At 60.5% G+C, this 57,671-nt stretch carries 41 protein-coding genes and 1 pseudogene (2 of these 42 running past the window's edge); 15 read left to right on the top strand and 27 right to left on the bottom strand.

What is annotated here, in order from left to right; all coding sequences use genetic code 11:
* Positions 1-407, top strand: the final stretch of a protein-coding gene (locus GGD46_RS15400) for a diguanylate cyclase (RefSeq protein WP_184705298.1). It extends 772 nt beyond the left edge of the window; only the last 407 of its 1,179 coding nucleotides appear in the window; its start codon lies off the left edge, out of view; it ends in the stop codon at positions 405-407.
* A gap of 575 nt (positions 408-982) precedes the next feature.
* Here GGD46_RS15400 and GGD46_RS15395 read toward each other — a convergent pair.
* The 3 genes from GGD46_RS15395 to GGD46_RS15385 all read right to left on the bottom strand — a co-directional run bounded on the left by GGD46_RS15395 (position 983) and on the right by GGD46_RS15385 (position 4,181).
* The gene (locus tag GGD46_RS15395; RefSeq protein WP_184705296.1) at positions 983-2,464 is read right to left on the bottom strand and encodes a SecDF P1 head subdomain-containing protein; all 1,482 of its coding nucleotides are present in this window, start codon (positions 2,462-2,464) and stop codon (positions 983-985) included.
* Positions 2,461-3,345: a hypothetical protein gene (locus tag GGD46_RS15390; protein ID WP_184705294.1), complete on the bottom strand. Its 885-nt coding sequence runs from the start codon at positions 3,343-3,345 to the stop codon at positions 2,461-2,463. The genes GGD46_RS15395 and GGD46_RS15390 overlap by 4 nt, the downstream gene beginning before the upstream one ends.
* 170 nt (positions 3,346-3,515) lie before the next feature.
* Entirely contained in the window at positions 3,516-4,181 is a 666-nt protein-coding gene (locus GGD46_RS15385) for a DJ-1/PfpI family protein (RefSeq protein ID WP_184705292.1), read from the bottom strand.
* 82 nt (positions 4,182-4,263) lie between these two features.
* Between GGD46_RS15385 and GGD46_RS15380 the strand changes: the two genes are divergently transcribed.
* The 7 genes from GGD46_RS15380 (at position 4,264) to GGD46_RS15350 (ending at position 21,058) form a co-directional block, all read left to right on the top strand.
* Entirely contained in the window at positions 4,264-5,223 is a 960-nt protein-coding gene (locus GGD46_RS15380) for a GlxA family transcriptional regulator (RefSeq protein ID WP_184705290.1), read from the top strand.
* 151 nt (positions 5,224-5,374) lie between these two features.
* Entirely contained in the window at positions 5,375-5,812 is a 438-nt protein-coding gene (locus tag GGD46_RS15375; protein WP_184705288.1) for a curlin, read from the top strand.
* A gap of 73 nt (positions 5,813-5,885) precedes the next feature.
* Positions 5,886-6,287, top strand: a complete 402-nt coding sequence (csgH, locus tag GGD46_RS15370) for a curli-like amyloid fiber formation chaperone CsgH (protein WP_184705286.1) — start codon at positions 5,886-5,888, stop codon at positions 6,285-6,287.
* Between the two features lie 175 nt (positions 6,288-6,462).
* A complete protein-coding gene (locus GGD46_RS15365) occupies positions 6,463-6,876 on the top strand; it encodes a curlin (protein ID WP_184705284.1) in 414 nt (137 codons plus the stop codon).
* A gap of 264 nt (positions 6,877-7,140) precedes the next feature.
* Positions 7,141-12,723: a lysozyme inhibitor LprI family protein gene (locus tag GGD46_RS15360; RefSeq protein ID WP_184705282.1), complete on the top strand. Its 5,583-nt coding sequence runs from the start codon at positions 7,141-7,143 to the stop codon at positions 12,721-12,723.
* Positions 12,724-12,728: 5 nt separating this feature from the next.
* Positions 12,729-18,710 (top strand): MG2 domain-containing protein, encoded by a 5,982-nt coding sequence (locus GGD46_RS15355; RefSeq protein WP_184705280.1) that lies wholly within the window; start codon positions 12,729-12,731, stop codon positions 18,708-18,710.
* Positions 18,711-18,760: 50 nt separating this feature from the next.
* Positions 18,761-21,058 (top strand): transglycosylase domain-containing protein, encoded by a 2,298-nt coding sequence (locus GGD46_RS15350; RefSeq protein WP_246806320.1) that lies wholly within the window; start codon positions 18,761-18,763, stop codon positions 21,056-21,058.
* Positions 21,059-21,147: 89 nt separating this feature from the next.
* Here GGD46_RS15350 and GGD46_RS15345 read toward each other — a convergent pair whose 3' ends face one another.
* The 6 genes from GGD46_RS15345 to GGD46_RS15320 form a co-directional block, all read right to left on the bottom strand.
* Positions 21,148-22,353 (bottom strand): MFS transporter, encoded by a 1,206-nt coding sequence (locus GGD46_RS15345; protein WP_184705278.1) that lies wholly within the window; start codon positions 22,351-22,353, stop codon positions 21,148-21,150.
* Between the two features lie 75 nt (positions 22,354-22,428).
* Positions 22,429-23,223 carry an ABC transporter ATP-binding protein gene (locus GGD46_RS15340; protein WP_184705276.1) on the bottom strand — a complete coding sequence of 265 codons (795 nt, stop codon included), beginning with the start codon at positions 23,221-23,223 and terminating at the stop codon, positions 22,429-22,431.
* Positions 23,220-23,993, bottom strand: a complete 774-nt coding sequence (locus GGD46_RS15335; RefSeq protein ID WP_184705274.1) for an ABC transporter permease — start codon at positions 23,991-23,993, stop codon at positions 23,220-23,222. Before GGD46_RS15335 ends, GGD46_RS15340 begins: the two co-directional genes overlap by 4 nt.
* A 64-nt stretch (positions 23,994-24,057) precedes the next feature.
* Complete coding sequence (locus tag GGD46_RS15330; RefSeq protein ID WP_184705272.1) at positions 24,058-25,002, bottom strand: ABC transporter substrate-binding protein; 945 nt, start codon at positions 25,000-25,002, stop codon at positions 24,058-24,060.
* A 392-nt stretch (positions 25,003-25,394) separates the two neighbouring features.
* Positions 25,395-26,318, bottom strand: coding sequence for a response regulator (locus tag GGD46_RS15325; RefSeq protein ID WP_184705270.1), 924 nt, complete (start codon positions 26,316-26,318; stop codon positions 25,395-25,397).
* Position 26,319: 1 nt separating this feature from the next.
* Complete coding sequence (locus GGD46_RS15320) at positions 26,320-29,700, bottom strand: ATP-binding protein (protein ID WP_184705268.1); 3,381 nt, start codon at positions 29,698-29,700, stop codon at positions 26,320-26,322.
* Positions 29,701-29,930: 230 nt separating this feature from the next.
* Between GGD46_RS15320 and urtA the strand changes: the two genes are divergently transcribed.
* From urtA to urtE, 5 genes and pseudogenes are all read left to right on the top strand, one after another.
* Entirely contained in the window at positions 29,931-31,220 is a 1,290-nt protein-coding gene (gene urtA, locus GGD46_RS15315; protein WP_184705267.1) for an urea ABC transporter substrate-binding protein, read from the top strand.
* A 69-nt stretch (positions 31,221-31,289) separates the two neighbouring features.
* Complete coding sequence (gene urtB / locus GGD46_RS15310) at positions 31,290-32,915, top strand: urea ABC transporter permease subunit UrtB (RefSeq protein WP_184705609.1); 1,626 nt, start codon at positions 31,290-31,292, stop codon at positions 32,913-32,915.
* Positions 32,912-33,983, top strand: a pseudogene (urtC, locus tag GGD46_RS15305) (urea ABC transporter permease subunit UrtC); the annotation flags it as partial. The gene urtB and the pseudogene urtC, both read left to right, overlap by 4 nt.
* Before the next feature lie 90 nt (positions 33,984-34,073).
* Entirely contained in the window at positions 34,074-34,829 is a 756-nt protein-coding gene (urtD, locus tag GGD46_RS15300; protein ID WP_184705263.1) for an urea ABC transporter ATP-binding protein UrtD, read from the top strand.
* Position 34,830: 1 nt separating this feature from the next.
* The gene (gene urtE / locus GGD46_RS15295) at positions 34,831-35,526 is read left to right on the top strand and encodes an urea ABC transporter ATP-binding subunit UrtE (RefSeq protein ID WP_184705261.1); all 696 of its coding nucleotides are present in this window, start codon (positions 34,831-34,833) and stop codon (positions 35,524-35,526) included.
* Between the two features lie 123 nt (positions 35,527-35,649).
* Here the strand turns inward: urtE and GGD46_RS15290 are convergent, their stop codons facing one another.
* From GGD46_RS15290 to GGD46_RS15265, 6 genes are all read right to left on the bottom strand, one after another.
* Positions 35,650-37,332, bottom strand: a complete 1,683-nt coding sequence (locus GGD46_RS15290) for an ABC transporter ATP-binding protein (RefSeq protein WP_184705259.1) — start codon at positions 37,330-37,332, stop codon at positions 35,650-35,652.
* Complete coding sequence (locus GGD46_RS15285) at positions 37,329-38,201, bottom strand: ABC transporter permease (RefSeq protein ID WP_184705257.1); 873 nt, start codon at positions 38,199-38,201, stop codon at positions 37,329-37,331. The genes GGD46_RS15290 and GGD46_RS15285 overlap by 4 nt, the downstream gene beginning before the upstream one ends.
* Positions 38,198-39,148 carry an ABC transporter permease gene (locus GGD46_RS15280; RefSeq protein ID WP_210325581.1) on the bottom strand — a complete coding sequence of 317 codons (951 nt, stop codon included), beginning with the start codon at positions 39,146-39,148 and terminating at the stop codon, positions 38,198-38,200. The genes GGD46_RS15285 and GGD46_RS15280 overlap by 4 nt, the downstream gene beginning before the upstream one ends.
* Positions 39,129-40,760: an ABC transporter substrate-binding protein gene (locus GGD46_RS15275; protein ID WP_184705253.1), complete on the bottom strand. Its 1,632-nt coding sequence runs from the start codon at positions 40,758-40,760 to the stop codon at positions 39,129-39,131. The genes GGD46_RS15280 and GGD46_RS15275 overlap by 20 nt, the downstream gene beginning before the upstream one ends.
* Before the next feature lie 311 nt (positions 40,761-41,071).
* A complete protein-coding gene (locus tag GGD46_RS15270; RefSeq protein ID WP_184705251.1) occupies positions 41,072-42,106 on the bottom strand; it encodes a LacI family DNA-binding transcriptional regulator in 1,035 nt (344 codons plus the stop codon).
* Between the two features lie 391 nt (positions 42,107-42,497).
* Entirely contained in the window at positions 42,498-43,832 is a 1,335-nt protein-coding gene (locus GGD46_RS15265) for an aspartate aminotransferase family protein (protein ID WP_184705249.1), read from the bottom strand.
* 142 nt (positions 43,833-43,974) lie between these two features.
* On the opposite strand from GGD46_RS15265, the gene GGD46_RS15260 reads away from it, so the two are divergent.
* A complete protein-coding gene (locus GGD46_RS15260) occupies positions 43,975-44,523 on the top strand; it encodes a cupin domain-containing protein (RefSeq protein ID WP_184705247.1) in 549 nt (182 codons plus the stop codon).
* A gap of 38 nt (positions 44,524-44,561) precedes the next feature.
* Here the strand turns inward: GGD46_RS15260 and GGD46_RS15255 are convergent, their stop codons facing one another.
* From GGD46_RS15255 to GGD46_RS15235, 5 genes are all read right to left on the bottom strand, one after another.
* The gene (locus GGD46_RS15255) at positions 44,562-46,385 is read right to left on the bottom strand and encodes a cytochrome c biogenesis protein DipZ (protein WP_184705245.1); all 1,824 of its coding nucleotides are present in this window, start codon (positions 46,383-46,385) and stop codon (positions 44,562-44,564) included.
* Between the two features lie 18 nt (positions 46,386-46,403).
* Positions 46,404-46,892 carry a peptide-methionine (R)-S-oxide reductase MsrB gene (msrB, locus tag GGD46_RS15250; RefSeq protein ID WP_184705243.1) on the bottom strand — a complete coding sequence of 163 codons (489 nt, stop codon included), beginning with the start codon at positions 46,890-46,892 and terminating at the stop codon, positions 46,404-46,406.
* A gap of 154 nt (positions 46,893-47,046) precedes the next feature.
* Entirely contained in the window at positions 47,047-48,273 is a 1,227-nt protein-coding gene (locus GGD46_RS15245) for a DUF2325 domain-containing protein (RefSeq protein WP_184705241.1), read from the bottom strand.
* A 70-nt stretch (positions 48,274-48,343) separates the two neighbouring features.
* Complete coding sequence (locus GGD46_RS15240; RefSeq protein WP_184705239.1) at positions 48,344-48,988, bottom strand: pyridoxal 5'-phosphate synthase; 645 nt, start codon at positions 48,986-48,988, stop codon at positions 48,344-48,346.
* Between the two features lie 9 nt (positions 48,989-48,997).
* A complete protein-coding gene (locus GGD46_RS15235; protein ID WP_184705237.1) occupies positions 48,998-49,774 on the bottom strand; it encodes a class I SAM-dependent methyltransferase in 777 nt (258 codons plus the stop codon).
* Between the two features lie 175 nt (positions 49,775-49,949).
* Here GGD46_RS15235 and GGD46_RS15230 point away from each other — a divergent pair, with 175 nt between their 5' ends.
* Positions 49,950-50,840, top strand: a complete 891-nt coding sequence (locus GGD46_RS15230) for a LysR family transcriptional regulator (RefSeq protein ID WP_184705235.1) — start codon at positions 49,950-49,952, stop codon at positions 50,838-50,840.
* A gap of 21 nt (positions 50,841-50,861) precedes the next feature.
* On the opposite strand, the gene GGD46_RS15225 is transcribed toward GGD46_RS15230, so the two are convergent.
* The 7 genes from GGD46_RS15225 to GGD46_RS15195 all read right to left on the bottom strand — a co-directional run.
* Positions 50,862-51,593, bottom strand: a complete 732-nt coding sequence (locus tag GGD46_RS15225; protein ID WP_313206301.1) for a molybdate ABC transporter substrate-binding protein — start codon at positions 51,591-51,593, stop codon at positions 50,862-50,864.
* On the bottom strand, positions 51,590-52,378 hold the full coding sequence (locus tag GGD46_RS15220; protein ID WP_184705231.1) for an ABC transporter ATP-binding protein: 789 nt from the start codon (positions 52,376-52,378) through the stop codon (positions 51,590-51,592). The genes GGD46_RS15225 and GGD46_RS15220 overlap by 4 nt, the downstream gene beginning before the upstream one ends.
* A complete protein-coding gene (locus tag GGD46_RS15215; protein WP_184705229.1) occupies positions 52,368-53,402 on the bottom strand; it encodes an iron ABC transporter permease in 1,035 nt (344 codons plus the stop codon). Before GGD46_RS15215 ends, GGD46_RS15220 begins: the two co-directional genes overlap by 11 nt.
* Positions 53,399-54,463, bottom strand: a complete 1,065-nt coding sequence (locus tag GGD46_RS15210; RefSeq protein ID WP_184705227.1) for an ABC transporter substrate-binding protein — start codon at positions 54,461-54,463, stop codon at positions 53,399-53,401. The genes GGD46_RS15215 and GGD46_RS15210 overlap by 4 nt, the downstream gene beginning before the upstream one ends.
* 229 nt (positions 54,464-54,692) lie before the next feature.
* Positions 54,693-55,715: an ABC transporter permease gene (locus GGD46_RS15205; RefSeq protein ID WP_184705225.1), complete on the bottom strand. Its 1,023-nt coding sequence runs from the start codon at positions 55,713-55,715 to the stop codon at positions 54,693-54,695.
* Positions 55,699-57,234, bottom strand: coding sequence for a sugar ABC transporter ATP-binding protein (locus GGD46_RS15200; protein ID WP_184705223.1), 1,536 nt, complete (start codon positions 57,232-57,234; stop codon positions 55,699-55,701). Before GGD46_RS15200 ends, GGD46_RS15205 begins: the two co-directional genes overlap by 17 nt.
* A 160-nt stretch (positions 57,235-57,394) precedes the next feature.
* A protein-coding gene (locus GGD46_RS15195; RefSeq protein ID WP_184705221.1) for a sugar ABC transporter substrate-binding protein crosses the window boundary here: on the bottom strand, positions 57,395-57,671 show its end. 710 nt of this gene lie beyond the right edge of the window; the window shows 277 of its 987 coding nt (coding positions 711-987); its start codon lies beyond the right edge, outside the window; the stop codon is at positions 57,395-57,397.

The following is a 57,671-nucleotide window of genomic DNA, read 5'->3' as shown; positions in this document are numbered from 1 at the left end:
AGCGGGTGAACGACAAGTTCGGCCACGCAATGGGAGATCGCGTGATCCTCGCCCTTGCAGGGTTGCTGCGCGAACGTTTGCCCGCCGACGCCCTTGCGGCGCGCTTCGGTGGCGAGGAGTTCGTCATCTTTCTTCCCGCTGCAAGCCTTGCCCAGGCCGGCGACCTTGCCAACGCCATCAGGCTCGCATTTGCCGGCGTCGAACGTGGCGAAATCGGACCCAACCATAAAATTACCGCCAGTTTCGGCGTCGCGGCTGCGGAGAGCGGAGATGCCGCAATCGCCGATCAGATCGGCCGCGCGGATTCTGCTCTTTACGCTGCCAAAGAGGCGGGCCGTAACCGTGTCATGGTTGCAGGAGAACCTCCGCAGGAGGCCACCATGCCGAGAATCGTCGGTGGACGGTGACCCTTGGGCGTTGCGGTGCCAGGCCCTCATTGAGATTTAGGGGGTCCTACGCCACAAGATATGACGGCAACAGTCATAGCTTTCGATATATAAAAACAACGACAAGGCTAGTTGCGTGTTCGCCGGGCTGCCAGCGCCGATAGCGGTCACCGCGGCACCGCCCCAATGAAAGAATGGTGGCTTGGCGACGCAACGTTGCACAAGACGCCATTCTTCCCCGACGGGCTGGGAGGTTCGCCGCCTAGGCCATCTTCGATGCCAAAGTCGCGGTTCAGCATGAACTCACAGGCCATAAACATCCAAGGACGCTGAATTTGATGATGGCATGAGAACCTCTATATCGTTGCCAAGCCGTAGCAGGCGAAAGCGCCATGCCCGGCATATATCTGCTTGAAAAGTGAAACTGAGTTTTCGGATCCACGAACACACGCGTCGTTGAGCGCAAGGGCTGCAACTCTGAGATGTTTGTGTTGATCTGAGCTTAGAGGATCACCGGCAGGGCACTCCGATAGAGAAGCTCGGCCTATCATCGATGTTCGGGGCGTTCAAGGCCGAATGCTACCGCAAGCGTCTCGTCACGATCGCGTTCGCACGAGAATTTTAGCTCCCGAGATGGACAGTTTTTCAGCCATGGCTCTCAGCGCCGTCATGTCGGATCCGGTTAGCGTGAGACGGCTGCCCATGATCGGCTCCCTTATCCAAGGCTCGATGACGACCTTGTCATCAATCAGCACTTGCGTTTGCCGGCCGAGCGCCGCCTGGGTGAATTTCTGAAACGCCTCGCCACTATCCGGCGTAAGCACGACCTCCAGTTCATATCCATAGCCGTTGGAGGCTTTGAGGACCTGCGCGCTCTTCACCTCAAGCCAGACTGGCGCGATCGACTTTTCCGCATCATTGCTCGTTACGGTCGACGGCTCCTGCGATATGGTCGTCGAGGCCTGTGATGTCGACGGCAGGTCGGGAATGCCCGGCGCGGCATCGGCCGGCGAAAGCGGCTCGATTTTCAGCTTCGGCACACGCAAGTCCGCGGCCGTCAGGATGGCCGGAACTTGCAGCACAGCCGGCGCGTCTTCCCGCCTGATATGGGTATAGGTGCGGAACGTCGAACCTGCCGAAATAACTGTTACGGTTTCCAATGCTTCGATGACGGATCCATCGCTCAGAGACACCACAAACTCCGCGCGTCGCGTCTTGCTCGCGCGTTTGACGGAGGTCAACTGATCGGCCGTAAGGCTCTTCAATCGCTCGCCGAAGACGCCCAAAAACTTGTCGATCGCGCCCTGTTGAGACTGGCGGAATGCGTCGGGATCATACTCATCCACTACAGACAGGGTCGCGGTATGCTTGGCGACATCAGTGGATTGCAGGAGCCAGTTCGATGCGACGGGGACGCTGACGCCGCCATAGTCCTCGTTTCGAGACGCCGTGAGAGCCTTACCGACCTCCATGGCCTCATCCTGATAGGCTTGCCCTGTGGCAAGCAGCTGCGCTTCCGGCGTCAAGACAGTGACAATTTGAAGAGGGTTTTCCTGGATGCGATCAATGATGTTATAGACGCCGCTCTGCGGCGGAGCGAGGGCTCCATCCGGTCCATTTGTCGCCATCCTACGCATATTCGCCAATATCTGATCAACACCGAACAAACTGTTTGGAAAGCCGTTCAGATCCGTTTCCATTTCGAGCGCGCCGACGCCGTATGCGGTGAGAGAATTGCGATAAAGCGGGTTCATCTGATAGGTGTCAACAGCGCCCGCGACACCATCCGGCAGGTCGGCGCTCAGAGACCAGCGAACCCGCATGCCCTTATCATCCCGCGACAGAACCGTCATGCGTTGGCGAAACTCGCCGCGCGTGATCACGGAGGCAGCGCCGGACGCGTCGAACCAGAGCGACATGTCGCTTTCGGTCGCCTTTTGAACACGGTAGCTGCGCTCGACCCCAGTTACCGGCGCATAACCTGGAACCGTCACGCTATCGCCGGCCCAGGCGGAGCTCGACAATGTCGCAAGGACGCAGAGGGAGGATAACGTCTTTCTGAAGTCCAAGATCTTCATTTGGCGATCCATGGCTCAGCCACCGTGGCAACGCCAAAGGGATTGAATTTATATTCATTCTCTTCGTATCGCGTGTCGTCAGACAGTTCGACGTGACGACGCCTCAACGCGACCTCAACGCCGTTTTTCACCATCTCATCGGCGATCTCGTCGATCAGGGCGGCAATTTTGAGCTGTTCGGTATTGGTGGTCCGCGGCTGGTCGTCCTTCCGGCCGACGGTAATCAAAACATCAGGCAAGCCGACCAGATGAAATCCGACGCTCGCCATTCCATCGGCATCGTCGCCGATAGGCCGGCGAGCAAGGGCCAGGCGACAAGCTCGCGCAACTGCCAGCAGATCATCGGAGGCCGCAGCCTTTCGCATCTGCTCGGAAAGCTCTTTCCATCGCTGCACGCCATGGGCGACGCCCGCGCTTTCTCCCTTTGCAGCGACAGCACCATGGTCGAGCATGTGTTGTACGAGCAGCAGGGCTTTTGCCGATGTTGCCACCGCCGTTTCTGCCGTCATCGATGGGCCAAGGACGTACAGCACCGATCCGTGCGTGGCGACCGCATTCTCATCCGCCTCCTGATAGGCTTCGGGATCGACGCGGTCCCAACAAATATTGAAAGACCGAACCATCCGATCGTCGGGCTTGTCCCGCGAATATTCCTCATCGACAGAAAAGTCGTCGCCGAGCGCGGCGATACCGGCGCGAGCACTTTGCTTGAGCGCCTCAAGGCCGTTTTCCCCGCCGAGAAAACAAAGGACGTGACGCGGTTTGTAACTGGAGCGGGCCACGGCAAAGACCGAGGATTTGCTCGATGCATTACTGGGGGACGGTTGCCCCAGGATAAGTCCGGCCAGGAACGCAAGAACGCCGCGACGCTTCGAATTCATTCCGGTGCCCCCATGGCTTTCACTCAGATGAGACTAGACGTTCCCGCAACACGAAATCCAGACCCGCATATTTACCTAGCCTATTGCCCTCGCAACTCGATTTCAACATGCCGCCGCCCTTTGGTTGTGGCCAGGGCGGCAGAGGATCTGTTTTTGCTCCGATAGTCCATTCAAAGATCGGCGAGAATCCGCTCTCTCTGAGCTCTCGAAGCAGCCATGCGCTGTTGTGCCGCGGCGACGATATCCGGCGTTACCTGCTTCGGCAGGCCGGCCTCGAATGGAGGTGCGGGAGCATATTCGAGCGATAGCTGTACGGTGCGGGCCTCGTTCTCGCCGAACAGTTCCGCGATGACGGTCAGGGCGAAATCGATGCCCGAGGTGACACCGCCGGCGGTAATCAGGTTGCCATCGCGCACGACCCGCTCATCGACTGCGGTCGCGCCAAAGCGGGGCAGAAAATCTATGGCATTCCAATGCGTCGCGGCTCTCTTGCCTTTCAGCAATCCGGCGGCGCCAAGGACCAGCGACCCCGTGCAGACGGAGGTGATGAAACGCGCCGTTCGTGCCTGCTGACGGATAAAGTCCAATACGACTTTGTCGCGCAGCAACGCATTGATGCCGCTGCCTCCAGGCACGCACAGAACGTCCAATTTCGGGCAATCGGCAAAGCTCACGGTCGACTTGAGTTCAAGGCCGGTTGCCGAAATGAGCGGCTCCACTGCCTTCCAAACGAGATGAACCTTTGTGCCCTGCGCGGAGGCGAATACTTCATAGGGTGCTGTCAGGTCGAGCTGCTGAACGCCTGGAAAGGCAAGAAGGCCGATGTGCAAGGTCATTTGAAATCTCCAGATTGACTTTCCAGAGCCTAGCAGGTCAAGATTTGGCGTGATTGCCATTTACCCCTCGATTTACGCCAAAATGTCACGACGCATCGAAATCCTCACCTTTTCCGATAGCCAGCTTCTCGATGTCGCTGGCCCCTTGCAGGTTTTCGCCTCGGCGAACGACATGGCGAGAATGGCGGGACGTCCGATGCCCTATGATCCCGTCGTGGTCGGCATCGCCGATCAGGTGAAGACCTCTTCCGGCCTTTCAATCGGCGCGCTGCCACTACCATCAGCAGATGCGCCGCTGGACACGCTGGTCGTTCCCGGCGGTTGGGGCGTTTATGCAGCCTGCGAGGACGGTCACTTAATCGAATGGATCAGGAGACGGACGCAGGCGGCGCGACGGACCGCCTCCGTCTGCAGCGGCGCATTCCTGCTTGCAACCGCTGGCCTGCTCGACGGGCGGCGGGCCGTCACGCATTGGCAGCGCTGCGAAGAGTTCAGGTACCGCTTTCCGAAAGTCAGATTGGAAGCAGATCCGATCTTCATCCGCGACGACAATATCTGGACCTCGGCCGGCGTCACGGCAGGCATCGATCTCGCGCTGGCGCTGGTAGAAGCCGATCTCGGCCGCGAGCCTGCATTGACCGTAGCGCGTCAGTTGGTCGTCTTTATGAAGCGGCCCGGCGGGCAGTCGCAGTTCAGCGCCGCGCTACTGCTTCAGGACAAGGGCGGTGGCCGATTCGACGATCTGCATGCCTGGATCATTGAAAACCTGGAAAGGCCGCTCTCCCTCTCCGATCTCGCCGAACGAGCCGGCATGAGCGTGCGCAGCTTTTCACGCCATTATCATCGGATGACCGGACGCACTCCTGCGCGCGCCGTCGAGGAAATGCGGCTGGAAAGCGCCCGGCGACAGCTGGAACAGGGAACGCATGTGAGCCGGGTTGCGCTTCGCTGCGGCTTCGGCGCGGAGGAGACAATGCGGCGCGCGTTCCAACGACAATTCGGCGTCAGTCCACAGGCCTATCGAGAGCGTTTTTCCCTTTAGGCACGCGGCGGCATCTCGGGAACGAACCTACCTCCGCGGCCGCACTTGCGAATGAACGCTAACTGAATGGTCCCTTCAGCATCCATTCCAACTGCCGCATCTAAAAAGAGATCGTTCAAACGCGGTCCCGTCCGCCAAAGGAGACGCAGTCATGATCCGCAATTCTCTCATCGCAACCGCACTCGTCGCTCTCGTCGGCATGACCGCCGCCGCCCCTGCCATGGCCAATGATGTGCGCATCGAACAATATGGTTGGTCGAACTCGGCCGGCGGCGCCCAGCAGGGCTACAGGAACCGGATCAGGACTTATCAGAACGGCGGCTACAACAGAATGGTCGGCCAGCAATATGGCCGTCACAATCTCTCTGCCGTCGGCCAGGAGGGCAATGGCAACTACGGCGCCACCTATCAGAATGGCGATCACAACGTCGCCGGTATCGGCCAGTTCGGTTCCAACCACACGACCATCCTCACCCAGGACGGCAACGGTAATATTGCAGCCGGCGTTCAGGTCGGGAACGGCTGCAGCGCCAATGTCAACCAGGGCGGCAGCGGCAATGTCGCCGCCTTCGTCCAGGCTTGCCCGTAACCGGTAGCAACGGGGCCACGCGGCCCGGGAAACACCCCGCGGCCGCGATGACGGAACGTCAAGGAGACGAACCATGCCACATATCGTCAATCACCCACGCCGTCTTGTCACGGCGCTCGCCCTGATCCTGCTTCCAGTCGGCGCACTGGCGGCGATGGTAACCTCCGAGCAAACCGATGGCCCTCTGCGCTGCGAGATCCGCGTCACGCCACAAGCCGGCATGGTGGCTCTTCAGCCCCTTGTCCGAACGGATAGGCCCGTCAGCGGCACCTATCGCTTCCAAGTTGAAAGTACCGGAGGCTCGGGCGGCTCCAACATTGATCAGAGCGGCGCCTTCGACGCCTCTCCGGGTCATGCTGCCCCCCTCGGTTCCGTCTCGCTGGGTTCCGATGGCGCCGGCTACCGTGCGACGCTTGACGTCACCGCCGGTGACAGCAGCGTCCGTTGCACCCAGCGGATCGGTGGCTCGATCTGACCAGATCTACCTCGATCCAGTTCATCACAAAGGGCGCCGGGAAGCCGGCGCCCTTTGTGATGTCAGACTCCCAGTGCGGAATTGAACGATAACTGAACAGGCAATTCCGTTTGGGTTCAGCTGCAGAATGCGAGAGTTGGTTATCGGCTGATGGAGCCGGGCAATGGAGACCAGGATGACCCGCACTATGTTGAAGATCCTTACCGCTACGCTTCTTGCCGGCTGCATCGGGCAGGCAACCTTATCCACGCCGGCTTATGCCGGAGGCCGGATCTCGGTGAATATCGCTCCTGACAACGCCGAGGATGCCGATCTCTTCTCGACCGGCCTTCGTGTCTATTCTCTGTATCGCGGGTTTCGCGATGCCGATATCCGCCAGCTGGGTCACAGAAACCTGGCCGGCATCGCTCAGTATGGCCGTGGCAACGTCGGCATTGTCGAGCAGAGAGGCAACGGACACTCCGCCAGCCTGCGGCAGAATGGCAACGACAATGCCTATGGCATCTTCCAGTTTGGCAGAAATACCAGCACCGACGTGGTGCAGGACGGTAATGGCGGGAGCGGCGCCACTTTCAGCTATGGGTGGTAACTCGCATTTCCGTTTCGTCGCAGATGGGCGATGCGCGGGCATCGCCGCTGCTGCACGGCCTACCGGTGCGATTATGCGACCGATAGTTGATATGGCCTCGCCGGCATGGACGTCGAAGACCTTGAATTTCTATTCAGTAACATTGATCCACATCTAAGATACTCTTCTCGCATTGGAGACCTCGAGCAGCGCAGCAGCACCCTTGTCTTGACAGAAGATAGCCCATATTGACTAGCAGCCGGCATCTTCAAGGACGAGTTATCCATGGCCACCGCCTCCAGCCTGCGCATGCTTGTTGCCCTCGGTTGTGGACTTTTCTCTACAGTTTGCCAGGCGCAATCCTTTGATTGCGGCAAGGCCCAGACTGCAATCGAAAAAGCGATTTGCGCCTCGCCACCCTTGATTGTTAAGGATACCAGCCTGGCCGCTGCCTATCGGCAGGCGACGAGCGATCTCGGCGGCGATCCGGCAAAGCTTGCCGAATTGAAGCAGCAACAACGCCGCTGGTTGTCGGATCGAGATAAATCCTGCACGGATTCCGATCCGACTCATCTGACCAAGTGCTTGCTGACGATCTATCAGGCACGGATTGTCGAATTGAATACGCTGCACTCCGTGGCTGGCGGCAACACGCTGGATTCCAACCTGTCTGTCGAACCTGCAAGGTCAACGCTGAAAGAGACGCAGGTCCCCGGAGGACAGTATCGGGTGGCAGCGCCGCCCGCATCGGCTCCGCAAATCCCCCCTGCTCGCGCCCTTCCGGAACCCATATCGCAACCGCATCTGGTGTCGAGCAATCTCCCGGCCGACCAAGACGGCAGCACCCTGATGACGGTCGATGCACCGGGGCGCGTCACCATCCGCGCCCATAGCAGCTCGGGCGTTGCGCTCCAGCTCGTCGACATGATGACCGGGCCGGGGGAGCGGATGGGCGCACCCGGCGTCAGCGACGGGCGGATCGATGCGTTGCTCGACAAGGGGACGTACAAGATCCGCGTTTTCGGAGCCAAGGGCGCATCCGGCAAGGTTGAGCTCACTGCAGAGGCCTATCAGGAGCTTGAAAAGCCGGACGCTCTCCTGACCAAAGGGACCCCTGTAAGTGCCGATTTGGGCGATCTTCAGCAAAGATCGTTCTGGATCGACGTTCCCGAATCCGGGCGTGTCGACGTCGACGCCGTCGGGCGGTCCCTTCACGATCTGAGGCTTTGGCGCCAGGGCGCCAACATCGTTCCGCTTTCGCCGACGATTTCGGTCTTTGAATTGAAGCCTGGCCTCTCGATGACGCGAGCCACATTGACCGGCACGGCCGAGCCGGGACGCTATCTCGTCACCGCCTATGGCGGCGAAAAGCTGGCCTGGGCAAATTCGGACACGGCACAGCCATTCCACATCCGCACCGGCATCCCGACGTCGCTTGCCGCCGGAATCGCCGAAGGCGTCATCGGACGTTTTGGGTCGGTACGCTTCGAGGCACCCGCAGATTTCGACCGATTCCGTCTGGATCTGCCGCAATCGGCGCCGGCCGTGCTTCGCGCAGGCAGGATGTCCAGCAATACCTACGCATTTCGAAGTGCCGTCATCGGCAAGTCCAGCCGCGAGCCATCGGCCACGCTGGCGCTGCCCACGGACAACCAGCCGGGCATCGTCGAGATATCGGGCTACGAGGGGCAGAATTTCAAAATCCGCGGGCTGCGCTTTGGCAATCAGACTCAATTCGATGGCTCTGTGCCCAATCTCATCAGCCTGGATGTTGCGGGAGAAGGCGGAGACGAAATTCCTGCCACATCTCTGTTGATCCGCAACGACAGCAACGGCAAGACAAGTGTTGTCACCACCGACATGCCCCATCTCGGCCCCGGCCAAGCCTGGCGGCAGCGGTTCAATTTGCGCGGACCGACCTCGCTTCTCTTCGAGATGACGCAGGCAGGCCAGATCGGCATCCGTACGTCGGGCGTCGCCTTGCACGCCGACATCAGCCCGATTCTTCTCGGCAATGCTCCCCGCGCCGACGGAAAGAACCCGGACCGTTATGATCTGGACGCAGGCTATTATCTGCTGCGTCTTTTGCCGAACGAGAATGCGAGTGGCATCGTCGATCTCACGCTCGGGACGCCGGGCCTCACAGTACCCGTCCAGCCCGCCTCCCCGGCGCGCACGACGATTTCCTTTGGCATCCAGGAAGCCCGGTCGGCAACAAGCCTCGAGCTTATTACCAATGCCGCTCCCAACCTCCTGACCGGTCCGCGCGCCGTCGCCCTGCCCGCCGATCTTGAGGCCAGACCGCTTGCCCTTTGGCAATCGGCCGGTGCCTCGGCGCCGGGTTCAGACCAATCCGATAATGGCGCAGCCGCGCTTCAACGACCAGCTTCGTCTGCGGATCTGCGCATCGATGTCCGTGCGCCGGCTGGCGGCACCATCTCCGCTTTCGACATGCACAACGCACCCGTCGCCTTTGCAGTCGGCAACGAACATGCCGACGCGACGGGGCGGGTGCTTACTCTGCGCTTCCCTGCCGTTTCTGCGGCCCGCGCGATAGGCGTGCGCTGGCAACCGGACGACGTGGCTCCCGACAAGACAGCGCGGTCAGCCGCTCCATCCGTCTTGAACGCGGGTCAGAAGCAATTTCTCGACCTCTCCGAAAATGCTCGTAAATCCTATCAGCTCAACGTAGCCGAAGGCGGCCTCTATCGCATCGAAACATTCGGGCGATTGCAGACATCGCTGGGGCTGGGTACGTCGACCGTGCCCTCGCTCGGCGGCGCATCGGACAATGGCGACGGGCACAACGCACTGCTGCTGACCTACTTGCGGGCCGGAAGTTATCAAGTCGATGTCTCCGCGCAGAACTCCTCGGGCCACCTTGGTCTCGGCGCGACACGAGCCTCGCTTGCGCAGGCTGCGACGCTCGTTCCCGACAGCAGCAGTCGCGGTGTTCTGTCCAGCTCCAGCGGCGGCATCGTACCGATAGAGATCGCAAAGGCAGGCTCATATCAGTTTGATCTCTATGCGCTCGGGGGCGATCTTTCCGCCCGTCTGGAGGACGCCGATGGCTGGCCACTGACGGCTCCCGGCCCTCTCTCGACGATTAGTCAGGATTTCGCGCCAGGACATTATCGCCTTGTGATCCAGCCGCGCGAGGTCGATACCCGGTTTGTCACCCGGCTGGCGACCATCATCGATCCGCCGCAACCGCAAGGTCACGGACCGCATCCGCTGGCCTTCAATCAGGCGCAGAAGTTCCAGTGGCGCGAGCCGCAGGGAGGTGGCGACGCCCGCATTCCGGACAGCTGGACATTTGACCTCGCCGCAAGTGCCGACGTCAGCATCGACCTGACCGAGGGAATGATCGGCACACTGATCCGTGGGGACCAGGAGCAAATTGCGAGATTTGCCGCCAGTCCGAAATTCAGCGGCAAGTTGAAAGCGGGGCACTATCGCATCGAACTCAGCAGCCTCGCCCATGACGACCGGCTGGACTACGAGATAACCCTGAATACGAAGGATCTGCAGCCCGGCGAAACGCGTTTCGTCGACCTGCCAAGCCTGCTGTCCTTCAATGTCGAGAAGAACCGCGTCGTCAGCCTCGGCACCTTCGGCCGCAACGAGCTGAAAGCCGTCTTGAAGGGATCGGACGGAACCGTGATCGAACGGCTCTCCGGCCGCAGCGACGACTGGAATATAGCTCTTTCTCGTCGCCTGCCCGCCGGATCTTATACGCTTGCCCTCGAAAAGGCGATCGCCACCAACAGCCAATCTGGCGGCAACTCGGACGATCGGACCTCGGCATCCAGCGATGGCGATCAGCAGACCGATGGCGACGATCAGACAAACGCGTCAAGCACAGAGGTTCAGTTTGCCCTACCGCAGGAATTGCCGCAGCCGGAACTCGCTGCGAGCGGCAGCGTCGAAGTCACCGGCAACTCCGTTTTCACCTTTCCGTTGCCGGCAGGTGAGAAGGATCGGCTCTCGCTCGTAGCGGCACAGTCCACCAGCGAACTGGTCCTATCTGTCGACACGTTGGCAGCTGACGGAAGCTGGAAGCCGCAGGCCTTCGCCCGTGGCCACGCGCCTTTCATCGCCTGGCCCAGCTCCGGGAATGGAACCAAGATGCGTGCGTCTGTGTGGACACTCGATGGCGGCTCGGCCCCGATTAAGATTGGTGCCAAGAGCGTCTCTCGCCAATTGGGTGCGCTTGGCGACGTTGCGCTGGAACCCGCAACTATCGAAGGCCTCGATGTTGCGGTGAATATCGCGCTTGTGCGTGTGCCCGCGGCAGGGCTGGTGCAGTTGGATGCCGCCGGGGATCTGCTTGCCGGCGCAAGCACCGATCGCCCGCTTGACTCTGTCGCATCGGGGCTGTTCGCACCCCAGTCGGAGCATTTATGGCTGGTCTCCCGCAAGGACGGTTCGGCACGGGCGACCCCCGCGAAGCTCGATGGCGAGGTTGCGCTGACGCTGCCCGCAGGTGATCAAGCCAATCTTCCGGCGGCCGCCGTCCCACAAGGCAAGGTCCGCCTGTGGTTCGCACAGTCCGCGTTTGGACAACCTGGTCTCAACGCCGGACACGGCATGGGTGTCGGTGCCAACAGTGCCGTCGCGCTGGCCGGTGAGCAGGATCTGCATCTATGGAACGCCGGAGGCGATGAAAGCCTGCAAGTGCGGTTAAGCTCGACCGATGTGGTTGAAATCGAGGCGGTGACACTGAGTAGCAGCTATGCCGCCCCCATACCGGCCCTCAGCGCACTGCCGCTCAAATTGCCGGCGGGAGCGAAGCGGCTGACGCTCGACCTGGCGCCTGGCATAGCCGTGGTCTCAGGTCCATCCGATCCCGAACCTTTGAATGTCTGGTCAGGCTCCTCGCCGCTGTCCCGCACCGTCACGACATCAGTCAATGAAATCCGGCTGGTCAATCTGAGCAATGCGCCGGCATCCGCCCGCATCAGCCTATCACCCGGGCAAACCGCAGCGCTCGGCGCCGATCAGATCCTGCGCCGCTTCTTTGGCACAGCGGGATCGGAGGCCATCGCTGTGGATGCGATGAAAGGAGACATCGTGAATGTTTCCGGCGGCACGGCGACCTTTGTCGCAAGCGACGGCAAGGTCCTGCGCGGACAAAACATCACCCTATCGGGCGCCGGCCAGCTGATCCTCGATCATGGAGCCGGGCTGGTGGCATTGTGGCTGGAACGCAATGGCAAGTCACCCTGGCCCAAGCCCGAGCCGAAATCGATCGACCTTCCTCAAAGCGCAGCGCTTGAGGGTCAGGCAATGGCGTTCCGTCTTGCCCCCGCTCAGCCGATGGTTCTCGACCTCAGCACCGACGCGCCGGTGATCGTCGACCTCGCGCAGAATGGACGCCACGATCTGCAGTTATTCCCCATGGGCGCTGCTTTTCATCGCTATGTCGCGCCCGGCGAGGCTGTCCTTACTCTCTACTCCACCCACGACGGTCCCCTATCAGGCACGGCGGATATCGTGGCGACGCCAGTCATTCCCGTGAGCGAGGGCGTTGGCACCGCGATTGTGCTCGCGCCCGGCGCAACCGCCCTCTTCGGATTTGAGGTAAAGAGCAAGGGGAATATCGGTGTCGGCCTACGCTCCGATCCCGATCTGGCTGTCGGTCGTCTGCTCGATTCCAAGGGTCAGGTACTCGGTGACGGTATCAACCAATTGAAAGAACTTGGGCCGGGCACTTACCTGCTCGAAGCGCGAGCCCCGGCGGATGCACCGACGCTCGTCGTCAGGCCGGCTGTCGTCGGGCTGTCGCCGCCACCGGCGGGACCGCCGCCTGAAGTCGTGAACAACTATCTGCAAAATGCCGGTTTGAAGCCCTCGGGATCGAAGTGAAGCCAATGAAAAAGATTGCATTTCTCATCGCCCTGTCCGTGGCTTCTTGTGCGCTGATAGCGCCCGCCGGGGCGCAGCAACCGGCCACACCGCTGAGCCTCGATGTTTTGCAACGAGCAGATGGCGTCAAGATTGTGCCCGAGAGATTTCTGAGGGCCTATGACCCCGTGACGATTTTCTTTCCCACCGACACGGGACCGAAGGCGGGCGGCCCGGAGGACGCTCCCGATCGCCTCGTTACGATGGAACCGCAAGCTGCCGGCGCCTGGCAGTGGCTTGGCCCCCGCGCCCTGCAATTCCGCCCAGCCGACAAATGGAAACCGCTCGATCGTGTCAGGGTGAAGATGGTCGGTCATAGCGGCGAAGCCGGCAGCGAGGCTGAACTGATACCCCTGCTGCCTCTACCCGTCTCCACCGTTCCTGCGGCCGATGCAGATCCGGTCAACGACCTCGACCAGGTCACATTGACATTTGCCGAACCGGTCGATGTTGCGGCGCTGAAGCGCTTGCTGTCGATCGAAGTGCGGCCGTCACCTGGAATTGGCGACGAAGGCGGTTTGACTTTGGGTGCGCAAGATTTAGACATCCAACCGCTCGAACGCACGGCGCGCAGCGATCAGCAATCCTATGTCGTGAAGCTTCGCAGCGCCGTACCGGATGGCCGTGTTGTCCTTGTGCGGCTGAAATTGGCCGACACTCCGGATTTTGCCGACCAGACCTTCGAGCTGCGGGTGCGCACGACTATTCCCTTCACGATGACGGGTTCCGACTGCGGGCGCGGCTTCGACACCGCAACGATTGACGGCATCATGCGCTGCACGTCCGGTGCGACAGCGAGCTCATCAGATGACGACAGCGGTTCGAGCGACGAAGGGAATGCGGAGGCGCGTACCGCCCGTTCTGTCCAAGGCCGCAGCCTGATCTTCCGCTTTTCCGGCAACCCCGTTGCAGGGGATCAACTTTCCGCCCGCGATGCCCTGCGCATCACGCCCCCCGTCGACGACCTGACGGTGCAGGCAAGCAATGGGCGGCTTTATGTTCACGGCCGCTTTCTGACGGATAAGGTCTATACTCTCAACGTCGCCGCCGGCGCCGTGCGGGACGACCGTGGGCGGCCGCTAGCTGCTGCATTCAGCCGAAAATTCGCGTTTTCGCCGGAGCCGGCGTCGCTCGCATGGGACGCCTCGCAGGGCGTCGTCGAACGCTTCGGTCCACAGCTCGTCCCCTTGCGTGGTCGCGGCTATGATCGGGCCGACATCAGGCTCCATGCGATCGATCCGTTGTCTCGCGATTTCTGGCCCTTCCCGCAAGCGGGTCTGGCCACCAAGGATGACGACCAGCCGCCGCTGCCGGGCAAGGAACCGCCGAAATGGGCGGGGATCGACGACATTTCGAGCGACGCTGTTGCCGCGCGCATTAAAAACCTGGGCTCGCCCGCGGTGTCGCAACTTGTGGATCTGCCGATCCGCAAGGGCGGCGTGAACAGCAAGTTTGGCCTCGACCTCAAGCCGCTTTTCGCCAAGATTCTTGGCCCCGACCAAGCCGGCACATATCTGATCGGGCTACGCGCAGTGGACGACCAGAGCCGCCATTGGCTGCGGGTCCAGGTGACCGACCTCACCCTCAGCGCAATCGAGGAGCCGGACCGCGTACGCTTCGCAGTCACTTCGCTCGCAACAGGCAACCCGATCGACGGCGCGCAGATCCGGCTGGACGGAATGCGGGACGGCAAGTTCGTCATGCTCTCGACCGGGACGACGGATGCCAAGGGTTTCTTTTCCTGGGATCTCAAGCAGCGCACCGAGGCAAGAATCCGCCGCGTCATCGTGACGAAAGGGTTGGATACGCTGGTCATCGACCCCGATCACGCTCCGGCGCAATATGCCCAGAACAACTGGACCAAGCCTTCGACCTCGTGGCTGGACTGGACCACCAATCCTAATGAGGATCGCACGGAGCAGACCCGCACGCTTTGCCATGTCTTCACCGAGCGGCCGATTTATCGCCCCGAAGAGCCTGTTCATATCAAGGGCTATGCCCGCAGCTATCGCGGTGGCCATCTGAACCTCGCACAAGCGGGCGGCCAGCTCGTGATCTCCGGCCCTGACAAGCAGGAATGGCGCATACCCGTCAAGTTGGATGAATTTGGCAGCTTCTATCACAAGTTCGACGCTGCGACGCCGGCAACGGGCGACTATCAGGTCCATTTCGAACCGGATGATCCGACCAAGGCGACGAGCGACGATCAACCGGCACAAAAGTCGGACGATGGCGACGATGCCACCGAAGGGCCGACGAACGGCAATGGCGGTGATGACGGCGCGGCACAGGATGGGCAACCCGATAGCGCCCAGGCCGCTACCCCGGACGATAACGCAGCGGCAGACAATGCCGACACGAGCGACCAGACGCTCCAATGCGGCAGTATTTCCTTCAAGAAGGAAGCCTATCGGCTGCCGACTTTTGAAGTCGTGCTCAACAATCCGCAGACCGTACCCCTCGATGCCTCCTTCAACGTCGATCTGATCGCCCGCTACTTTGCCGGCGGCTTGCTGGCGAACCGGCCGATCCATTGGCGAGCCGTACAGTATCCCTACAACTGGACGCCTCCCGGGCACGACGGCTTCCTTTTCTCGACGGACTCCCGCTATTCAGGCGGCAGCGAATTCAAATCCTCGCCCGCGCTCGAGCGGGACGGAAGCACGGATGCCGGCGGCGCTTCGCGCATCAGCTTCGACACGACGATCGAACCCACGGCGCAGCCCCGCCGCTACATGATCGAGGCAACGGTTACGGGCGATGACGATCTGCAGGTGCGCAGCATCTCAAATGTCTACGCAGTTCCGCCGTTCGTGCTTGGCCTGAAAGTTCCGCGCTACGTGCCGGCACCAGGCGCAATCGAGCCGCAAATTCTGGCTGTCGATGGCAACGGTGATCCGGTCGCGGGGCTCGAGATGACAGCACGTCTCATCCATCGCAACTGGACTTCGACCTTGCAGGCGAGCGATTTCAGCCAGGGCTCGGCGAAATACGTCACGCAGGAGATCGACGAGACTCTGCTGGAACGCAAGATCACCAGTACCAAGGATATTCAGAGCCTGGCGTTGGAAGCCAAGGAAGCCGGCGTCTATATTATCCAGCTCGAAGCCAGCGACCGCGTCGGTCGTCGACAGCAAGTGAGCGTCGACTTCTTTGTCGGCGGCTCCACGCCGGTGACATGGGCACAGCCGCCGGCGCGTACAGCAATCGTCACGACCGACAAGGATAGCTATATTCCGGGCGAGACAGCCAACCTGCTGATCCAGTCGCCATTTCAGTCGGCGCACGCTCTGGCGATCGTCGAAGAGCCTGAAGGCAAGTTCAGCTATAATTGGGTCGATATTGCCGACGGTTACGGCCACTATGCGCTGCCCGTCCGCAAAGAGCAGATGCCGGAGGTGCCAGTCCACTTCCTCATCATGCGCGGACGACTTGATAGCAGTACCCCTTCGCCGAGCGCGCCTTTCGACCAAGGTAAACCGGTGACGATCGCGGCGACGAAGACGGTTACCGTCAAGCCGGTCAAGAATACGGTCACCGTCAAGCTGGACTATCCGAAGAAGGCCCGCCCAGGCGACGAGGTGGAAGTGACGCTGCATCTGGCTGATGACCTCGGCCAACCGATTTCGGGCGACGCGACATTCTGGATGGTCGATCAGGCAGTCCTGTCGCTGGCGACCGAGCAGCCGCTAGACCCGCTGCCGAACTTCATCGTCAAACGCAAATCGACGATGGCATTGCGCGATACCCGCAACATGGCCTTCGGCATCATTCCTCTTGACGAAGTGCCCGGAGGCGACGAGCGCGAGGACTGGGGCACCGACAACAATATCTCCGTTCGCAAGAACTTCACGCCCGTGCCGATCTATCTTCCCGACGTGAAAATCGGCCCGGACGGTACGGCCAAGATCAAGGTCAAACTTCCGGACTCGCTCACCGTGTTCAAGCTGCGGGCAAAGGCGGTCAGCGGCCCTGACCGTTTCGGCTACGGCACCGGTGAAATGCTGATCCGGCAGGAAATCGTCGCGCAACCCGCCCTGCCTCGCTTCCTACGCGAAGGCGATCAATTCGAGGCCGGCGTAATTGCCCGTATCGTCGAGGGCGGCGGCGGCCAAGGGGCTGCCACCATAGCGTCCGACGGTCTGACACTCACCGGCGACAAGGATATTTCCTTCACCTGGGAACAGAACAAGCCGGCGCATATCGGCGTGCTCGCTTCCGTGCCGCAGCAGAAGCCTGGCAAGGACGATGTGCGCCTGCGTTTTGGTGTCGAGCGCCTTGCCGACCACTCGCGAGACGCCTTAGAAATCACGCTGCCGGTGAAGCCCGACAGCATTCCAACCAAGCACTACGAGATTGTCGAGATCCCCGCCGGCGGAGAAAAAACTCTGTCGGCGCCGCAGCAGACCATTCGCCCAGGATCGTTCCAGCGTGTGGTCACGCTGACCTCCGATCCGGCGATGGTAAAACTGGTCGCGGGGTTGAACAGCCTGGTTGCGTCGCCATACGGATCGACGGAGCAGCGGATCTCGCTGGCCTCGTCGGACCTGGCTTTCAAGAACTTCACACCTATCCTCGCCGCAGCAAGGCTCGACAAGCGCATCGATAGTGACGTTCACAACACCGTTCTGGCGATCACCCAGGCGGTGGATGCGGATGGGCTTGTTGGCTTCTGGCCTCACAGCAAGGGCAATGTCACGCTGACGGCGTGGGCCTACTCATTCCTGGTTGCAGCGGATAAGGCGGGCGAACCGACAGACAAGGCTTTGACGGAGCGTCTTGCCAACGTGCTCAAGCTATCTCTGCGATCGGACTATCCGCATCTGCTCACCGGCAGCGAGATCCGCGAACGTGTCGAGGCGCTGACGGCGCTGGCCGATGGCGGCAAACTCGACCCGGCCTATGCAGCGGAATTCGCTCGCTCCGCGGCGCAGATGCCGAATGTCAGCGTCGCTCGAATGACGGCGGCGGCAGCAGGGGTGGCTGACGCCGATCCGCGCCTGGTCGCCGGTTTAGCCGATGCAATGTGGTCACGCGTGCGCATTCTCTCCCGCGACGGTCAGCTGGTCTATAACGGCCAGACAGAGGATGACGGCAATCCCATCATCCTGCCCTCGGAGACCCGCAGCCTTGCCGAAATGGTACGCGCAGCGGCTTTGACCTCCGAGGGCGATCCGCGTTATCCCGCTCTGAAAAATGCCCTGTTGCAATTGGGGGAAGGCGACGGCTGGGGCTCGACCAACGCAACGGCCGCAGCGATCCGCGCCCTTGCAACTGTTTGGCAGCGGCCAACCACACCACTGCCGGTGACGATGACGCAGAACGGCAACGCGCAGTCCCTTACGCTCGACGCCAATACGCCGGTGTTACGGCAGGTTTCGCTGGATTCGGGCAGCGTTACCATCCACAACGGCGGAACACTGCCTGCTCTTGCGTTGGTCGAGACCAGCTATCTGCCCGCCGAACCTGGCTACAAGGCACAGGCACGCAGTGAAGGCTTCGCCCTCACCCGCACGCTCTACCGCGTCCCCGCCGGCAATGCCCCCTTGGAGAAGCTTACTCCCGATACCAACGGCACGATCACACTCAAGCTCGGCGACGTGCTGGAAGAACGGGTTGATCTGGTCGTCTCCGAGGATCGTACCCATGTGGCCCTCACCATGCCGCTTGCTGCGGGGCTCGATCCCCTTAATCCAAACATCGCGACCGCGCCTGCCGAGGCAACACCGTCGATGGCACCGACCTTGGCGGCGGATTGGGTTTCCTACGGCGATGATCAGATCTTCAGCGCCTATGACACGCTTCCGAAAGGCAATTACACATTCGCCTACCGGATGCGCGCGCTCATCCCGGGCACATATACGCAGCCTCAGGCGCTCGCAGAGACGATCTACCGGAAGGGCGTCGATGGAACGAGCGCCGCTACTCAGATCGTCGTGGCGAAGTAGCGGCATGGAACGGAGGAAAACTCTAGCCGGAGGCTCCGGCTAGTCGGGCAATGGCTTTGTTGAGAACCCGCCGATCGAAATTCACGGCCCTTTGCTTGCTGGCTGTCGCCGCCGGCACGATTGCCTATATCTGCCTCGTCGTTCCCAGAGCGCAGTTCCTCGCACCCGCTCCAACTCCCATCCTCTATGATCGCAACGGCGCCTTCCTGGCGCAGGTGGGGCACAGCGACGACGGCAGCGGCCGCATTGACTACGGCTATTGGCCGCTGGAGGATCTGCCGGATCGCTTCGTCAAGGCGACGCTCGCCCTCGAGGACAAGCGTTTTTTCAGCCATGCCGGCGTCGATCCCTATGCCGTGGGTCGAGCGGCCTGGCAAAATCTGAGCGCCGTCAGGCGGCGCTCAGGCGCCTCCACCATTGCCATGCAGGTCGCGCGCATGCAGCAGCCGGAGGCGCGCACCTTCGTCCACAAGATCCTGGAGGCCGGCGCCGGGATTGCGCTGACCCTGCGCTATGGCCACCATGCCGTATTAGCTCAGTATCTGCGGCTCGCTCCCTACGGGAATGGCAGCCATGGGATCGCCCATGCGACGCGGTTCTATTTCGGCAAGCCGGTCACGGACTTGTCCTGGGCGGAAATCGCTCTGCTCTCGGCCATCCCGCAATCGCCGACGCGCATGAACCCGCTCAGGCCCGACGGATTGCGTCGGGCGGTTCAGCGTGGACATCAGGTGCTGGATGTGTTGCAGGCACAAAAGATCATCCGAACTGACGAGGCGGAGATCGCGCATCGGCAGTTGAACGAATTGCGCATGCCCGATCTGCCGCGCCGTCCGGATGCGCTGCATGTGATCCTGCGTTATCACGACCTCATCGAAACCGGCCGGATAAAGCCCGCCGCCGCAAACACGCCGCTAATCCACACCACGATCGATCTGTCCTTGCAGCGCGATGTCACTGCACTTTCACGGCGCTTCCTTGATAGCTGGCGGTCCGCCGGGGCTTTGCAGGTCGCCGCCATGGTCGTGTCGCGCGAGACGGGCGAAGTCTTGGCCCAGGTGGGATCGAGCAACTATTACGGCAGGCATGCCGGCTCCTTCGACTACACGCAGATACAGCGGTCTCCCGGCTCCACTCTGAAGCCGTTCGTCTATGCCTTGGCGCTCGAACGCGGCATACTGAAACCAACGGACATGTTGCTTGATCTGCCCGAAGGTGCGTCGGGCATAGGCGACGCCGACCGCGAATTCCTCGGCCCGATGCTGCCGCGTCAGGCGCTTGCCAACTCGCGCAATGTACCGGCGACAAACCTGCTGCGCAGCATCGGGCTCGAGACCACCTTCCACTTTCTGCGCGATCTCGGCCTCCACGATCTGGAGATTCCGGCCGACCACTTCGGCCTGTCGATGGCCATCGGCTCACTGCCCACCCGTCTCGACAGCCTGATGCGAGCCTATCGTGCGCTTGCCAATGACGGACAGCTGCAGGACCTACGCTGGGCGAGCGAGCAGCCGCAACAGCCATCCGTGCGCGCCGTTTCCCTTGATACGGCGCGGTTGATTACGTCCTTCCTGTCCGATCCGCAGGCACGCCTTCCCAGCTTCCATCGCTACGGATCGCTGGAATATCCGTTTCCCGTCGCCATCAAGACCGGCACATCGCAAGGATATCGCGATGCCTGGGCAATAGCCTATTCACAGAAGGTCGTGGTTGGCGTTTGGGTCGGGCGTGGCGACAATGGCACCATGAACAGGATGACCGGTGCAAGCAGCGCCGCCCACCTCGTTCACGCGATCATGGACCGCGTCCATGAGAGCAAGCCCGGAGACCTTGCCGACGCGCGCTTTCCAACGCCGCCGGATCGCAAGCCCGTGGATCTTTGCATTGTCAATGGCGCGGCAAATGACAACACCTGCAGTCAGACGCTCGTCGAATGGCTGAAGCCGAATGAAATGCCGGAATTGACGGCGAAGGTTCCGCATCTGGATACAGGCGCCGGCACAACCCCTGCCACGGCCGGAGCCGGCGCAAGGGCTGCCTCCGCGAGCCTGTCAACCGGCCGAGACGACGGCGGTCCGCAAATCCATCTCGCAATCTCGACACCTGCCCGCAACAGCCAGATCTGGCGCAACCCGGAACAGCCGGCGGCATATAACCGCCTGGCCCTTAAGGCAGAGGTGAAACCGCGCGTGCCGCAGATTGTCTGGTATGTCGATGGGCAGCCCTTTGCCGTCACGGATCCCGACCGTCCGGTTTTCTGGCCGATCCAGAGCGGCGAACACCGTTTCCAGATCCGACTACCCTATCGCGACGAAACCTCGGCCGTCATTCCCGTTTACGTACAATAGAGGCAGCGAGAAGCTGGCGGTCTGTTGGCTCAAGGCTTCTGCGGGTGAGCCCGTCTTCAGTCGCCCCGTCATCCGGCCACGGCGGTGTCCTATTCCCTTCGCAGACGCAGCGTCAGGAAACCGGCGATGAGAGCGGCAACCATGCTGAAAAGGATTGGTCCGAGATAGCTGCCGGTCCTGTCAAAGACGAGGCCTGCCATTGTCGGCCCCAACAAGGCGGCCACGCCGACGGCCGTATAGAGATAGCCCAGCATGGTGCCGATATGACGGGTGCCGAAGAGATCAGCCGCGACGGCGGGGTAAAGTCCGACGCAACCGCCGTAGCTTATGCCGAAGGTCAGAGTAAAAAGCACCAGCACGGTCATGCCGTTGGCAACCGACCACAGAAGGAATGAGCCTGCAACGGCAAAGGTGAGGATCGCCAAGAGCCGCACGGAACCAATACGATCGCCCAGGCCAGCCAGTACGAAACGACCAAAGATATTGCCGATGCCGATGAGAGCGATCAGGATCGTGCCGCTTTCGAGCGACAGCCCCATATCATGCGCCGCCGGCACGATATGGACATAGGGAATGAAGGTGCAGAACGATGCCAGCAGCAGCATGACGTAAAACAGGCGGAAATGACCATTGCGCCAAACCGTAATGGGGCTTGGGCGGCTCGCGGTTTGCGGCTGTGCCGAATTGCCATCGTCTTGGCGCTTGCGCACCAGCATCGCAGCCGGCAGACCGACTACGGCAATGACGAAAGCCAGACCGATGAAACATCCACGCCAGCCAAGGGCCGGGATAAGCCGGCCGATCGCAAATGGCAGCACTAGCGTGCCAAGCCCGATGCCAGCGGTCGCAATGCCCGACGCGCGGCTCCGCTTCAGGATGAACCAGGATTGCACCGCGCCAAGCGCCGGCACGTAGGAGAGGCCAATTCCAACCCCCACACCGGCACCGTACCATGCATAGAGCGAAGCCAGGGACTGTGCCTGACTGCCTCCGGCATAGCCAATGATCATCGCCAGCAAGCCGGCTGCTATCACGATGCGGGACGACCAGCGGTCGGCAAGCGGGCCGGCGATCGCGCCTAGCGAATAGAACACGAAGGCTGATATGGAAAAGACGAGCGCGATCTCGCCGCGCGATGCGGCAAACTCCTGCGAAAGGCCGGGAAAGACGGCCGAGAAGCCATAGGCCGATCCGAAGGTTACAGCGGTCAGCGCATGTGCTGCGCCAACCACCCGCCATCCGGTCGATGAATCCGCCGCCTCGGGCAGCGCGAGTGGTGAGGACGTGGATGACAAATCAGTCGACCTTTCGAAACATCCATGGCTCGAAGAAATCAGTGATGTATGCGGCCACGATCGCTGCCGACCGGCTTAGCCGTGCGCGGCGGCAGCGATTGCCTCGTCTCTGATCTCTTCCGTGAGCTTGAGCCGCAACGCCGAGAATTCCGGACTTGCCTTGATCGTGTAATGGCGTGGATGCGGAAGGCTGACAGGCGTGATCGATTTGATGCGGCCGGGGCGCGCCGTCATCGTCACGACGCGCGATGCCATGAACACCGCTTCTTCGATATCGTGCGTCACGAAGACCACCGTCTTCTGTTCCCGCTCCCAAATGCCGAGCAGAAGCTCCTGCATCAGCCCGCGTGTTTGATTGTCGAGCGCGCCGAACGGCTCGTCGAGCAAGAGGATTTTCGGATCGTTGGCAAGCGCACGGGCAATCGCCGTTCGTTGCTGCATGCCGCCGGACAATTGCTTCGGCCAGTGATCCTCGAAGCCGCGCAAGCCGACCTTGTCTATATAGCTGGCGACGATATCGTTCCGGTCCCGCTCGGCAACGCCGCGTTCGCGCAGGCCGAAACCGACATTCTCGCGTATCGTCAGCCACGGAAACAGCGTGTAGGACTGGAATACCATGCCGCGATCGGCGCTAGGGCCAGTGACTTGCCTGCCATCCAGCGTCACCGTGCCTGTCGTCGGCTTGTCGAGGCCGGCAATGATCCGCAGAAGCGTGGACTTGCCGCAGCCTGAGGGGCCGAGGATGGTCACGAAGTCGTTGCGGGGAATGTCGAGCGCCGTCGGCTGGAGGGCTAGAGTGGGCGCGCCGCCCTTTACGCCGGGAAAGGTACGGCTGACATCCTTGATGCGAAGTTCGCCGGGTACGCTCATGCAAATCTCCATGCGAACAGCTTGCGGTTTACGCGCTTGAACGCAAAGTCGGAAACAAGGCCGATCAGGCCGATGACGATGATGCCGAAGATAATCTGGCCGGTGGCGAGCAGCGCCTGACTGTTGATGATCATGTAGCCGATGCCGGAGGAGGCACCGATGAGTTCGGCCACGATGACATAGGTCCAGGCCCAGCCGAGAACCAGCCGAAGCGTTTCGCCGATATCGGGAGCGGCAGCCGGGATCAAGACGCGGCGCACAACGCCACGATCGGACGCTCCGAGCGTATAGGCTGCTTCGACCAGATCCCGTCGTGTTCCGGCCACCGAAACGGCCACCATCAGAATGATCTGGAACACGGCGCCGATGAAGATGACGAGCAGCTTCTGCGTTTCACCGATGCCGGCCCAGAGGATGAGCAGCGGAACGAAGGCCGAAGCCGGCAGATAACGGGCGAAGGAGACGAAAGGTTCAAGCAGTGCCTCGACCGGCTTGTAGGCGCCCATGAGGATGCCGAGCGGTACTGCGATCAGCGCCGACAGGACGAAGCCACCGAGCACGCGCCAGATCGTCATGCCGATATCGAAGGCGAAGCCTTGATTGACAAGCAGATCGTAGCCGTCCTTCACCATGGTGATCGGATCGGCAAGAAAGGTCTTCGAAACAAGGCCGCCAAGCGTGAGGCAACCCCAGGCGACGAAGAAAAGGATAAAAAAAAGCAAGCCGTATAGAAGCCGGCTGCTGGAGCTTATGGGTTCGAGCGGGCGCATTGGGTCTCTTGTCGTGAGAAAAGGCGTGCCGAAGACCCGACACGCCTGTGGATTGCTTTCGGCCTTACTCGATGAAGGACGGATCAGCCAGTTTCGAAAGATCCGGCTTGCTCTTGATGACGCCGGCATCAAGCAGGATCTTGGCAGCTTCCTCGCTGAACGTCTTGAAAGTCGAGCCAAAGAACTTCTTCGCGGCGGCCTTGTCCTGCCACGCGAGATAGGCGGCTGACTCGCCGAACTCCTTGCCGGACTGTTTCACGTCCTTGCCCATGATCTCGTAGGACTTGTCCTTGTCCGCTTTGATCATTTCAAGCGCATCGTAATAGCTCGCAGCCAACGCCTTGGCAGCGTCGGGATGATCTTTCAGGAAAGCGTTGGTGCAGCCGAAAGTATCCATGACAGCCGGATAGTCGACCGTGGTGGCGATAATCTTGCCTTTGTCGGGTGCTGCGCGAACGGCTGAGAGATATGGCTCGTAAGTCACGGCCGCATCGTTCTGGCCGGCGAGGAGTGCCTGGGCGGCAGGGCCTGGCTCCATATTGACGACTTTGACGTCCTTCATGCTCATGCCGTTCTTGGCAAGGATGTAGGCGAGCAGGAAGTAAGGCGATGTTCCAGGTGCCGACGCCGCGACTGCCTTGCCCTTGAGATCGGAGACCTTGGTGATTCCCGGCTTGGCTGCAATGCCGTCCGCTCCGTGCGAGACATCCAGCTGGAACAATTGCGTCGTCGCGACACCTGCTGCATTCCAGACGATCCAGGTTTCCACGGTCGTCGCGGCACACTGGATATCGCCCGAGGCAAGCGCCAGATGGCGGCTTGCCTGCGGTACCTTCGCCACGGTGACGTCTAGCCCATGCTTCTTGAAGATGCCGGCTTCTTTGGCAAGTGTCAGCGGCGCAAAACCGGTCCAGCCCGATATTCCGATAGATACTTTCGTGTCCGCCGCCTGCGCTTGCGTGAGGCCGGCCAGGGCCGTAAAGGCGGCTAGAAACAATGCCTTTTTCATGATGTGAAGTTCCCTGCTCTTTGTTGAGGCAGCTGACGATACTGCCGTTTTTGGCAGCGTCATATTGCGTGCGCGACTTTTTCATGTCTAGACAAAATAACTTATGACGCTGCGGATTTTGCGGGTTTCCTCGTTTGACAAACCCATGTCGAGTGGTCGTCAGCGTGCAAAGCACAACAGGAAGCTACACCGCTGGCGCGACGTCGGTTACAGGTTGTAGCCTCCTATTGCGACAACGGTTCTCCTCCAATCGCGCCTAGCTAAAATATACCCCTGACCAGCCCTTAAAGCCGGCGTGCCTTCGCCGACTCACGGAGCAACCCGGGGAAAGTACGCAGCGGCTTTCCATGCGGAACATGTGAGGAAACAGGAAGATAGAGCGGTTTGAAGCGCTAGGCTTTGTGCAGGACGTGCGCGGCCTTTACAGCGGCTGATGCCCGATTCTCGACGCCGAGTTTGACATAGATCTGCTCCAAATGCTTGTTCACCGTGCGGGCGGAGAGGCCGAGGATTTCACCGATATCGCGGTTCGATTTCCCCTTCGCAAGCCATAACAGCACCTCCGACTCGCGCTGTGTCAGCGAGAAATGCTGGCGCAGTATGTCATCATCGGGGCGCTGATCCCTAGCGGTCAGCCGAAAGAGATACTCGTCTGTGCCGATGGCGCCGAGAAAGGAGAATTGCAGGACGGATTGCCCGCCACTGCTGATCGAAAGAAGCTCGTCACGAGCAGACCCCAGCCGCTCACGTTCAAGCATGAAGGCTGCAATGTGTTTCGATGCCAGATCGAGGCCATCGTCACTGCCGGTAGCAGCATTGATGAGGCGGGTTGCCTGTGGCGTCGACCAATGGATCGAGCCATTGCCCTTGACCGCCAGCAGATGCCGGCCTGCGGCGTCGAGCGCCACCCTGGCGCTCTGGGCGGAGCGGGCGTTGCGAAGATGGACGCGGATGCGTGCGCGCAGTTCGTCGACATTAATCGGCTTGGTGAGATAGTCGACGCCGCCGGATTCCAGCGCATGCACCACATGCTCGGTTTCGGTCAGGCCGGTCATGAAGACGACGGGGGTCTGGGCAATGCCGGCATTGGCTTTCAGCCGACGGCAAGTCTCAAAGCCATCCATCGAAGGCATGACAGCATCGAGAAGGATGAGATCGGGCGTGATGCGCTCGACGATATTCAATGCGGCCGCCCCAGACGTGGCGATCAGCACGGAGAAGCCGGATTGCTCGAGCGCGTCCGTGAGGAAGCCGAGCGCCTCGGGCGAATCGTCGACCAGCAAGACTATGTCGCGGGGAAGGTTGGGCTCAGCCAATCTATTCTACCCTTTCCGTGTCGAAGGTGCGCAGCATTTTGAGAAAGCCATCCAGATCGAAGGCCTGGACATGAGCGCGCAAGGCGTCCGTAAAGGGCTTGTTCTCTTCAAGTCTGGCGAGATCCGCAAGCTTTGCCTCGATGCCCCTGACATAACCGATTTCGCCAAGCCGCATCAGCTCCCGAACATGCTCCAAGCCAGGGCTTTTCAGTGCCGGCGGCTGCTTCGGCGTCACCACAGCCGCGGCGTCGATATAGACCCATTTCAGGGCGAGATGCAGCGCCAGCTTGTCACGCAATTGCCGGATATCGACCGGCTTGGCGATCGCATCATTGTGGCTGTCGTCACTGTCGGTCGCGGCGGCGGCATCGCCGATATTTGCCGACAGCATGAGGATCGGCGCCATCTGGCCATTTTCCCTGAGCCGGGAGACCAGTTGCCAGCCATTCATCCCGGGCATGGAAATATCGACCAGGAAAAGATCCGGCTTGATGCCTTCGATCAAAGTCAGGCAGTCGGGACCGCCGGCGGCTGTCAGCACGATGAAGTCGAGCGGCGACAGGATCTCGCGCATCAGTTCGCGATGATCTTCATTGTCGTCGACGATGACAACGGTCCGCCGCGGACCTTCATAGCCGATGATGCGCTGCTCCTGCGCCGGTGGTTTCATCGGACGGATGACCGCCGACAGCATCAAGCGCACCCTGAACGTCGAGCCCTTGTCCTTCTCGCTGGTGACGGAAATCTCGCCGCCGAGCGTATTGGTCAGCAGCTGCGTGATCGTCAGCCCAAGGCCAAGGCCGGGCATAGGTCTGATGCTGTCCGCTTCACCGCGTTGGAAAGGCTCATAGATGCGAGTGATGTCTTTTGCGGCGATCCCGCGACCTGTGTCGGAAACGGTGAAGGTGGCAACCTGGTTGCGGTAGCCCACCTCGAAGTGAACGCTGCCCGTATCGGTGAACTTGATGGCGTTGGAGAGCAGGTTGACGAGGATCTGGCGTAACCGCTTCTCGTCGGTTCGGACATAATCGGGCAAAGTAGCAGCGCGCTCATGGACGAAAGTCAGCCCCTTGGCCTGCGCCTGTGGACGGAACATGTCAATGATCTGGTCGAGGAAATCCTGGATGTTGATCTCGTTGGAATAGACCTGCAGTCGGCCTGCCTCGATCTTCGAAATATCAAGCAGCCCGTCGATCAGGCCGGAAAGATGTTCGGCACTACGGCGAATGACCTTCAGGGAGGATTGCCGGGGCGCCGGAATGCTCTCGTCACGCTCCAAGATCTGCGCATAGCCGAGTACGGCGTTGAGCGGCGTGCGCAACTCATGGCTCAAACCCACGACATAGCGGCTCTTGGCGCGGTTTGCCGCTTCGGCCGCCTCCTTGGCGCCCTGCAGGGCGGCGTCGGTTTTCTTATGCGCGGCAATTTCCTTTAGAAGCAGCGTGTTCTGGCGCGAGGACTCTTCCTCGGCCACCACACGGCTGTCATGGGCAAGTACATAGAACCAGCAGGCCACGCCGGCGATCACGGCAAAGACGAAAAAGACGATCAGGATCGTGCGGTTGACTACGGATGCCGTTTCCGGTGAAGCGGCGCCAACCTGATGCGCGATCATCGCGAGAATGGCGCCCATGGCAGTCAATGCCAGAGCAACGGCAATGCCGTAGCGACCGAGGCGTGTGGCAAGCCGAGCGACGATGCCAGCCGGCAACAACGTCCTGGCGACGGTGGCGACCTGGGTATTGAGCCGCGCTTTCGGCTTGCACATGTCATGGCAGCGGCTGTCGAGCGAACAGCACAGCGAGCAGATCGGCGCGGCATAGGCAGGACACCAGGCCATGTCCTCCGGCTCGAAGGGATGTTCGCAGACCGAGCATGTGATGGTGGTCAGGTTCTTCCAGCTCTGGCGCGGCTTGCGGGCCAAGTAGTACTTGCCTTCGGTGACCCAGGCGATGGCGGGTGAGGCGATGAGCGCGACGATCAAGGTAATATAGGGTGCAAGCGATGCTGCGAGCGAACCGAAGGCACCGAAATGGGCCATCAGGGCGATGGACGCGGAAAGTGCCATAGCACCGAGACCGACCGGATTGATATCGTAAAGATGTGCGCGCTTGAACTCAATACCCGGGGGTGCAAGCCCCAGCGGCTTGTTGACGAAGAGATCGGCAGAGATGGTGCAAAGCCAGGCCATGGCGATGATGGAGAAGATGCCGAGGGTCTCTTCAAGCAGGCGGTAGATGCCGAGCTCCATCAGCAAGAGCGCAATGGCGACATTGAAGACCAGCCAGATCACGCGGCCGGGATGGCTGTGCGTCAGCCGCGAAAAGAAGTTCGACCATGCGAGCGAGCCGGCATAGGCGTTCATAACGTTGATCTTCAGCTGCGAGATCATCACAAAAGCGGCCATGAGGAGCAGCGCTGCATTGTGCCAGGGGATCATGTAGCCGAAGGCAGTGAGGTACATTTGCGCGGGATCGGCGGCGCGCTCGGCCGGCACGCCCGAGGTCAGCGTCAGGACGACGAGGAAGGAGCCGGCAAGCAGCTTCGGCGCACCGATGATGACCCATCCCGGCCCGGCAAGAAAGACGGCCAGTCGATGGCGCCATTTACGATGACCCTCCGGCGGCAGAAAGCGAAGAAAGTCGGCCTGTTCGCCGATCTGTGACATCAGAGCCAGGATGACGGCGGAAGCGGCGCCAAACTCGATCAGATCGAAGGGAGCGGCGGTGCCTAGTGCGCTCGCGGGATGATGGATGCCCGCAAAGGCCCGCCAGAGATCGAATTTGCCCCAATCGGCAAAGGCGATGAAGACGAATGGCAGGATGTTGAGAACGATCCAGAATGGCTGCGTCAACAACTGGAACCGACTGATGAGGCGCACGCCATGGGTGACGAGCGGGATCACCATGACGGCACTGATGATGTAACCGATCCAGACGGGTATGCCGAGCGAAAGCTCCAGCGCGCCAGACATGATCGACGCCTCGATCGCAAACAGCATGAAGGTGAAGCTCGCATAGATCAGCGAGGTGATGGTCGAGCCGATATAGCCGAAGCTCGCGCCGCGGGTCAGGAGATCGATGTCGACACCATGGCGGATGGCATAGCGGCTGATCGGCAAGCCCACGGCCAACATGACGATACTGGCAACGATGATGGCATAGAATGCGTTGGTGGTGCCATAGGAGAGCGTGATCGTGCCGCCGATGGCCTCCAGTGCCAGGAAGGAAATGGCGCCGATCGCGGTTTGCGAGATGCGTTGCGACGAGAATTGGCGAGCGCTCTTGGCCGTAAAACGCAGGGCATAGTCTTCCAGCGTCTGGTTCGCGACCCAGCGGTTATACGCGCGTCTTACCGGAATGATGCGTTGCCGCGCCGCCATGCTTACCCTTCAGCAGTCCCGCCAGGATCACTCCGGCAGTCCAGAGGTGTCGTAACATGGATCGGCGCGACGCTTAAGAGCGCGAAGGTGGCCAAAGCTGCAGATTTCGCCCCGGCGCCTACGTCATTCTACGTATGTGGTTTCCCAATGGGCTGCCGAATAGTCACGTCAGGCAACGGTCCATCTTCGTTTACCGGCCGTTGCGGCAGACAAAAAGAGGGGAACCACGGATGAAATTCAAGACTCTCGTCTCCGGCGCGCTGCTTGGCGCCATCATGTCCACGACCGCATTCCACGGTGCCTTTGCCGCCGACGACACGATCAAGGTCGGCGTCCTGCATTCGCTGTCCGGCACCATGGCGATTTCGGAAACGACGCTCAAAGACGCCATGCTGATGCTCATCGACGAGCAGAACAAGAAGGGCGGCGTTCTCGGCAAGAAGCTTGAACCCGTGGTCGTCGATCCGGCGTCGGACTGGCCGCTCTTCGCCGAAAAGGCCCGCGAACTGATCCAGAAGGACAAGGTCTCGGCCGTCTTCGGCTGCTGGACCTCGGTGTCGCGTAAGTCGGTGCTGCCCGTCTTCAAGGAGCTCAACTCGATCCTGTTCTATCCGGTCCAGTTCGAAGGCGAAGAGTCCGAGCGCAACGTCTTCTACACGGGGGCCGCGCCGAACCAGCAGGCAATTCCGGCCGTCGACTACCTCATGAAGAACGAAGGCGTACAGCGTTGGGTGCTTGAGGGCACCGATTATGTCTATCCGCGCACGACCAACAAGATCCTCGAAGCCTATCTGAAGTCCAAGGGCGTCAAGGCCGAAGACATCATCATCAATTACACGCCGTTCGGCTTTTCCGACTGGCAGACGGAAGTCTCGAAGATCAAGACCTTCGGTTCGGCCGGCAAGAAGACCGCCGTCGTCTCCACCATCAATGGCGACGCCAATGTTCCCTTCTACAAGGAACTCGGCAACCAGGGCGTCAAGGCCGAGGATATCCCAGTCGTCGCCTTCTCGGTCGGTGAAGAGGAACTGGCGGGCGTCGACACCAAGCCGCTTGTCGGACATCTTGCCGCCTGGAACTATTTCCAGTCCGTCGACACGCCCACCAACGCTGCCTTCATCAAGGAATGGCACGCCTATACCAAGAACGACAAGCGCGTGACCAACGACCCGATGGAAGCCGCCTATATCGGTTTCAACATGTGGGTGAAGGCCGTCGAGAAGGCCGGCACCACCGAGCCGGACAAGGTCATCGACGCGCTTGTCGGCGTTTCCGTTCCGAACCTTACCGGCGGCACCGCCACCATGATGCCGAACCACTACATCACCAAGCCGGTGCTGATCGGCGAAGTGCAGGAAAACGGCCAGTTCGATGTCGTTTCGCAGACCCCTGCCGTAGTCGGCAAGGAATGGTCCGACTACCTGCCCGACAGCAAGGATCTGATCTCGGATTGGCGCACGCCCATGAACTGCGGCAACTTCAACGTCACCACCGGCAAGTGCGGCGGCAAGGGCTCCTGATTTCCGCGGCAATGACGCAAGACCGCCGCGGGCAGGCTCTTTTGCCCGCGGCAGCTCGAGGGGACAATGATGCTCGATAAATTCGTTTACCGCTTGGCGTTGACACTGATCGCCGGCCTTTTCCTGGCGCTGGCGTTGACCGCAACGAGCCTGCGGGCCGAGGACGATACACACGGTCTGATCAATCAGCTCGGCCAGGCCAATTTCCAGCAGGCTGGCGATATCGTCGAAAGCCTTGCGAAAACAGGTGATCCGAAAGTGGTGCCGGCATTGCAGGCCTTTTCCGACGGAGATCTCTATGTCCGCAAGGCGGACAATCATGTGTTCATCGCCAAGTCCTCCGGCGATAGGATGGATCTGCTCGATCCATTGACCGGCCAAGCCGCCGGGCAGGAAGTTAAGGACAATCTCGGCAAGATCAAGATCAACAACAATCTGCGCCGCGCGGTTCGTGCTGCTCTCGGCAGCCTGACATTGATGAGCCCTGACCGCGCGACACGGCTTGCGGCGGCTCAATCCATTTTGAAGGCGCCAAGCGCGGATTCGCTTGAGACGGTCGAGACGGCGCTACAGAGCGAGAAGGATGAGGAGGTCCGCACCACGCTTGAAAGAGCAAGAGCGGTTGCGGTGCTCGGCTCGGACCGTCCGGCTGAAGACAAGAAGGCAGCGATCGAGACGATCAAAGCCGAAGGTGGCCGCGACGCTATCGGAATCCTCTCCTCGGTGTCCGTCGACGAAAATCTAAAGCCGGATATCGTAACGGCTATTGCCGGCATTCAGGAGCAGTTGAAAATCTGGGATGCGGCGCAGAATGTCTGGTACGGCCTTTCGCTCGGCTCGGTGCTGCTTCTGGCCGCCATCGGCCTTGCCATCACCTTTGGCGTCATGGGCATCATCAACATGGCGCATGGCGAGATGGTGATGCTTGGCGCCTACTCGACCTTCATGGTTCAGAGCGTCATCCGCAATTCCTATCCGGAACTGTTCGACTGGTCGCTGGCGATCGCTCTGCCGGTCGCATTCATCGTCACTGGCGCCGTCGGCCTCGTCATCGAGCGCGGCGTCATCCGTTTTCTCTATGGCAGACCACTGGAAACGCTGCTTGCCACATGGGGTATTTCGCTGGTCCTGCAGCAAGCGGTGCGGTCGATCTTCGGGCCGACCAACCAGGAAGTCGGCAATCCCTCCTGGATGTCCGGCTCCTTCGAGTTGGGATACCTCTCCATTACCTGGAACCGCCTCTGGATCATCGTCTTCGCGCTCGGCGTCTTTGTGGCGCTACTTCTTCTCCTGAAGCGCTCTGCCTTCGGGCTGCAGATGCGGGCGGTGACCCAAAACCGGCGCATGGCCTCCTCTATGGGCATCCGCACGCCATGGGTCGATGCCTTCACCTTTGCGCTGGGGTCGGGCATCGCCGGCATGGCCGGCGTCGCGCTTTCGCAGATCGACAACGTCTCACCGAACCTCGGCCAGGGCTACATCATCGACAGTTTCATGGTCGTGGTGTTCGGCGGCGTCGGCAATCTGTGGGGGACGCTGGTCGGCGCCTTCTCGCTCGGTATCCTCAACAAGTTCCTCGAACCCTATGCGGGAGCGGTGCTCGGAAAGATCCTTGTCCTCGTCCTCATCATTCTCTTTATCCAGAAACGTCCGCGCGGCCTCTTTGCGCTCAAGGGAAGGGCGGTGGAAGCATGATCACCGCCTTCATCCTTCGCTCGCTCGACCGCCGTATCAGCATCGCCATCGCGATCCTACTTGCCGTCGCGGTACTCGTGCCGCTGTCGAACCTGCTGCTGCCGGAAACGAGCGCGCTGCATGTGCCGACCTATCTGATGTCGCTGTTCGGCAAGTATCTGACCTATGCGCTGCTCGCTTTGGCGCTCGATCTCGTCTGGGGCTATTGCGGCATTCTCTCGCTCGGCCACGGCGCCTTCTTCGCGCTTGGCGGCTATGCGATGGGCATGTATCTGATGCGGCAGATCGGTTCGCGCGGCACCTACGGCAATCCGATCCTGCCTGATTTCATGGTGTTCCTGAACTGGAAGGAGCTACCCTGGTTCTGGTATGGGTTCGATAATTTCTGGTTCGCCATCCTGATGGTACTGGTCGCACCTGGCCTGCTTGCCTTCATATTCGGCTGGTTCGCCTTCCGCTCACGCGTCAATGGCGTCTATCTATCGATCATCACCCAGGCGATGACCTATGCGCTGCTGCTTGCCTTCTTCCGCAACGATATGGGGTTCGGCGGCAATAATGGCCTCACCGACTTCAAGGATATTCTCGGCTTCAACATTCAGGCCGATGGAACGCGTGCCGTACTTTTCTCGGTAACGGCGGTATTCCTGGCGCTCGCCCTGATGCTGTCTTCAGCCATCGTTCGTTCGAAGTTCGGCAAGGTGCTGGTTGGCGTTCGTGACGCCGAAAGCCGCACACGCTTCCTGGGCTATCGCGTCGAACACATCAAGCTCTTCGTCTTCGTCGTATCAGCGATGATGGCCGGTATTGCCGGGGCGCTCTATGTCCCACAGGTCGGCATCATCAACCCCGGCGAATTCGCGCCAGCCAATTCGATCGAAGTGGTCATCTGGACCGCCGTCGGCGGAAGAGCAACGCTGATCGGCCCGATCATCGGCGCCATCCTCGTCAATGGCGGCAAGACCATCTTCACCGGCCTGTTTCCTGATTTCTGGCTGTTTGCGCTTGGCGGGCTGTTCGTGGCCGTAACCTTGCTCCTGCCCAAGGGCATAGTTGGCACCCTCGCGCAATATTTTGGTGGGAAACGCCAGCCTGTAGAGCCATCCGCGACGTCGGAGGAAGACACCCAACAGCCGGTTCAGGCGGCGGAGTAGGACCATGATCCCGGACATCAAACCCAACAGCATGCTCTATCTCAACAATGTCTCGGTGTCGTTTGACGGCTTCAAAGCTTTGAACTCGCTGTCGATGGTGATCGAACCGGGGGAGCTTCGCGCCATCATCGGCCCGAACGGCGCCGGCAAGACGACGATGATGGACATTATCACCGGCAAAACGCGGCCTGACGAGGGTGAGGTGTTCTTCAACGGCCAGATCGATCTGACGAAGAAGGACGAGGCCGATATCGCCCAGCTCGGTATCGGGCGGAAATTCCAGAAGCCGACCGTCTTCGAGAGTCATACCGTCTGGGACAATCTTGAACTGGCGCTCAACCGCAGCCGCGGTGTCTTTGCCACGCTCTTCTATCGCCTAACGGCCACAGACCGCGATCGCATCGACGAAATCCTTGAGATAGTGCGGCTTTCGCATCGGCGCGACGAACTGGCGGCCAATCTCTCGCATGGCCAGAAGCAATGGCTGGAGATCGGCATGCTGCTTGCGCAGGAGCCGAAACTGCTTCTGGTCGATGAGCCGGTGGCAGGCATGACGGATGCGGAGACAGCGGAGACGGCGGTGCTGCTCAAGGAAATTGCCAGGACACGCTCGGTCGTGGTGGTCGAGCATGACATGGGCTTCATCCGCGATCTTGGGGTTAAGGTGACGTGCTTGGCGGAAGGATCGGTTCTGGCGGAAGGGTCTATCGATTTCGTCAGTAGCGATCCAAAGGTGATCGAGAATTATCTGGGACGGTGAGATGCTGACAGTCGAAAACGCAAACCTGCATTATGGCGCCGCCCAGGCGCTGCGCGGCATCTCGATCAAGGTCGAGATGGGCAAGATCACCTGTGTCCTCGGGCGCAACGGCGTCGGCAAGAGCTCGCTGTTGCGCGCAGTCACCGGACAGCACGCGTTGTCTGCTGGTACGGTCGCCTTCAACGGCGTCGCGCTGAATGGCATGGCGCCTTTCGCCCGTGCCAAACAGGGGATTGGCTATGTGCCGCAAGGACGCGAGATCTTTCCTCTACTGACCGTGAAGGAGAATCTGGAGAGTGGCTATGCGCCGCTCGCTCGCCGCGACCGCAATATTCCCGACGACATCTACAGTTTGTTTCCTGTGCTGAAATCCATGCTGTCTCGCCGCGGCGGTGATCTCTCGGGCGGCCAGCAGCAGCAGCTGGCAATCGGTCGGGCAATGGTGACACGCCCGAAAATCCTGGTGCTGGACGAACCGACCGAAGGCATCCAGCCGTCGATCATCAAGGATATCGGCCGGGCGATCCGCTATCTCAGGGATTCAACCGGCATGGCGATCCTGCTGGTCGAGCAATATCTCGACTTCTGCCGCGAGCTTGCCGATTACGTCTACATCATGGATCGCGGCGAGATCGTGCACGAGGGACCGGCGGAAACGCTGGATACGCCGGAGGCTCGGCGGCATCTGACCGTTTGATTGGCTGCAAGCGCCATTTGAGCGCAACCTCCATTCGAACGCGCCACCAGATTCAAAGAGATGCCGCCCAATATCATTGGAACGCCGTCCCATCGCTCCTCAGGTGCCAGCGGACGAAATGTTCTAAGCTCCGCGGAAATTCGGCACGGATGCGATGAGTTCGCGTGTGTACAGGTGTTGCGGGCGACTGAAAACCTCGTCGACCGATCCAGCCTCGACAATAGCTCCATCCTTCATGACGGCAATTCGGTGGCTTACATGCTGGATAACGCCCAGATCATGTGAGATGAAGATCATCGACAAGCCCAGCCTTGCCTGGAGATCGACGAGCAGATCCAGAACTTGCGCCTGGGTCGTGACATCGAGGGCGGAGACCGGTTCATCACAGATCAAAAGCTTCGGCGAGGCAGCGATCGCCTGCGCGATCGACACACGCTGGCGCTGGCCTCCCGAAAGAGCCGCCGGTCGACGGGCTAGCAGCTCTCGCGGCAGGCCGACCAGTTCCATCAACATCTCGATTCTTTCCTCACGTCCTGCTTTGTCCAACTCTGTATAGAGCCGCAGTGGCTGACCGATGATGCGCTCGACCGTGAAGCGTGGATTGAATGAGCTGAGCGGATCCTGAGCTATGGTCTGGATGCCCGCTCTCCGAGGCCGCCGCGCTCGCTCAGGAAGCATGCTCCACGGGTGCCCATCGAAGAATATCTGCCCGCTATCGGGTTGCTGCAGCGCAAGAGCAAGCTTGCCCAGCGTCGTCTTGCCCGAGCCCGATTCTCCGACGATGCCGAGTGTCTCGCCGTGATCGATATGAAGCGATACATTGCTGACAGCCTGCAGACGGTTGCCGTCCGGGCGCCTGAAGCTCATGGAAACCTCACGGATATCCAAAAGGTGTTGATCCGTGGCGACGATCCGGCGAGCCGGCAAGGATCTATCCGGTTCGCTCAGACGCTGACCGCGATTGGCAGCAGTCGGCACCGCCGCGAGCAGACGTCGCGTATACTCATGCTGCGGATCCGCCAAAACGCCGTGCGCAGACCCAATTTCCAGCAGCCGGCCTTTGCGCATGACCGCAACGCGATCTGCGAGTTGTGCGGCAACGGAAAGATCATGGGTAATCAGGAGAATGCCGTGACCGGCTGCAGCCAGTGCCTTGAAGATGGCCAGGACCTTTTTCTGAACGCTCACATCCAGCGCCGTCGTTGGCTCGTCGGCGACCAGCAGCCTTGGTTGAGCTGCAAGCGCCGAGGCAATCAAGGCCCTCTGGCGCAAACCACCTGAGAGTTCATGCGGGTATTGTCCGACGCGTGTCGCCGGCTCGGGAATACCGACACGCGCCAACAGTTCCAATACTTGCTGCGATACTAGCCCTCGCGAGGACAAACCATGCGTCAGGATCGGCTCGGCGATCTCGCGGCCGATCGTTCTCAGTGGATCCAGCGAGACCAATGCGTCCTGGAGAATGAAACCGATTTCGCGGCCGCGCACCGCGCGCCAATCCTTCTCCCGCAATCCCAGAAGGTTCAGTCGCCGACCTTCGCGAGCCGTCAGTTCCATCCTGTTGGCCTCAACGTTTGCCCGCGATCCCGCCAGGCCAACGATGGCACGCGCCGTCACCGACTTTCCCGATCCGGACTCGCCAACCAGGGCCAAAATCTCGCCGGCCGCTATGTCCAGAGACAAGTCGCGAACCGCATCCACCCTGCCCTGCGGTGTCGAGAATGCGACACTCAGACCGCTCACCGCAAGCAGCGGCGGCTTGGCGGACGAGGGAAGGAAGCTCTGCGAACCGGTTTGGATATTCATCGCACATCGCCCGTTGCAAGAATTGTTTGCAGCCGCCGTCCGAGCAACGTGATCGAGATTACCGAAACCGCGACCACGCTTGCGGGCAGCAGGCTCGTCCAGGGCGCTATGTCAAGGAAGTTGCGGCCATTGGCCAGAAGCGCACCCCATTCAGCGGCCGGTGGCACGACGCCGAGGCCGAGAAAGCTCAGTGCAGACGCCGACAGGACCGAGCTGCCGACACCGATGGTCGCGAGGATAAGCAACGGCCGGATGGAATTCGGCACGATATGCTGGCGAATGATGGTCCAGGGATGTTCGCCCAGCGCGACTGCATGCTCCACATAGCCCGACAGCTTGACCTGAAGCACCTGGGAACGAATGAGCCGCGCATAGGTAGCCATGCTGGAAAGCCCGACCGCCAGCAGAGTGTTGGCAGGCCCACGACCGAGGACGGCGATGACGAGCAGCGCCAGCAGCATTTCCGGGAAGGCCAGCAGGATATCGATGAGGCGCAGCAGGGGTCTGGCGATCACCTTCGGTGCCAGCGCCGCCAATGTGCCCAAGAGAATACCGCCGAGACTGGCGATCAGTGTCGCACCGATGCCGATGCTGAGGGATTGCGAGGTGCCGTAGATCACGCGGGAGAAGAGATCACGCCCGAGCTCATCGGTGCCGAACCAATGCATCGTGTCTGGCGCCGACAATATCGCATCCGGATCGACCGCTTCGGGATCGAAATGGCAAAACCAATGCGGCGCCCATACCGCGAGGCCAAGAATGATCACAAAGGCCAATGGTATGAGCAGGCCGGCAGACAGCCACGGACGCCGTCTGCTTTCCGCGCGGCGCAAAGGCGCTGCATCTTCGAATAGGCTGGCATTCGTCATAAGCCTCTCCTGCGCAGACGCGGATCGATCATCAGATAGATGCCATCGACCAAAAGGTTGACGATGACGAAAATGAGCGCGGATAGCATGACCAATCCGAGGATGAGCGGCATGTCACGCGTCTTGATCGCCAGAAGCGTGATCTGCCCGATCCCTGAGCGGCCAAAGACAGTCTCGGTGAGTATCGAACCGCCGAGCGTACCCGCTAGTAGCGTGCCCGTCAGTGTCGACGCCGCGAGCGCTGCATGACGCAATCCGTGCCTGACGCGCAGGATGGTTTCGCCGACACCGCGCGCCCTGACGGTCAGCGCGAACGGTTGCGAAAGCGCCTCTTCCAGGCCATCCCGCAATACCTGACTCAAGAGCGCCGCCAGGGGCAGGCTCAGGGCCACCGCCGGCAGCACCAAGGCGGCGAGCCCGTCATTGCCCGTCACTGGGAACCATTGCAGGTTGAAACTGAAGATGGTGAGCAGAACGATGCCGATCCAATAGACCGGCGTGCTCAGCAGGATCAACTCCACGCCCGAAGTAAACCTCGCCAGGTTTCGACGGCGACCTGCGGTCGCCAAGGCAACCCCGATCGCCAATAGAAGCGCGAGAAGGATGGCGCTGCTGGCAAGCTGCAATGTCGGCCCAGCCGCCTCCCAGATCACCCGGCCCACGGGTTCGCGGTACTGATAGCTTTGACCGAAATCACCAATGACAGCCTTGCCGATGTAGTGGATGTATTGAACGGCAAGCGGCTGATCCAATCCATATTCATGCACCAGCGCAGCGCGCTCGGCCTCCCCGAGGACGTTCTCTCCGCCGGCCAATATCGACACCGGATCACCGGGGATGAGCTTGACGGCGGCAAAGGCGATCGTTGCCGCGCCCCAAAGCACGGCAACGATCGGGCCGGCCCGCCGCACAGCGATCCGGAGGAATCTATTGATCCAGCCAGGCATCATAGAAGTTCGGTTTCGCGTTGGTGGCCCAGGAGATGCCGTGAAGCGCCTTGGCTGCACCGAGTTGATAGGCGACAACGAAGAGCGGCACCGCATAGGCTTGCTCGATGATCTCCTTCTGCACGTCCGCATAAAGCTGCTTGCGTTCGGCGTCCGTCGCTCCGACGGCCTTGTTCAGCTTCTCATCCAGGCTCTTGGTCCGGGAGGCGTTCTGGCCGCCCGGGGGGATGTGGGCGGAATGAAACACCGTGCGCAGAATGTCCGGTTCGGCGCGCACATAGAAAAACGAGACGAGATCGTAATCATTGGTGTTGAGGTGGGCCGTCCAGCCACCGGCATCGACCGGATCGAGCTGAAGATCGAAGCCCGCCTGCTTCACCTGATATTGAACAGCCTGCGCGAGGGTGACCTCGGATGCACTGGTGGAGCCGGTGTCGTAGACATAATGCAGGCTCAGCCGCGCACCGTCCTTTCTCCGTATTCCATCGCCATCCTTCTGCGACCAGCCTGCCTCGTCCAGCAGATGGTTCGCCTTGCCGAGATCAAAGCCCCATTTGCTTGGGATATCGCGATCGTAATAGAGCGTCGAAGGCCCAAGGATGTTGTCAGCCGGCTTCAACGTGCCGAAATAGGCTGCCTTCACGGCGGCCGGGCCATTGACGGCGGCTTGAAATGCCTGGCGCACCCTCAGATCGTGAAACGGCCCTTTGGACGTGTTGAGAAAATAGGCGCTGTTGATCCCCGGATTTTCCCGGGTGACGACCTGCAACTTGCCATTGCCTTGCACCGATCGATAATTTGCCGGTGGCACGGCGTCGATTGCCTGCAGTTGCCCGCTTGCCAGAGCGCCCAGTCGCACCGACGCTTCCGGCAGGTATTTGAAGACGATCTGCTCGAAATGAGCCGGCCCCTTGTGTTTGGCATAACCAGGCCCCCAATCGTAGTCGGCTCGCCGCGCAAGCTTGCTGCCGCTACCCTTGGTGAAATTGTCGAGGACGTAGGGGCCGGAGCCAATGACCGTGTTCGTCGTGCTCTGCACCTTCTGTAGATAGGTCGGCGACTGAATGCCGAGATAAGGAAGGCTCAATCCCTGCAATAGTGGCGCAAAAGATTCTCGATAGCGGATCACGAGCGTCAGGCGATCCGGCGCCTCGATCTTGTCGATCGGTCCGAGCAGCGATTTAGCGTAGCTCGACACTGTCTTCGGGTCGAGGATGCGCTCGAAATTGAATTTGACGGCAGCGGCATCAAGCGGCGTCCCGTCGCTGAAGGTTACCCCTTGACGCAGATGGAACGTGTAGACGGTGTTGTCGGGGTTGATCTCCCATCGCTCGGCAAGCCAGGGCGTGAAGCTGTTGTCCTCAGCCTGTCCGACGAGGGAATCGACGAGGTTGCGAGCGATGACGGCGGTGATCGAACTGCCTGTGATGGACGGATCGATGATCGACGTGTCGGTTGCCAATCCCACATTGAGGACGCCGCCATCGACGGGCTTTGTATCGTCCGATGCGGCATTGGCCGCGGTACCGATTGAGGCCCAAATAGATAAAGCCAGTGCGATGCTGAGACCACCCCGCCTTTTCCCATGTATGTTCAAAGAGTTTCTATCCATATCCCGTCCTTGATTTCGATCACGGTCATGTCAGTCACTTGACCGGAGACCGCATCCCAATGCGGCTCGACGGAAATAATATTGTCTATAATTTTAGTAGACTAAAGGCATTCTGGTTCGTTTAGAGCTGAGCTGGAAAAATTCCGTTTCATGGCTCAGGCTTCAAACGAGAGGGTGTGCTTGCTGTTTCTGCGCAGACGATCGCTAGCCAACTAGCAGACGATGACATTGCGAGAGTCCCGTTAAAACAGGTCACACCCTGAGCGCCAACGGAGCTGAGGCATCGCGCGAATGCGGACACATCGCCGGGATCAGCGTTTTGGTGTGACGCGATCGTCGGAGCGTTCGATGAGCCTGGGCATGATGAGGGCTTGCAGTGCTTCCGGCGGTTCGCCTTCCATGCGGCGCAGGATGTAGCTGCCCAGAAGCTCGCTCGGCTCGTGGATCGGCAGGAAATAGGTGGTGATCGGCGGCGCGAAATACTGGCTGACGTTGAGATCGTCGGTCGCATTGATCACCGCATCGCGACCATGCACCAGACCACGCTCGTGAAAGCCGGAAAAGGCGCCGAGCGCCGAGGCCTCGTTGGCGCAGATATAGGCCGTCGGCGGATCGGGCAGACGCGACATCGCCAGCACGCTTTCGCGGCCGAAGGCCGGTGTCAGCCGGTCATGCGCCACCAGCACCGGATCGAAGGCAAGACCGGCGACATCGAGCGCCTGCCGATAGGCTGCAAGCCGGGTGATGGCATAGCTCAGATCCGCCAGCGGATTGATGAGTGCGATACGGCGATGGCCACGTTCGACCAGCCGCGCCACCGACCGGCGGATCATCTGCTCGTTGTCGGCATCGACATAGGCATGCGCATCATTGTGGATCGTCGTGCCGTAGGTGACGAAGGGAAAATCCGCCGCCTGCATGATGCGGATGCGCGGATCGTCGGCGCGCGTGCCCGAGACGATGATGCCGTCGGCCTTCTTCAGCGCGACGATCTGCCGGATGGTTGCCAGGCTTTCCTCGAAATTGCGCACCGCATAAAGCGAGACCCGATAGGGACTGTCCTCCAGCGCCCAGGAAATGCCGCTCAAGAGCTGGGCATATTCGACGCCTTCCCACTCCTGCTGTTTCGGCCCGGGTGCCGTCATGATCGCCGCGACCTGATAGGTCTTGCCGGTGCGCAGCTGCACGCCATGCATGTTCAGCTCGTAGCCGACGCGTTCGGCAGCGGCGACGACGATCGCCCGCGTCTCCGGCCGCACCTGTGGCGAACTCTTCAACGCCTTCGATACCGTGGCGATCGAAAGGCCGGTTTCCTGCGCGATGGTCTTGATCGTCGGTCTCTGCATCCGGTCCGGCTCGCTACGACTTCATCTTACTCAGGGAGGCGGCCAGAAGAATATAGACCGCCGACGTCCAGGCAAAGGCCCGGTCGCGCAATCCCATCCCCGACACGGCCGCGAAGTTCTCGGCCATACCGCTTCTCAACGCAACTGAACAGAACTTTTCCGAGATCGCACTGCCTATTTCTACCTAACCTTGACGGCGCGGAGCGGCAATACCCGTGACATCGCACTGCCGAATGAAAGGCAATGGAGATTCAGGTGAGATGGGCTCTTCGCTCGAGCCCGGTTTTGCAGGCAGCCATCGGCGCCGCGATGAAGCAATCGCGGATCAACCGCGGACGCTTCGTGGGAGATGGCAAGGCGGGCATTTTACCGCCGGCCTTGCCAAAGCCGATCAGGCGGCGCGCTTCAGCGCATCGCCAATAGTGGAGACGATCGTTTCGATCTGAGCACGCTCGATAATGAGCGGCGGCGAGAGCGCAATGATATCGCCGGTCACGCGGATCAAAAGCCCCTTGTTGAAGCAATCCACGAACACGTCATAGGCGCGCGTGCCGGGTGCGCCGTCGCGCGGCGCAAGTTCGATTGCACCGACAAGGCCGAGATTGCGGATATCGACCACATGCGGCAGGCCTTTCAGCGAATGCAGGGCATTTTCCCAATCGCTTGCCAACTCGCTGGCGCGTGTCAGAAGGCCCTCTTCCTCATAGACTTCCATCGTTGCGAGACCGGCGGCGCAGGCGACCGGGTGGCCCGAATAGGTATAGCCATGGAAGAGCTCGATCTGGTTTTCCGGGCCGGTCATGAGCCCATCATAGACCTTGCGGCTGGCAAAGACTGCGCCCATCGGGATGGTGCCGTTGGTGATACCCTTGGCCGTCGTCACGAGGTCGGGGACGACACCGAAATAGTCGGTAGCGAAGGGGGTGCCCAGGCGGCCGAAACCGGTGATGACTTCATCGAAGATCAACAGGATGCCGTATTTGTCGGCAATCGCCCGCAAGCGCTCGAGATAGCCCTTCGGCGGCAGGATGACGCCGGCGGAGCCGGACATCGGCTCGACGATGACGGCGGCGATGGTTTCAGCGCCATGCAACGCGACCAGCCGCTCCAGATCTTCCGCAAGCTCGATGCCGTGCGCCGGCAGTCCTTTGCTGAAGGCATTGCGCTCGACGTCAAGCGTGTGGCGCATATGGTCGGCCGGGATCTGCGGAAAGACGCGGCGGTTGTTGACGAGACCGCCGACGGAAATGCCGCCGAAGCCGACGCCGTGATAGCCTTTTTCGCGGCCGATGATGCGGGTGCGGGTGCCCTGCCCGATCGCCCGCTGATAGGCGATAGCAATCTTCAGGGCGGTGTCGACGGATTCGGAGCCGGATCCGGTAAAGAATACGCGGTCAAGCCCACCCTTCGGGCCGCCCGGTGCGTGCGCAGCAAGCTTTGCGGCGAAGTCGAAGGCGATCGGATGCCCCATCTGAAAGGTCGGGGCGAAGTCCATCGTCGAAAGCTGGCGTTCGACCGCCTGAGTGATTTTCTTGCGGCCGTGACCAGCGTTCACGCACCAGAGGCCGGCGGTACCATCGAGCACCTTATTCCCATCGACATCGGTGTAGTACATGCCCTCGGCCGCAGCCAACAGTCGCGGCGCCGCCTTGAACTGGCGATTTGCCGTAAACGGCATCCAGAAATTGTCGAGAACCGGGGTGTTGGTGTGGGTAATCTTGTCCATCATCGCCTCCATTGCGCCAGCACTGAATCCGCGATTTCCCTGCGTCGAACAAGTCCTTTTCTACACCGATTTAACCCATTGTTTTTTAAGAGGCGATGTATAGAGTTTTCGATATTTCGAACACGTGAAACGCAGGACCACAATGTCCGTTGATATCGGTAATCGCCTCCGCCACCTGCGCCTCGCGCGCAATCTTTCCCAGCGCGAGCTCGCAAAACGCGCCGGCGTGACCAATTCGACGATTTCGCTGATCGAATCCAATTCGGCCAATCCGTCGGTCGGCGCTCTCAAGCGCATTCTCGACGGCATCCCGATCGGCCTTGCCGAATTCTTCGCCTTCGAGCCGGAAGCGCCAAAGAAAGCCTTCTACGCTGCAGAGGAACTCGTCGAGATCGGCAAGGGTCCGATTTCCTATCGGCAGATCGGCGAAAACCTGTTCGGCCGTAGCCTGCAGATCCTCAAGGAATGCTATCAACCCGGAGCGGATACCGGCAAGGTGCCTTTGGTGCACGAGGGCGAGGAAGGCGGCATCGTCCTGTCAGGCCGCCTCGAAGTCACGGTCGATGACGAGCGGCGCATTCTGGGGCCGGGTGACGCCTACTACTTCGAAAGCCGACGGCCCCACCGCTTCCGCTGTGTCGGGCCGGTGCCTTGCGAAATCATCAGCGCCTGCACGCCGCCGAGCTTCTGATCGGCCGTTCGTCGGAGTGCGCGAACGCGGATATGCCGTCAGCCGAATGTGAACGCATAGGCCTGGGCGCCGGGATCGAAGAACTTGATCTCGAACGTATGATCCGCGACGGCGCCGCTCGTGCGGACGAGTTGATAGAGCCTCTGCTCCGTCACAACACCACTCCCGTTTGTATCCGTATCGACGCCGTGACTATCCCCGGGCGGCTTGCCGTCGATAGTGATCCGGAAGCGGACGGGTTTTCCATCCGCCGCCGGTCCAAGCACCAGATGCAGATCGCGCGCATGAAAACGATAGTACAGACCGGTATCGGCCCTGTTTGACATCGCCTCTTGTCCGCCCACCGTCCAGTTGCCGACGAGCCCCCATTCGTTGAGCTTCGGAGTTCCGGCAACATAATCATGCGCAGCGTCGTTTACCGTACCGGCGTCGTCGACGAAGTTCTGCGAGCGCAGATAGCCGACATAGGTTTCCGGCGACTGCACATCGGCCTCATCTGAGGCCGCAGCTTCGGCGCCCGTTGCCTTCACGTTGACGATATCGCCGGAAACATTCACCTTTCCGGCCTCGGCAAGGAGCTGCTGGATCACCCGCTCGGACTGATCATAATCGCCCTCGCCAAAGTGATGGTGACGAACCTGGCCCTGCGCATCGATAAAATAATGCCCCGGCCAATATTCGTTGTCGAAGGCGCGCCAGATCGCGTAATTATTGTCAATGGCGACGGGATAGGTAATGCCGAGTTCGCCGATCGCCTTCTTCACGTTGTCGGCATTCTTTTCGAAGGCGAATTCCGGCGCATGGACGCCGATCACGACAAGGCCCTGATCCTTATATTTCTGAGCCCAAGCTTCGACATAGGGAATGGCGCGCAGGCAATTGATGCAGGAATAGGTCCAGAAATCGATCAGAACGACTTTGCCCTTCAATCCGGCTGCCGTCAGCGGCTCGGAATTGAGCCATTGGACCGCACCGTCAAGCGACGGGATGGAGCCCTCGGCAGACAGCTGGATAGCCGCGGCCTTCTGCGCCATTGACATTGAACCACCGGCGTTGGGTCCGTTCGAGTTTGCGCTCATCATCGCGCCGCCGTCGCTCTTCATGACCACGGGCGACGACTTGCTCTGATCCTGCGCACGGAAACGATCCACAAGGCCCTGCTCGAGCGAGGCGGTGCTGGCGAGTGAAGCCCGCGTCAACAGGCCTGTGTCGAGCCCCATCGCAATCGCAACAACGGCCACCAGAACAGCAACGCCGACGCCGCGTCGGAGCCACTCGCCAACGCCGAGCGATTGCTTCATGGCCTGATAGGCACGGCCGCCGATCAGGAGTGCCAGAGCCAGCGAGGTCGCAGCACCGAGGGCGTAGGCCAGCAGCAACAGTGTCGTACCCACGCTCGCCCCCTGCAGAGCGGCACCCGTCAAGATAAGGCCGAGCACCGGTCCTGCGCATGGCGCCCAGAGTAGCCCCGTCGCTACGCCGAGGAGCAATGAGGCCAGCATCTTCGAGCCCCCACCGCGGCTGGCGCGATCGGCCGACTGCGACAAGCGTGCCCCGAGCGAAACCAATGGTCGGGTCAGATGGTCCGAGAGCGACGGAAAGAGCAGAATGGTGCCGAAGACGGCAAGCAGCGCCATCGCCGCATAGCGTCCGTATTCGTTGGCCTGTACCGCCCAGCCGCCGCCCAGAGCTGCCAGTGTCGCCACCGCCGCGAAGGTCGCCGCCATGCCGATAAGCATGGGCAGCGTGCTGCGCAGAAATGGCTGGCCTGCCCGCGCAAAGACGAATGGCAGCACCGGCAGGATGCAAGGACTAACGATGGTGAGAACACCGCCAAGATAAGCAAGAATGAAGAGGATCATGGTCGTCTCTGATTTCGGTCAGGCCGCAGCGGGATGGAATTTCATGGCAACGCCATTCATGCAGTAGCGCAGACCAGTCGGCTTCGGTCCGTCCTCGAACACATGCCCGAGATGACCACCGCAGCGGCTGCAATGCACCTCGTTGCGCACCATGCCGAAAGATGTATCGCGCGATGTTGCCACCGCTCCTTCGATCGGAGCCCAGAAGCTCGGCCAGCCCGTGCCGCTGTCGAACTTGGTGGACGACGCGAACGCATCCTGATTGCAGCCGGCGCAGGCGAAGTTTCCCTTTCCATGCTCGTTCAGCAGCGCACTGGTGAACGGACGCTCTGTCCCCTCCTCCCGGAGCACGGCATATTGATCGGCGGTCAAGATCTTGTGCCATTCCTCATCGCTATGGGTGACAGCAAATATCCCCGACGCCTTGGTTGCCGTTGCCCCCATGCCCAGTCGCAAGCCAATGCCGCCGAACGTGGCGGCGAGAAGTAACAGTCGTCTGTTCAGCATCACACTCTTCTCCTTGGCGGATAAGCCGCCTGCCCGCAGAACGCTTGAAGCGCCGATTTTCTCGGCGTTGATCATGTCCTGCCGCTATGGATACGAGAGCGGGAGCGATCTTGTTACGCACATGCCGGTGAAAACACCGAAACGTGATTGACCGTCATTCGGCAGCCGCCAACGGCTGCGCAATCGCTGCGGCAAAGCTGGCCAGACTTGCGGAACGCAGCGGCAGATAGGGCTTCTCGCTTTCGCGGCACAGACGTTTGACCATGTCAGCCGCCGAATGGCTGATGCAATCGACCGGGAAGATCGCCCAGGAGACGCGGCTGACCATGCCCGGCAATAGCGAGAGGTTATCTTCAACGCCGCCGTCATGGAGCATAAGATCGATATTCTGGTGCTCAGCGAGTTTCCGCAATCGATCGAAAAGGTTCTTGCGGCCGCCGACGTAAAGCAACGTCTGAAGCTCATTCGAATGTCCGACTGCGGGTGCGGCTACCTCCGATGCGGTCAGCGCCGTCTCCAGGAGATCCAGCTCTTGCTGCAGAATACCGTTTTCCTCGGCAAGCGCCGCAGCGCGCCGCTCGGCCTCTGCGAGTCTCGCTTCCAGGGCGGCAACACGTTCGTCATATCCGCCGGCACGCTGGGCGGCGACTTGCAACCTTTGCTGCAATCTTGCTTCCTGGCCATTGTCGGCACGCGCCGGCTCGGCTGCGACGGTCTGCCTGCGCAACAGATCTGCTTCCAGCTCATCGATGCGTCTCTTTAGACACGCCTGATTATTGGCCGCCGCCTGAAGCCTGGCTTCCTGACGCGCAATCTTGTCGTCCTTGGCTTCGGCATCCAGCTGCAGCTTGCGTAACCGTGCAAGATCGAGCCGGCTGGAGCTGCCGACGAGATGCGACAGCATGTGCACTTCGCCGAAGACCTCCTGCCGCAGCGAGCGATCGCTCGCCGGGTGGCTCATGACAGCCCAGTAGGCTCCCGATATGTCTCCGTCATCGACTGCGACATTCCATTGAGACCTGACCTCGGACGCGGTCGAAAGCTTCGAAAATTGCTTCAGGATCCGGTCGTGGCGACGCTCAAGAGCCTTGTTCAAGAGCTTGCTGGCAATGTCATGCTGTCCGGCAGCCCTGACGCCGCGACTATGCAGTGCATGATCAGTCGCCATCTTCGCATCGATGTCGCCGACCTTGGCAAGGACTTGCCGCAGCTCGGCAGTGGTCAGGCAGGTGCCGACGATCGAGCAATGAAACATCGACGGCAACTCCCAAGTCTTCAGCCTCCGGGCTCTGACGACGACCACAGATTCCGCAAGCGGCAGCTGATCTACCTTCGGAAGCGAAAACGAAAGCGGCGGCTTATGATTGAACAGAACGGACATGGTCGCACTAGCGTTATATTTCGTTAGATATTACGCTAGTGCGTCTTCTGTCATCAGGCAAGCTCGGCCTTTACGGCCAAAGTCGCTCTCTTACCCAACCAAGCTTTTTGCGGCTGTATCGCAAACGATGATGGCGGCGGTCGCTGTCCCCCTGCCAGAACTCCACCTCATGCGGCATGACGATGAAGACCGCCCAGCTTGGCGCGACAAGGTCAGGCTCTTCCTGCAGTCTGTGATGCTGTCGGTTCAGTGCGTCCTCCAGCTCTTGCGTGGAGCCCAGCACCTCGCTCTGCCTGGCAAGCAGCGCCACCGCTTTCGCGCCTCGCGAGCGCGCACGAAAATCCGCGTCACGCTCGTGAATTTCGGCTTGCAGCGCCATCCCTCGCAGACGGACCTGCCGCCCGAGTGCCGGCCAATAGAAAGTCAAAGCGACGGCGGGATTGAGGTTGATCTGGCGCCCTTTCGGCCCGCTATCCGTCGTTGCAAAGTGCCAGCCTCGCTGATCGAGATTCTTCAAAATGACGACACGGGCATCCGGCCCACCATTCTCGTCGACGGTGGAGAGCACCATGGCATGCGGCTCCTTCACGCCGGCCTCGATCGCGTCACGAAGCCAATGCGAAAACAGTTCTCGCGGCTCATTCGGCGTCAGATCGGCATCGAAGGCAGGAAATGGCCCTGTTAAAGATCTCAGCAGGCGTAGTTCATCTCTCATCACCTCACCTCATGGCCTTGCAACAATGAGCCGCAGCGAGCCTTGGAAGAAGGGCTGCGTGCGAAGGACGCCATATCGACGATCCCAGCTTCCATCAGCGAGATCACGACCAAGTTCGGCCGCAAAGCGTTCACCGATCGACGGATCAACGAAGCTCCAGGCAGAATTGGCAAGCCGTGCGCCAGGATCGAGTATACGCTCCGGACGGCCGTAATAGGCCTCGCCGAAACCATCGACACAATTCAGTGGGATGGGTACCGGACGGACCTCAGCATTACCGCCAAGACCTGCAACAATGCTCATCATAGATGGATAGCGGCGCGCCTCGACGGCGATCATTTCTGGCGCATAGGCATGCAACCAGGATCGCTCGAGCAACTCCGGGTCGCAGCTGAGAATGAGAACAGGTCCGCGCGTGACACGGCGCATCTCGCTCAACCCGCGCTCAAGGTTCGACCACTGATGAACTGTGAACGTCGCCATCGCGGCGTCGAAGGCTTGGTCTGGGAAAGGAAGGTTCTCCGCAGCGGCATCGATCGCAAGGGGAAGATGCGCCGGCCTTTGCGCACGCATCGATGCCGATGGCTCAACGGCGGTGATCTCCCGATCGACCGGCTCGTAGGAGCCTGCTCCGGCCCCGACGTTCAAGACCGTGGCCGCATCGCCGAGTGCCTGTCGAATGAATTCAGCGATGTGGGGATCCGGCTGGCGATAGCGGCTATAGCCTGCTCCGATGACGCCGTAATTGGCATCTCCAGCGCTGCCATCCTGATGTCTATTGTGCATTTCATGTCTCCATTACCATTTTTCGGACCAAGCTTCGGCGCAGATGAAAATGCTTATCGCACCGTCATCTCATTGTTCTGTGATCACACAGCGCTCGCGTTTCGTTGGTAAGAAACACGCTATCTCGCAGAAAGAAAATCGATATGATCGAACAGTCAATGTTCGGAAAATGTACATGAGCAGACGTATTCCCTCCCTCAATGCCTTGCGTGCCTTCGAAGCCGCCGGCAGGCTCGGCCGCATGACGCTTGCGGCGGAAGAGCTCAACGTCACGCACAGCGCGATCAGCCGGCAGATACAACATCTGGAGGACGTGCTCGGCATACCATTGTTCGAGGGGCCGAAGAACCGATTGAGACTTACGGAGGGTGGCGCGACCCTGCTCTCGGGCCTCACGACCGCCTTTGACCAGATCGACCTGTCGGTCCGCGCGGTCGCCGACACGGAAGACGGGCAGCTCGACGTCTCCTGCCCCGGCACATTCACAATGCGCTGGCTCATTCCGCGCCTTTATCGCTTTCAAGCACAGTATCCCAACATAGAAGTGCGCCTGTCGGCTTCGTCGAAACCTGTCGATTTCAGCCGGGATGGCTTCGATGTCGCCATCAGAGTCGGCGTCGCCCCGTGGCCGCAGGGCGCCGACGTCATTTCATTGTTTCCGGAACAGACCGGGGCGGTACTTGCCCCGTCACTGCTTGCCGAAACCACGCCCGAATTCGACAACCTGCCGCAACTCCACACGCGCACGCGGCTGCGTGCCTGGGGCGATTGGCTTGCCCGCTCGGAAAGGCTCGTGCGGACAGGACCGCGCATCGAATATGAACATTTCTATTTCATGCTCGAAGCTGCCAGCGCCGGGCTCGGCGTCTGCGTGGCCCCGTGGCCCTATGTCGGCGACGACATCCGTTTCGGTCGGCTCATCGCGCCCTACGGCTTTCTCGAAAGCGGCCATGAATATGTTGCTCTTCGGCGGGCCCGGCGTAACAGGAAATCCGTTCTCTTCTGCGAATGGCTGCACGGTGAAGCCGAAGCCTATGTGCGATCGAGCACCCCTCCAACGACCTGATCTTGCCGCATGTGCCATTCGCTAGCCAATCGGAGAAAATCCAGCTTCGCTCAAAATCCACTGCCCGCGGGGAGAGAATAGAAAATTCCGCAAGTGCGCGGTTCTGCTGTCTGCGCCCTTTCGAATTGCCACGCCATACTCGATGAACGGCTGAAACGGGTCGGGGATATCAACAATGGTGAGCGCTGGATCGGCGGCCAGCAGACGCGCGTTCGAAGAATAGCTCATCATAAGATCGACTTCACCGTCGGTGATCAAATAGCCGCTGGGCTTGCCCGGAGGTGTCGGGGGAGAATTGCGCCCGCCGACCAACTGACGCGACCGGGACTTCACCGCCTCTCCTGTTCCCGGGTGTTGAGCCTCTATGCGATCGAAAACCTCGAAGGCGTAATCACCGCCCGGATCATCGCCCGGCGTCGATGTGCCGATCCTGACCTCTGGGTTCGACAGGATAGTGAGGAAGTTTTCCGTCGTGAGGCCGAGATCGGCCCGGGCAACGACGCTCAGTCTGTTTCGGGCAAAACATGCGGCATTTTCTGTTAGACCGGCCGCCGCCAGGCGGTGCGGATGTTCCATATTGGCCGACGCGAAAAGATCGAATTCCGCACCCGCCTCGATCTCCTCACGCAGCAGCCCAGCCGGCCCGAGCGTCAGCGAAACTGCAATGCCGGTCTCCTCACCAAAGGCCTCTATGATCGCCGGGAAGGCATGACGCAGACTTCCGGCGGACAGAACCCGAACTGTGTCGCTCACAGGCGATTTCCTTTCCATTTCCTCTGGCGGAACAGCGGCACGAAAGCCGTCTCCATGAGCTCACCACTTCCAAGCACTGCCGAGCGGACCGGAACGCCATAGAGCGTTTCAAGGTTAGCCTCGGTCATGACCTCCGCCGTGGCGCCGAAAACTGCTGCAGCCTGGTCGAGCATGAGCAAGACCTTGTCAGCGACCGCCACGGCGTGGTTTGGCTGATGTGTCGTAAAGGCAATGGCCAATCCTTTGCGATCGGCAAGCGTGGCGAGGAGCGAAAGCACCGCATCCTGATTTTTGAGGTCGAGCGCCGAAGCCGGTTCATCGAGCAACAGTACCGCGTTCTCGCCGGCCAGCGCCCGGGCGATCAGGACGAGCTGACGCTCGCCGCCGGAAAGCGCGTCGATGTTGCGCTGCGCATAGCCAGCCATACCGGTGGCATCCAGTGCGTCCATCGCCTTCTGCACATCGATCCGATGCGGCGTGCGGAAGAGACCAATGTGACGGGCACGCCCCATCAAAACAACATCGAGCACGGAATATGGAAAGGAGCCAGCAAACTCCTGCGGGACGAAACCGGTGCTCTCATTCAGCCGCATGACCCCGGAGGTCGGCTTTTGAAGCCCGGCCAGCACGCGCAGCAAAGTCGATTTTCCACGGCCGTTCGGCCCGAGGATGGTAACGATTTCGCCTGCATTGAGCGCGAAATCGAGATCGCGAAACTGCCACCGTTTCCCGTCATAGGATTGGCTTGCGCCTGATACCTGTAGCTTGGCCGGATCAGAAGCCACGGGCGCCTCTTTGGCTCTGCCGCAATATAAGAGCGAAAACAGGCGTGCCGATCAGCGCGGTGAGAATCCCGAGCGGAATTTCCGAACCGGTCGCAGTCCTCGCAACGGTATCGATAACAAGCAGATAGAGGCCACCGATCAACAACGAGGCTGGCATCATGACACGATGATCCGGGCCAACAAGCATGCGTGCTATATGTGGAACGACAAGCCCGACCCAACCGATGATGCCACTGACGGCGACCTGCGCCGCGACGATGCAGGAAACGAGTATCAGGGTGAGCCAGCGCAATGGCTCGACGTCGACACCGAGGGCGCGGGCTTCCTCGTCACCAATCGATAGCAGGTTGATCCGCCAGCGCAGGCCCAGCAAAAGCAGGCCCGCGACGAAGATCGGCCCCGCCACCAACGAGAATTTCTGCCAATTGGCGGTGGCGAAGCTGCCAAGCAGCCAAAAGACCATCGCCGGCAACTTGTCCTCAGTATCGGCAAGATACTGCACGAGGCTCACCAGCGCTCCGAAAAAGCCGCTGACGACGACACCCGCCAGCACCAGCGCCAGGATGTTGCGACGGGCGACGATGCCGTTCAGAGCATAGACGATGACGAGAGCCGACAGCCCGAATGCAAAAGCCGAGCCGAGCAGGCCATAGCGCGAAAAACTCAAGAGGATGGCGAGCGTGCCGCCAAAAGCGGCGCCGGAGGAAACCCCGACGACCTGTGGACCGACCAAGGGATTGCGGAACACCCCCTGCAGCGTCGCCCCCGACAACGCAAGACCGGCCCCCGTCAGCAGCGCCAGCAGGATACGCGGCATGCGCACCGTGAAGACAACATTGGCTTCCGTCGCCGTTACGGGCGTTGCGGGCGCCGAAATCGGCGACCAAAGAATTTCCACCACCCGCAGAAACCGAACATCGTATCGCCCCACTCCAAGAGAGACCACCGCCGCGACTGCGAGCAGCATCGCCAGCATGGCGATGACAACCCGCGGCGCATGCCGGGAAGCGACACCAGCGCTCATTGCGCTGCGCGATAATCGATACGGTAGAATTCCTTATAGTAGGCGTCAGCTTCCTTCTGCATGTCGATATCCTTGAACCGCTCCGGATACAGCTCCTTCGCCATCCAGAGTTCGCCGAGCGCCATGGCTTCCGGCATCGGATAGCCCCAGGCCTTGGCATATTCCGGCATCAGGTAGATGCGTCCACTCTTCACCGCATCGATGGTCTGCCAGGAAGGCGACTTCTTGATATCGTCGACAACGGTGGGGTAGCGTTCCTGCACGAAGATAACGGTCGGATCCCATTTCAGCACGTCCTCCATCGTCACCTGCTTGAAGCCGCTGATCGAGTTGGCGACGTTGCGAGCGCCAGCGCGCTCCATCATCAGGCCGGTATATTTGCCGCGGCCGTAGGTGGTGAGGTCGGGATTGGCCATATAGACCGGTACACGCCTGTCTTCCGGAATGTCGGCAAGGCGATCGGCGATCAGTTTGCGTGCCTTCTTGGTGACCGCAATCATTTGCTCGCCTTTGTCCTTGCGGCCGAGCACCTCGGCAATCAACCGCACGCCGATCGCAAATCCTGCATCGATCGCGGCCGGCTCATCCTTGACGGAGGGGTTGAGCTTCACTGCTTCTTCCGGCGGTACATCAAGAAGTGAGATCGCGACGACGGGAAGCCCTGCCTCCTCGATCTGCTTCACCATGTCGGCCGGTGCATAGTTGGTGACGAAGACGACGTCCGGCTTCAGCTTCAGAAGCTCCTCGATGTTCACCTTGGTCAGACCACCCGGCATCGGCAGCTTGGGAAGCTGCGGCGCGAGCCGCACATAGTTGGCGCCCAGTTGCTTCTTCCATTCGTCGAGAACACCAACCACTTTGTCCATAGCATCGAGCTGGACCGCAATGTTGAGCGTCTGATGCTGCAGGATGACGACGCGGCTGACCGTATCGGGAATATGCACTTGCCGGCCGATCTGGTCTGTCACGACATGATCGGCCCAGGCGGGCGCGGAAAACAGCAGACCGCCGAACAGAACAGAGATTTTCGCAAGGAAGAGCAGATGACGACGGCTGAGCATGGGATTCTCCTGAGATAGTCCCAATCGCTAGCATTATATTTTTCCGTATACAACGACCGCGTTGCTGCAGAAATCCGAAGGCTCGCGCCACCGGCATTGCACGCCGGGAACTCCGGAAATATTTGAGTTTTCTGAAATAGCGCAACGCTCCGGGTCGATGTCTGGAGCAACGAAAACGGCGCGAGGCAACCCTCGCGCCGCACCTCACCCACCAAGGTTCGACTGCGTGTCAGCGCGTCTCGAGTATCCGCATTAGGCGGCCACGATAGCTGTCGAGAATGACAGCCAGCACGATGACAGCGCCGATGACGATCGGTTTGATATTGTCGTCCGCGCCGAGCAACTGCAGCCCCGTAGACAGTACCTGCAGAATGCAGGCGCCCACCAGCGTACCGATGATCGACCCTTTGCCGCCCGAAAGGCTGGTTCCGCCGATAATGACTGCGGCAATGGCATTCAGCTCGTAGCCGATACCCGCGACGGGGCTGCCGACGTTAAGGCGAAGCAGGTAGACCATGGCTGCGATGCCTGCCGTCAAGCCGGAAATCGTGAAGACAGCAATCTTGAACTTCTTCGGTTCATGCCCCGACAGACGAACCGCCTCCTCGTTGGTGCCGATCGCGAAGACGAAGCGCCCGAATACCGTATAGCGCAGCACGAACCAGCCGATGAGCACAACAACGATCGCGATGAGGAAGATCGAGGGCAATACGCCCCAGAAGATCAGATTTCCGAAATCGACAAATGGTTGTGGCAGGCCGGTGATCGTTGAATTGTCGCTGACGACACGCGCAAGACCGCTCGCGACGTTCAGCATGCCGAGCGTGACGATGAAGGACGGTAGCTTCCACTTCTCGCACACCCAGCCATTGACCGCGCCAAGTACGGCACCGGCGCCCATGGAAGCGAGCGATGCGAGCACGATCGCCTGCCAGGGAGAGAACCGCGGATCAACCATGATCGTCGCACCGATAACAGTGCAAAGGGCAAGCAGCGAGCCGACCGAGAGGTCGATGCCGCCCGTCAGAATGACGAAGGTCATGCCCGAGGCCAGCACCGTATTAATGGCGATCTGCACGAAGATCTTCAGAAAATTCTCAGGCGTCGCGAAATAGGGCGCCGTTGCCGAGAAGAATATCAGGATGATGACGAGCGCGATGGCGACGCCGGCCTCCTTCATCGATATCCGAATGAGCTTGTCCCAGAAGCTGCTTTCTCTCGCCTCGATTTTGCTTTCAATGTTGCCGGACACGACTGTACTCCTTGTAGGCGAGCGAGAGGATCCTGCTCTCTTCGAATTGGTCCCGGGCTATCTCTCCGGCGATCTTGCCGTCCGAAAAGACGATGATGCGGTGGCATATGCCGATCAGCTCCGGCAGATCGGAGGATACGACCAGAACGCCCTTTTCTTCGGCGGCGAATTTCCACAGGAGATCATAAATTTCGGCCTTTGCACCGACGTCGATCCCCCGCGTCGGCTCATCGAAGATCAAGACCTTCGGGCCGCGGAACAGCCATTTCGCGATGACGACCTTTTGCTGATTGCCGCCGGAAAATGTCCTGACCAGCTGGTGTATGGACGGCGTCTTTATGCGCAGCTCCCGCACGAGGCGTTGCGAATAATCGTCTTCGACCCGGCGGCTGATCAGACCGTTGCGTGAAACCTTGCCGAGATCCGTTACGGTGGTATTTTCGGCGCAGCTCATGTCGAGCATCAGCCCCTGCATCTTGCGGTCTTCGGTTGCCAGGCACAGTCCGGCCGCAACAGCATCCTTCGGCGAATTGATTTCGACCAACTCGCCATCGATGCGAATTTCGCCGGCGGCCTTTGCGTCCGCGCCGAATATCGCGCGAACCGCCTCGGTGCGACCGCTGCCGACCAGGCCAGCAATACCGACGATTTCACCCTTGGCAACGGAAAAGGACAGTTCCGGGCTGTTGCGCGTGACCTTCAAGCCCGAAACACCGAGCGCCTCACCGGCGATGACGCTGTCACCGCGAAAGGCGTTGTGATGTGAGAGCGTCCTGCCGACCATGAGCTCGACGATCTCCGGAATGCCCAGCCCTGCCAGCGGGCGGGTGATCACCTGCTGGCCGTCGCGAAGCACAGTCACATCGTCGCCGACTTCGAAAATCTCCTCCAGCCGGTGCGAGATATAGAGCGTCGTGACGCCACGTGCCTTCAGCCGTCTCAGGATTTCGAAGAGACGATCGACCTCCTTGGAGGTCAGGGTCGCCGTCGGCTCGTCGAGAACCAGAAGCTTGCTTTCATAGCAGAGCGCCTTGGCGATCTCGAGCAGCTGAAGCTGGGCAACACTGAGACGGCTCGCCGGCGTTGTTGGCGCGACGTCGAGCCCGACCTCCGCCAACAGCTCTGCCGCTCTGCTGTTCATTTCTTTGTAATTCACCAGGCCATAGCGACGCGGGATATGCTCGAAGAGCAGATTTTCAGCAACCGTAAGGTTGGAAAGAGGGTGCAGTTCCTGATGGATGACGCGGATGCCCGCCTTGAACGCTTCGAGCGGAGATGTCGGACTATAGATTTCGCCATCGAACAGAATCTGTCCGTCGTCCGGCTTGAATACGCCCCCAAGAAGATTGATCAGCGTGGACTTTCCAGCGCCGTTTTCGCCGAGCAAAATGTGGCCCTTGCCGCGGCCAATCTGTATGGAAACGTCCTTCAGCGCGACAACGCCCGGGAAACGTTTGCCTATTCCTTCCAGCTTCAGAATGAAGTCATCATCTGTGACTGACACGTCCACCTCATGCATGTTCTATGTCGAATGGGAGATGGCCAACCCTCCGAGTGCTATGTGCAGGGTGCTCGGAAGCGAGCCTCATCCTGGGCATTCAGCGAGGAAGACGGTTGGGTAACGGATAGCGCCGGTCAACGACCGGCGCCTCCATTGCGCTTATAGCCTAGACCTCGGACTACTTGATGTCCTTGGCGGTGACGAGCGTGACATCCGTCTTGACCCAGCCCGTGAACTTTTCGCCTGCATACTCGCGAAGGCCGTACTTGATGCCCATGGCCGCCATTTCCGCGCCATACTGTTCGACGGTGGCAAGCATCTTGCCATCCTTGATCAAGGGCTTGACGGATGGGATGTTGTCGAAGCCGACGACCTTGATCTTGCCGCTCTGGCCGGACGCGTCGAGCGCCTTGACGACGCCGAGAGCCATGGAGTCGTTTGCGGCCATGACGCCC

This window comes from Martinezella lusitana (genome assembly GCF_014207095.1).
Taxonomy (GTDB): Bacteria; Pseudomonadota; Alphaproteobacteria; order Rhizobiales; family Rhizobiaceae; genus Rhizobium; species Rhizobium lusitanum_B.
This window is presented reverse-complemented; position numbering and strand designations above follow the sequence as displayed.

Coding starts and splice junctions, on each gene's coding strand:
- GGD46_RS15395 (WP_184705296.1), bottom strand. CDS start 2,464: ATGAAGATCTTGGACTTCAGAAAGACGTTATCCTCCCTCTGCGTCCTT.
- GGD46_RS15390 (WP_184705294.1), bottom strand. CDS start 3,345: ATGAATTCGAAGCGTCGCGGCGTTCTTGCGTTCCTGGCCGGACTTATC.
- GGD46_RS15385 (WP_184705292.1), bottom strand. CDS start 4,181: ATGACCTTGCACATCGGCCTTCTTGCCTTTCCAGGCGTTCAGCAGCTC.
- GGD46_RS15380 (WP_184705290.1), top strand. CDS start 4,264: ATGTCACGACGCATCGAAATCCTCACCTTTTCCGATAGCCAGCTTCTC.
- GGD46_RS15375 (WP_184705288.1), top strand. CDS start 5,375: ATGATCCGCAATTCTCTCATCGCAACCGCACTCGTCGCTCTCGTCGGC.
- csgH (WP_184705286.1), top strand. CDS start 5,886: ATGCCACATATCGTCAATCACCCACGCCGTCTTGTCACGGCGCTCGCC.
- GGD46_RS15365 (WP_184705284.1), top strand. CDS start 6,463: ATGACCCGCACTATGTTGAAGATCCTTACCGCTACGCTTCTTGCCGGC.
- GGD46_RS15360 (WP_184705282.1), top strand. CDS start 7,141: ATGGCCACCGCCTCCAGCCTGCGCATGCTTGTTGCCCTCGGTTGTGGA.
- GGD46_RS15355 (WP_184705280.1), top strand. CDS start 12,729: ATGAAAAAGATTGCATTTCTCATCGCCCTGTCCGTGGCTTCTTGTGCG.
- GGD46_RS15350 (WP_246806320.1), top strand. CDS start 18,761: ATGGCTTTGTTGAGAACCCGCCGATCGAAATTCACGGCCCTTTGCTTG.
- GGD46_RS15340 (WP_184705276.1), bottom strand. CDS start 23,223: ATGAGCGTACCCGGCGAACTTCGCATCAAGGATGTCAGCCGTACCTTT.
- GGD46_RS15335 (WP_184705274.1), bottom strand. CDS start 23,993: ATGCGCCCGCTCGAACCCATAAGCTCCAGCAGCCGGCTTCTATACGGC.
- GGD46_RS15330 (WP_184705272.1), bottom strand. CDS start 25,002: ATGAAAAAGGCATTGTTTCTAGCCGCCTTTACGGCCCTGGCCGGCCTC.
- GGD46_RS15320 (WP_184705268.1), bottom strand. CDS start 29,700: ATGGCGGCGCGGCAACGCATCATTCCGGTAAGACGCGCGTATAACCGC.
- urtA (WP_184705267.1), top strand. CDS start 29,931: ATGAAATTCAAGACTCTCGTCTCCGGCGCGCTGCTTGGCGCCATCATG.
- urtB (WP_184705609.1), top strand. CDS start 31,290: ATGCTCGATAAATTCGTTTACCGCTTGGCGTTGACACTGATCGCCGGC.
- urtD (WP_184705263.1), top strand. CDS start 34,074: ATGATCCCGGACATCAAACCCAACAGCATGCTCTATCTCAACAATGTC.
- urtE (WP_184705261.1), top strand. CDS start 34,831: ATGCTGACAGTCGAAAACGCAAACCTGCATTATGGCGCCGCCCAGGCG.
- GGD46_RS15290 (WP_184705259.1), bottom strand. CDS start 37,332: ATGAATATCCAAACCGGTTCGCAGAGCTTCCTTCCCTCGTCCGCCAAG.
- GGD46_RS15285 (WP_184705257.1), bottom strand. CDS start 38,201: ATGACGAATGCCAGCCTATTCGAAGATGCAGCGCCTTTGCGCCGCGCG.
- GGD46_RS15280 (WP_210325581.1), bottom strand. CDS start 39,148: ATGCCTGGCTGGATCAATAGATTCCTCCGGATCGCTGTGCGGCGGGCC.
- GGD46_RS15275 (WP_184705253.1), bottom strand. CDS start 40,760: ATGGATAGAAACTCTTTGAACATACATGGGAAAAGGCGGGGTGGTCTC.
- GGD46_RS15270 (WP_184705251.1), bottom strand. CDS start 42,106: ATGCAGAGACCGACGATCAAGACCATCGCGCAGGAAACCGGCCTTTCG.
- GGD46_RS15265 (WP_184705249.1), bottom strand. CDS start 43,832: ATGGACAAGATTACCCACACCAACACCCCGGTTCTCGACAATTTCTGG.
- GGD46_RS15260 (WP_184705247.1), top strand. CDS start 43,975: ATGTCCGTTGATATCGGTAATCGCCTCCGCCACCTGCGCCTCGCGCGC.
- GGD46_RS15255 (WP_184705245.1), bottom strand. CDS start 46,385: ATGATCCTCTTCATTCTTGCTTATCTTGGCGGTGTTCTCACCATCGTT.
- msrB (WP_184705243.1), bottom strand. CDS start 46,892: ATGCTGAACAGACGACTGTTACTTCTCGCCGCCACGTTCGGCGGCATT.
- GGD46_RS15245 (WP_184705241.1), bottom strand. CDS start 48,273: ATGTCCGTTCTGTTCAATCATAAGCCGCCGCTTTCGTTTTCGCTTCCG.
- GGD46_RS15240 (WP_184705239.1), bottom strand. CDS start 48,988: ATGAGAGATGAACTACGCCTGCTGAGATCTTTAACAGGGCCATTTCCT.
- GGD46_RS15235 (WP_184705237.1), bottom strand. CDS start 49,774: ATGCACAATAGACATCAGGATGGCAGCGCTGGAGATGCCAATTACGGC.
- GGD46_RS15230 (WP_184705235.1), top strand. CDS start 49,950: ATGAGCAGACGTATTCCCTCCCTCAATGCCTTGCGTGCCTTCGAAGCC.
- GGD46_RS15215 (WP_184705229.1), bottom strand. CDS start 53,402: ATGAGCGCTGGTGTCGCTTCCCGGCATGCGCCGCGGGTTGTCATCGCC.
- GGD46_RS15210 (WP_184705227.1), bottom strand. CDS start 54,463: ATGCTCAGCCGTCGTCATCTGCTCTTCCTTGCGAAAATCTCTGTTCTG.
- GGD46_RS15200 (WP_184705223.1), bottom strand. CDS start 57,234: ATGCATGAGGTGGACGTGTCAGTCACAGATGATGACTTCATTCTGAAG.